The organism is Euryhalocaulis caribicus, from assembly GCF_000412185.1.
GTDB lineage: Bacteria > Pseudomonadota > Alphaproteobacteria > Caulobacterales > Maricaulaceae > Euryhalocaulis > Euryhalocaulis caribicus.
This window is the reverse complement of record NZ_ASJA01000008.1, coordinates 1-53,304: the sequence shown is the minus strand read 5'-3', so window position 1 is coordinate 53,304 and position 53,304 is coordinate 1. Positions and strand designations below refer to the sequence as shown.

Genomic DNA, 53,304 nt, shown 5'->3' with positions numbered 1-53,304 from the left:
ATCCAAGAACCGGACGACATCTGAACCACATTCAGCGCCAGCCCATGGACCAAGCCCGATCCGTAGGTGATGCTGCATGCAAGGATAGCCATGCCGCCCGGGGTGAGCCGGCCGATACGATCTTGAAGGCCGCGCAGCATTCAGGCCGCCTCCCCTGTGGTGGCTTGATCGGCCTCCTCCATGGTGGGTTTTTCGAATTCGTCCGCGCGCGACAAATTTGCGATCCGTTGGCGCGCACAAAGCTCTGCAAAACAGATCGACGACGGAATTCCTTCGGCGAGCAGGTCAATGAAGCGACAGTCGAACCAATCGATATCCTCAGAGGTCATCTAGGCGGCCTCCCCTGTGGTGGTGGAGTTTTGAAATGCTCTTCGTAGAAAAGATGGAGAGGGCTCGGATAGAACTCGGCCCTCGACAATTAGGAATTTCGTCCTATAGTGCCCGTTCGAAACAAAACAGGAACGGTTATGTTTTTTGCGGACGGGAAAACCAGTGCGGGTGTCAGCGGCCAAACAGTGAAGGTCGCTTTCTACAGGCGCGGCCTTGGCGGAACGACCGAAAGCATCGCCGAGGAGGCGGACCTGACACGCCATGCCCTCGTCAGCACCATCGAGGCGCTGAGCCGGGCCCTCACGGAACTCGATTCCCGTCAGGACCAGGTAGTCGATATGCGGCGACGCGCCTGACATTAGGCCGCGTCCTTCACCGCAATCAGGGATTCCAGCGGCACTCCGGTGATCTGAGTGATCTTCATGGCGATGGGGAGCGCAGGAGTTTTCCTCCCGTTCGCGATATCGCTTATGTATGAGACCGACACACCCACCTCGCCGGCGAGGCCGACGAAGGAATTGCCCTTGGATTTGCGCCATGTCGATAAACTGTCCATGACGCCTAACTACGCTCTAAGCGTATCTGCGGTCAAGCCAAAATTACGCTCTCCGCTTGACGACGAATTTCACAAGGCACGGCATGATACGCGCATGGCGGATACATTCTATTTGAAGGAATGGCGTAAGCACCGGGATCTGACCCAAGGTCAGCTCGCAGAAAAGGTCGGCGTGTCGGTCGTTCACATATCCGAACTGGAACGGGGCAAGAAAAGCTATACCCGTCCCATGCTGGTCAAGCTTGCCGACGCGCTGGGCGTGCAGCCGGCCGACCTTATCTCAAGGCTCCCCGATCAGGGCGCAGACATCGTGTCTATCTGGGACCGCATTCCGACAAACAACCGCAGCCAGGCTCGCGACATACTCGAAACCTTCACCAAAAAGAGCGGCTAAATGCTACGTCTCGGCATAGCGGTGGCGCTCGCCTCAAGCAGCGCAGCCGCACAGGATTTGAGCGAATCCCAATGGGCGAAAGTGTTTGAAAGTGTGCCCGTTCTCAACAAGGGCGAGACGTTGGATCGCATGCCATCTCCGACCGAGCGTGAGAAAATATCTTCCGCCATCAAGGACCGGCTGAAAGACCCAGAATCGGCCCGCTTCAAATGGACCTCGCTCCGCGTGCCGCGGGATGGGCTGGGAACCTACTGCTTCCTAACCAATGCCAAAAACAGCTTTGGCGGCTACACCGGTTTTGAGGCGCACTCCATCACTACGGTTGCGCGAGAGGGCGAGATAGTCGCAGCGATTATGATAGGCTCGCAGGACCGGCAGGATTACACCGTTCGCCTTTGCGCGCGAGAGGGTTACGACGACCTACACACCGCAGAGGAATTAAGCGAATAGCATTACCTTGAAAATTTAATTACGCTTTAAGCGTATTTCTTTCTTGACGAATAATTACGCTCTCAGTTAATGTGTCTCCAACGTTGATGGAGACACGACATGCCGCAAGGCGATTTCCAAAAAGACATCGACACCCTCAAGGCTGAAGCGCGCGAAATGCGCTCAGACATCGAAGGCGTTCAACTCGGGCTGGCGATCACTGTTGGCCTGGTTGTTCTCGCCGGACTGCTGATTGCCGGCGGGTTTATCGGCGCGGCGCTGATGGCGGGGCTTCTCTAATGCTCCACGTCAGTTTCATCCCGAATATATTCCCGGCCGCAGTTTTCATTGTTGCACCGGTAAACCGCGGTCCATCTGCCGCGGTAAAACGCGCCTTCGCGGCTGACCAGCGCCATGCGGCCTTCCCCGCATGTGAGGCACCGCTCCCGCGGATCCGCGACTTCCTCGACCAGCTTCGCTTCAAGCTCTGCAATTCGGCGCTCGTGTTCGTCCAGACGGACGGCGAGCTCGCCAACCTTCGCCGCGCGCTGAACCCAGCGCCACACGCGGCCAGTCCATCCAATCGATTCAGCTTCACCCATGAGCGCGACGTTACGACCAGTCGCGGGAAAGGAAAACCCATGTACGGACCTCGCTCAAATGGCGACTGGCGAGAGCGTGAAGCGGCCCACCGGGGCACAGCTCAGCCTGAGCCCGGCCGCCACCGCATTCTGAACGCCGCCCGCCTGACGGTGGGCGAGGAATGGTTCGGGCGCCGCCGGGGCTATGACTGGCTCCGCGAGGTTCTGCAGGACGCCGGGTTCGACGCCCCGCAAACGGGTCGCGAGCATGACTGGCTGGCTCTGCAGAAGGCGCTCGCCGCGCAGGGTTTCCGCAAGGTTCCTAAGTCAGAGGCCCGCCCCGGCGACCTGTTCATTCAGGCGACGGGTCATTCCGGGCAGGTCTGCGTGGTCTGCACGTCCACCCCCTATAACGCCCACGGGATTCGTCACCGCGACCCGCAGACGCCGCCGAAAGACTGGCGCCCGACGCACGGCATCACGTCCGAACGCGGTTCGGTCGTGCAGGTCCGCAGCCTCAACGAATACCACGACACCGACGATGCCGCCGGGAACGATTTCTGGCGCGCGCCGGATGATGACGGCCTTCGCGCCGTTCCCGCCCCTGTCGCGGCCAAGCAGATGGAGGCGGCGTGATGGACACCGAACGCATCCTCTTTCTTGCCGACTATATCGAAAGTCATCCTGAACAGTTCGATATGCGGGAGCTGGACCATTTGTGCGGGGCGCCCTGCTGCATTGCTGGTCACGCGAATGCGCTCTGGGGCGGCAAATGCTGTTCGGGTGATAGCGCTAAAGAGATACTCGGGCTCTCGGACACCCAAAAGAATCACCTGTTCTTCATGTCTAGGACAGGGCTGGATCTGGGCGAAGTGGGAGCCCCCCTTGGAGCCGCCGTCCTCCGCCACCTTGCCGCTACCGGCGAAGTGGACTGGTCGGCCGAGCCAGCGCGCAAGCCTCTCCCTGAAAGCCTGACGTCGCTGCTGCATAGCCGGAGCGCCAAAGGCGTGAGGACCGAGCAAAGCGAGGGCGCATCATGACCCGCTTCCGCCCCACCATCGGCATAGCCGCTGAGCGCATCGCCACGGCTGCCCTGTTCATCTTCATCATGGCGTCTCTGTATCTCGCCTGCACGGCTGGAGCCGCCGCGACCGGAGGGCTGCCGCAATGAACCAGCCCATCACAAGAGCCGAATGGGAGCTGTCCGGCGCCACGTCCGACACGGTCGAGGAAATCAAGGACATCTTTGGCGACCTGTGGTCTGGCGACTGCCGTTCCGCGGGGCTGCGCGACCTGCGCAAGCTCCGGCGCCAGCTCACCGCCCAGCTCGCCGCCATGGACGAGGTCATCGACCGCATGACGGCGGACCAGCCCAAGCTGGAAGTCGTGGCGTCCAATGAGCACGCGCCTTTCACCGTTCTGCACGGGACCGGCGACGTGATCCGCTCCAACGAACCCGATCCGTTCAACAGGGCCGTGAGTGACGTGTTCTCAAACCGCCCCTTTGGCGGAGACGGGCCGGAGGCGGCGTGATGGCTCGCACTGACGAAATCGGCGCGCCGCGCCCGGAGAAAGACCCAACCGACTATTCGATCCCGCTGATTGAGAGCGATCAGCGCCGGGTGTTGAGCGACCTATACGGGTTCATCCCCCACCACAGCGAAGAAATCATCTTCGGTGAAATCGAGCGCCTGCGCTTCGATGCCGATTGGTGGGAAGACGCCCCGATAGACGATGACGACATTGGGCCTGACGAGCCGGTCGCGGATGAGTCGGTGCTGGACGAAGTGACCCGCCTTGTCGTCGCCGGCGACCGCACTCAGGCCCTGATCGTTGTCGAACGCGCCATGCTCGTGCGCCCGGAGGAAGACCTTCAGGCCGCATACGACGCCGCGCCCAAATTCTCCCCTTCCCACGGAACGCATCAATGAAGATCACGATCGAACGCGACGCGCTGCTCGCCGCGATGAACCATGTCGCCACGGCAGTCCAGAAGCGCACAACCATCCCGATGCTGGAGAACGTGCTGCTGAAAGCGGAGACCAATGACTGCGTGGAGCTGAGCGGGACGGACCTGGACATGGAGGCCTCCGCGCTGGCGCAAGCCGCTGTTGAACAGTCCGGCCAAGCGACTGTTTCAGCTGACCGCCTGCGCAATATCGCCCGCTCACTTCCGCCGGGCGCCAACGTCCAGATTGAGCTTGCTGATAACGGGAATGCCGTTCACATCAAGTCTGGCCGGTCGCGCTTCCAGTCGCCCAGTCTGGACCCGCGCGACTGGCCTTTGCTCAAAGGCCCGGAGGAAGCCGAGCCGCTTCGGATTGACGCGAAGGCGCTTGCTGCGGCTTTGGAGGGCGTGCGCTTTACCGCCATGCCTCACGGCAAGGGCTCTGACAATCTCGCGGTCGTCTATTTCGATTTCGAGAAGACTGGCCTGCTTCGTCTGGTCGCCACGAACCGCCATATCCTTGGCCATGTCGCGCTAACCATCGAGGGCGCGCCGCCCGCATCATTCTCGCTGCATACCAACCATGCGGCCGCTCTCTCGGGCTTTCTCAAGTCCGCCGAGGGCGAGGTTACGCTCGCCTCTGACGGGCGCGTCATGCGGGCAACGCGCAAGGGCGCGACCCTGACAACGAAGCTCTATGACGGCCCCTATGTCGATTGGGAGCGGATTGTCCCCCGCGAGACCCAAGAAACGACCGCCTTTGACAGGGAAGGCCTGCGCATCGCCGTCCAGCGCGCCGCGATCATGGTCGATGAGCAGAGCAATCTGACGAAACTGGATGTCGGCAAGGATTCCGTGACCATCATTGGCCAGGGCGAATTCGGCGCATCCGGCCACGACGAGATAGCCGTGGAAAGCACGGGTGAGATGAGCGTCGGGTATAATGGCCGCTATCTCAGCGAAATTCTCTCTGCGCTCAGCGGCGCGCGCACGGACCTCAAATGGTCCAGCCCGACTAGCGGTTCGCTGCTGTGCTGCCCGGATGCCCCTGATCATTTCTACCTGCTGATGCCGGTGCGGATATGATCGCCCGCTCTCTCGTAATCCTCGGCCTTTTTCTCACGGCCACGACCATCGCCGCGTCCATCCATGACGCTTTTGGCTGGCGCGGGACGCTCTGTGCCCTGTCAGCCGCCCTCACCGCTCTTTCCGTGATCGGACTCCGCGCTCTTGAGGGGCGCGTGGTCCGGCACTGACGAACTGGAGACCGATATGTCCGAAGTCGAACACCGTGCGCAGCGCCAGATCGAAGCCGCGCAGATGCTCCGGAAGAATTACGCCGCCGTGGTCGAAGGCGATCCGGAAATGCTCCACGACCTGCTGGAGGGCGAGACGGACCTATTCGAGATGATCGACAGGCTGATCGTCTCCAGCGACGAAGCCGAAGTCATCGTGGACGGGATCAAGAAGCGCGAGGAAGAGCTTCAGGCGCGGCGCAAGTTCGCAGAGGACCGCAAGGCGCGTATCCGGACGCTGATCGAACAGGCTATGTCGGTGGCTGACCTCAAGACGCTCAAGCGCCCGCTGGCCACTCTCTCGCTGTCCGCCCGCAAGCCGGACGTGAAGGTCACCGAAGAGGCCGATATCCCGACGCAATTCTGGAAGGCGGGCAAGCCGCGCCTCGACAAGGCCGGACTGCGCGCTGCGCTGGAAGCCGGGGAAACGATCCCCGGAGCCGCGTTTGGCAACGCCGCCCCCACGCTCATCGTCCGCAAGAAATAGGAAGCCCGATGAACGCTCTCAGCAAACCCTCCGAATATTCGAGCTCGCAGCTTGCGCTGATCAAGCGCACCGCGGCGGCCGGGCTCACCGACGATGAATTCTCGCTCTTCATCGAACTCTGCCGGCGCAACCGGCTGGACCCGTTCCGAGGCGAGGCCTCGGCCATCGTGTTCAGCGCCAAGAGTCAGGACAAGCGCCGCGTTGCGCTCGTCGTCGGGATCGATGGCCTCCGCAAGATTGCCGACCGGCAGGACACCTACGCGCCGGACGAGCAGCCGCCCGAATACGAATACGACGACAGCCTGAAAGGCCCGACCAATCCGCTTGGGATCGTGAAATGCACGGTCTACGTCAACAAGCTCCGTAAGGGGCGCTGGTTCCGGACGCCGGGCGTCGCTTACTGGGACGAGTTCTGCCCGGTCGTGGACGAATGGGCCTACGACCAGCAGGCCGGCAAGCGCAAGCCCACCGGCAAGAAGATGGCGGGCGGCAAATGGGGCGACATGCCCCGCCACATGATCGCTATCGCCGCCGAGCGACAGGCGCTCCGCAAGGGCTGGCCCGACGCCTTCGGCGACCTCTACGCCGAGGAAGAGGTGGAACGCTCCGAAACCGAGCCCAACGCTGCCGAGGCGGTGAAGAACTTCGAGAAACAGGAGCGGCTGGAAGCGATGGGCGGCGCCAACGCCATCATGTTTCAGTTCGACCCGAACGGCGACCTCGAGCGCGTTCCGGTAGGCAAGGTCGCTGACCGGATCATGGCGCACATCGAAGACTGCGGCACCTTCTCGGAGCTCAAGCTCTTCGAGCAACGCAATCGTCACAGCCTCCGCGAGTTCTGGGCCAACTCACAGGGCGATGCGCTGGAGGTCCGCAAGGCTCTGGACGCCAAGCTGACATCGCTTGCGCCGGTCAATGATGACGCGGACGAGCCGGAGGCTGCTGAAGCCTGATGAGCCGCGAACTCTTCATCCTCGACATGCCCGGCGGTCCAATCCGCCAGAAGGTGCTCCGCCTGGTGCAGGAAGCCCCCGACAAGACGCGCGTGGAGATGAAGGACGCAAAGCGCTCCGACGAACAGAACGCCCGCATGTGGGCGATGCTCGGGGACATATCCAAGCAAGTCGAATGGTTCGGCTGCCAGTGGACCAAGGAAGACTGGAAAGAGCTGTTCGTCCGCGAGCTGCAGCGCGAAACCCGGTTCATGCCCGGCATGGACGGCGCGCCGTTCCCGCTAGGTCACCGCTCAAGCGACCTCTCCGTTGGCGAGATGAGCGGTGTGATCGAGATCATGTTCAAGTTCGGGGCCGAACAGGGCGTCGAGTGGTCGGAACCGGTCAGGCAATTTGCCGGCCCGGAAAGCGCGCCGGACCGGGCTGATGAAGCCGACGCTCGCCCCGCCAACGACTCCCCCGAACCTGACGGCCCAGTCGACTACCGGGACGCCATGGAGCGCGGCCGCACGGCCCAGAGCATCGACCTCATAGAAGCCATCACGCGCCGGATCCAGAAACACGGCTTTAGCCAGCCTGTCAGCGATGACGGGAAGGAGGCCCTGCGCATGGCCCTCTCGAAGCGGCGCAATGAGCTGCGAGAGCGCGAACAAGACGCAGCCTGAATTCACAAAGGAGAGAGACATGGACGACGTTACACAGCCGCAGAGCCTTGATCAGGCGGGACAGGAGAGACTCCGCAGCTTCATCCAGCGCATTGAGCGGCTGGAGGCCGACAAGGCCGAAATCGCCGCTGATATGAAAGAGGTCTATGCCGAGGCGAAGTCGATGGGTTTCGATACCAAGATCATGCGCCAGGTCGTGCGCCTGCGGAAAATGGACCAGCAGGACCGCAGCGAGCAGGAGTCGATCCTCGACCTGTATCTGCATGCAGTGGGCGACGCGTGATGCAGGGCTTGATCGTAGACTCCTTCGCCGGCGGCGGCGGCGCGAGCTGCGGCATTGAGATGGCGCTGGGCCGTTCGCCCGACATCGCCATCAATCACGATGCCGACGCGCTCGCCATGCACGCCGTCAATCACCCGGACACGCTGCACCTGACGGAGAATATCTGGCAGGTGGACCCGGACGATGTCTGCGGGTCGCGGCCCATCGACCTGTTCTGGGCCTCGCCCGACTGCAAGCATTTTTCCAAGGCCAAGGGCGGCACGCCGGTCAACCAGAACATTCGCGGGCTGGCCTGGGTGGTGGTGCGCTGGGCTCAGCGGCGTCCGCCAGAGCGTCGTCCTCGCGTGATCCTCTTGGAGAATGTCGAAGAATTCAGGGACTGGGGACCGGTCCTGGTCGCCGAGGATGGCAAGGCCGTGCCGTGCGCGAAGCGGCGTGGCGAGGAATTCAAGGCGTGGGTGAAGGCGCTGCGCCAGCTGGGCTATCGCGTCGACTGGCGGGAGCTGCGCGCTTGCGACTATGGCGCGCCGACGATCCGCAAGCGGTTGTTCATCATCGCCCGCCGCGACGGCCAGCCGATTGTCTGGCCCGAACCGACGCACGCCCCCGTCGACGATCCGCGCGTGATCGCGGGCCAGCTGAAACCGTGGCGCTCCGCCGCCGACATAATCGACTGGTCCGCGCCCTGCCCGTCCATCTTCGACACCAGCGCGCAGATCATGGAAAAGTTCGGGGTCCGGGCAAAGCGGCCGCTGGCCCCGGCGACCGAGCGCCGCGTGGCGCGCGGCGTCCAGCGTTACGTTCTGGACAATCCGGAACCGTTCATCGTCTCGGTTGCGCACGGCGACAGCGGCGGGCGGCGGGAATATCCGCTGGACGATCCGCTGGGCACGCTGACGCAAAGCCCGCAGCACGCGGTTGTCGCGCCAGTGTTCACCTATGGCCAGCAAGGCGGGGCGGTTCGCTCGCCCGAGGAGCCGCACAGCACCGTGACAGCTTCGATCAAGGACACGAACGCCCTGGTCGTCGCCGCCTTCATGGCGCAGCACAATACCGGGGTGACGGGGCATGACGCCCGCGCGCCGGTCTCCACGATCACCGGACGCGGCACACAGCAGCAGCTGGTCGCTTGCCACATGATCAACATGAAGGGATCGGATCGCCGGGAAAGGCCGATCACGGACCCGGCGGCGACGGGCTGCGCGGGCGGCGGTCACGCCGGAATGGTCGCGGCCTTCCTGACGAAATATTATGGCACCGACCAGGCACAGATCCCTTCCGATCCACTCCACACGGCCACCGCGAAGGCCCGTTTCGGCTTGGTCGCCGTCACAATCGGCGGCGCGGAATGGGTGCTGACCGACATCGGGATGCGGATGCTGACCCCGCGCGAATTGTTCCGGGCGCAGGGCTTCCCCGACAGCTACATCATTGATCACCGTGCGGACGGATCGAAGCTGACCAAGACCGCGCAGACGCGCATGGCGGGCAACAGCGTGTGCCCGCCGCTGGCGGAAGCGCTGGCCCGCGCCAACGCGCCGTTCGCCATGGCGAAGAGAGCCGCCGCATGAGCGCCCACGCCGCCAAACGCCGCAAGCCCACCCTCGCCCAGCAGGTGGCCGTCCTGTTGAAGCAGGGCGCAAAACAGATCGACGTTCGGGTTCAGTCGCTAGAGTCCGAAATCCTCCGGCATAATGTTTGGGGTCAACAAACCGCTCGGCGACCTTCGGTTCTTATAGGCCGACAGGGGCTTCCTCCGGTCAAAGGCAGCTGTGGGAAAACGGTTTCCCGCGCTCGCAGCAAAGTGGATCGGACTGCCACGAAGCACGCGTCTGGCAATGATGCGCTTCTGACCTGTGCTGTTTTCCGGTACGGCCTGCAGCCCCGGCGGCCAGTTCGGCTCCCGTCCTGGCGCCCACGAAACCTCGTCGAATTCCATCTCGGATGGTTTGAGCTGTCCAAAATCGGCATCCGTTATGTCAGAACGGATGATATGAATGCTCCCAACCCCATCGAGCAGATCATCCTCGAATGTCGCCCCTGTAAGATCACAATTCATGAATTGAAGCTTGCCGCGACTGGGCGCGAACCATGCCTGCTGAAGAGTGCAGCGATTGAAATACCAAGCCCCCTGGATTGGCTCGAACCGCGCACAGTCTGCTGCTGTCTCATGCAAACTCGCATTTGCGCCAGACAGACTTGCGAGGGTGAGGTCGCACGTACTGAAGGTGGCTGGCCGGGCATTTCCTTTGAGGCGAAATCCAAGAAGACTCACACCTGGAATGCTTGCGCCTCGAATAGTCGCATTCGCCAGATCCAGCCTTTCTTCTCGAGCATACCGATAAAACGTTTCAACGAGGTCGGTCACCTCTTGGCCGGTCTTTTTACGATATTGAAGGTCATCGCGGAGGGAGCGTATCAGCGTTGCTCTCTCGACTTCCCTGCTGAGCGCTCGCGCGGGTGCTTCCTGCCTCCATCGGCGCAGATCGCCGTATGCAATAACAAACGCCGCGACTGCGGCGACTGCGGCAATGAGCGCTCCAATGTCACCCGTAACACCAAGCCAGCCAAGAACCGCTTCCATGTTCAGTCGCCATTCGCTCACGCTGATCTCCGATCATTTTTTTCGTCAGCTTTCAGTGCGCAGTACCAGCACCCGCGTTTTCTGCCTAGCATTGGCGGAAGTCCGACATGCCCATGAACACGCAGCAAGTAAGCCGCCTGACCACCTCAGAGGTCTGCGCGCTGGCTCGCTACGGCAAAGCCACGCTCTGGCGGCGCATACGCGAGAAGCAGATGCCTCCTCCGGTGGACCGGGGCCGGGAGTCCCTTTTCGACCGAAAAGCTGTGGAGAAAGCCCTGGGCTTGGTTGACGATGATCAAACCCCGGCGCTCTCATTCAACGCGGATGCCTACCGTGAAGCTGAATCTTCCTAGATACGTCGTCCCGAAACCTCAGAAGTCGGGAACGCTTCACTATTTCCAGGTCCCGAAAAAGCTCCGGCCAGAGGGCTGGCCGGCGACGGTGCGCCTGCCGATCAAGAGCGAAGAGCGCGTCGGCGGCCGGGCCGAGATGCTCGCCGTCATTCGTGATGGCGACAAGCTCAACAGGAAACTCGACGAAGAGCGCGACATGGCGCGCCGGGGCGTCACCCGCGGCCCTGCAGAGGGCACGCTCCCTTGGCTCAATACGAGCTATCAGACAGACCCGGACGTCGATTTCAGGGCGCTCGCAAAGCGGACCAAGGAGAGCTACGACCAGGCCGCGAGGAAGATCCTTCTGTGGTCCGAGAAGATTGACCCGCCCCACCCGCACGTCGCGCAACTGGACTGGCCCTTCATCAAGCAGTTTCTCGACGTCTTCTCGGATCGGCCGCACACCAAGAGGATCGTCCGCGCCTACCTGAAGCTCCTGCTCGATCACGCGGTTGATAAGGGTGTGCTGCGAGAAAATCCGATACCGCTCAATCGGCGGACGCGCCGGAAGAACAAGAACCAGAGAACTCTTGTTGTCTGGTCAGACGCCCTCGTGCAGAGCGCCGTTGATCTCTGCGACCAGGCGGGCGCGCCGTCCATGGGCACCGCTATCCTGATCGGCTTCGACCTGATGCAATATCCCGATCAGATTATCGGGATGCGAAGGCATCAGGACTATCTCCCAGAGACCGGCGAGTTCCAGTTCGAACGAAACAAGACTGGCGTGCCCGTCCGGGTAAATGCTTCGCGCCGGGTGCGGGCGCGTCTGTCGAAAAGCCGCACCCTTTATCTCGTCGTGAACGAGGAGACCGGCCAACCGTGGCGGCGCCGGGCGTTTAACGACCGCTTCCGCGCGATCATGGACAGCGACGAGCGCACGAAGGGCGTCCAGTTCGGATGGCTCCGGCACTCAGGCGTGATTGAGAGCGACCAGGCGGGCCTGACTGAAAAGCAGATCGCGGATATCGGCGGCTGGAAGAGCACCCAGTCCGTCAAGAACATCCTCGACAGCCACTACCGGATCCGCGATCCCATCGTCGCAAACCTCGGGCAGAAACGCCGGGAAGGCTGGCGGGCGCGTCAGGAGCGCGAACGCGCCAAGAACGGATAGTTGGAAGTCCTGTTGGAAGCCGGTTGGAAGGACGTCGGCTAAGTCCTTGAAAAAATGGTGAGCCGGCAGGGGTTCGAACCCTGGACCTACTGATTAAAAGTCAGTTGCTCTACCAACTGAGCTACCGGCTCACGCGGCGCGGCGAAACGCGCGCTTGAAGAGGGCGTAGTTAGACGGCCCGGGGCGTCGTTGCAAGACGGTGATATCAGCCTTTTTCCGCGCCCGCTGATATTTTTTTGCGCAAGGACTCCAGCGTCCCGTCCGCAATGGCGGCGCGGATACGCGCCATCAGCCCCTGATAATAGGCCACGTTGTGCCAGGAGAGCAGCATCGGGCCCAGCAATTCGCCCGCCTTGAACAGGTGATGCAGATAGGCGCGGGAGTAATCCCGGCTGGCCGGGCAGTCGCTTTCGGGGTCCAGAGGCGTGTCATCCTCGGCGAATCGGGCGTTTTTCACGTTCACCGGCCCCGCATCCGTCCAGGCCTGACCATGGCGGCCCGAGCGCGTGGGGATGACGCAATCGAACATGTCGACGCCGCGGGAAACCGCCTCGATGATGTCCACGGGGCGCCCGACGCCCATCAGATAGCGCGGACGGGCGGCGGGAAGGTGCGGAACGGTGGCCTCCAGCACCTCCATCATGGCCGAAAACCCCTCCCCCACGGCCAGCCCGCCGATGGCGTAACCGTCCATTCCGATCTCAAGAAGCCCCTCCGCGGAGGCTTTTCTGAGCTCGGGATAGGTGGATCCCTGCACGATTCCGAACAGGGACTGGCCTTCGCGGTCGCCGAAAGCGGCCTTGCAGCGTTTCGCCCAGCGCAGGGAAAGCTGCATGGATTCCTCCGCCGCCGGACGCTCGGCGGGGAAATCGGTACATTCGTCGAGCTGCATGGAGATGTCCGCGCCCAGCAGATCGGCCTGGATTTCGATGGCCCGTTCGGGGGTCAGCATGTGTGAAGAGCCGTCAATATGGCTCTGAAACTTCACGCCTTCCTCGGTCAGCTTGCGCAATTGCGCCAGCGACCAGACCTGAAACCCGCCAGAATCGGTGAGGATCGGGCCGGCCCAGCGCATGAATTTGTGCAGCCCGCCGAGGCGGGAAACGCGCTCCGCCCCCGGACGAAGCATCAGGTGATAGGTGTTTCCGAGGATGATATCGGCCCCGGTTTCGCGCACCTGATCGGTATAAAGCGCTTTCACCGTGCCCGCCGTGCCCACCGGCATGAAGGCCGGCGTGCGGATTTCGCCGCGCGTGGTGGTCAGAACGCCGGTGCGCGCATCGCCGTCGCGGGCGGAAATATCAAACGGAAACTCGGCCATTACGCATCTTTTCGATCGGGAAACAGGAGGCAGGCGTCGCCATAGGAGTAGAAACGGTAGCCATTTTGTATGGCGTGGGCGTAGGCGGACTGCATGGTTTCAAGCCCGCTCATGGCGCTGACCAGCATGAAAAGCGTCGATTTGGGCAGGTGGAAATTGGTCCAGAGCGCGTCGGCGACCTTAAATTCATAGCCCGGCGTGATGAAAATATCGGTGTCCGCCGCGCCGGGGGCGACATGTCCGGCCGCGTCCGCCGCCGCTTCCAGCGTGCGCAGCGCCGTGGTGCCGACCGGGACGACGCGATTTCCGCGTGCTTTGGCCGCCGCGATGGCCTCGGAAGCCGCCTCCGAGATCTCGTAATACTCCGCGTGCATGACATGGGCGTCGGTATCGTCCGCCTTTACGGGCAGGAAGGTGCCGGCGCCGACATGCAAAGTGACGCGAGTCTGCTCGATTCCGCGTGATTTCAGGGCGTCAAACAGCCTGTCGGTGAAGTGCAGACCCGCCGTCGGGGCCGCGACGGAGCCCTCTTTTTCGGCAAAAATGGTCTGGTAATCGTCCAGATCCGCCTCATCCAGCGCCCGTTTTCGGGCGATATAGGGCGGCAAAGGGGGCGCGCCGGCCGCTTTTATGGCCTCATCCAGCGCCTTTCCCGCACGGTCAAAGCGCAAGAGCGCCTCGCCGCCATCCGCTTTCTCGGCCACTTCGGCGGAAAGACCGTCAAAATCGACCCGGTCGCCGGGGCGCAGGCGCTTCGCCGGGCGCACGAAGGCGCGCCAGGCGTCCTCAGCCTCCCGCTTGTGGAGATTGACCTCGATCGCGACGTCCCCGCCGCCGCCCTCTGCGCGCGCCGAGCGGGTCCCGTTCAGCGCGGCGGGGATGACGCGGGTATCGTTGAAAACCAGCAGATCGCCGGGCGCCAGCAGGTCCGGAAGGTCCAGCACGCCGCGATCCGCCAGTGTCTGACCGGGGCGCACCACCAGCAGGCGCGCGGAGTCGCGCGGGCGGGCGGGCCGCAGGGCGATCCGGTCTTCGGGCAGGTCGAAATCGAACAGGTCAACGCGCATAGGGTGCGGACCTAACCCGAAACGCCCCGGTTCGGGAGAGGTATTTCACATGACGCGGAATTCATTTCAGGCCCCCGTCCCCCGCCGATAAGCTGACAGAATGGCTTTCAGGCGGTTTGCGGCCGCGTTGATCGGGCTGGTCCTGTGGACCGGCGCCGCAGAGGCGGCGCCGCAAACCCATGCCTATGGCGAGGATCCGCGGCAGACGCTGGATATTTATGGCGATGATGGTCTGACGGACGCGCCCGTGCTGCTGCATGTTCCGGGCGGGGGCTGGGCCAATCAGGACAAGGCCATGGCCTGGTCGATCCCGCGCATGGCGAGCCGGGAGGATATCCTGCTGGCGGTGATGGATTATCGCGCGCCGCCGGACTTCGACGCCGCCGACCAGGCGCAGGATGTGGCCATGGCCGTGGCGTGGCTGAAGGCCAATGCGGCGGCGCATGGCGGCGACCCGGACCGCATATTCGTCATGGGCCATTCGGCGGGCGGGCATCTGGCCGCGCTGATCGGGGTCGACCCCTTCTATCTGGAGGCGCAAGGGCTGAATTTGAGCGACCTGGCCGGAGTGATCCTGCTGGACGGTGCGGCCTATGACGCGGCCTTGCAGGCAGATTATCTGAAATCGGTCTATGGATCGGAGAACGCCTCCGCCCATATTTTCGGGCCGGATATCAGCGTTTTCACCCCGGCCGACCGCGTCAGGCCGGACATGGGAACGCCGCCCTTCCTGATCCTGTATGTCAGTCAGCGCGGCTATGGCATCCGGCAGGTTCACGCGCTGGAAGCGGCGTTCGACGCCGCAAGTGTGGATTACGAAACCGCCGCGGTGCGCGACAGCGACCACGTGCGGATTGCGTACGAGTTTGGAGAGCCGGGCAATCCGGCCGGACGCGCCGCGGCGCGCTTCATCCGCAAGCATTCCGGGCGGTAGCTATTGCGCGGCGGGTTCGGGCAGGGTTTGCGCCGCGCCGTGGGCGCGCGCCAGCAAAGCCTCGCAATCTGCGTCCCGACCATCGCCCAGCTCCACAAACGGCAGGGCCGCCAGACCGCCGGTGAGCGAACCCAGAAGCGCCGCCGCACCCGCCTGAAGCGCGGTCTCGCCGGCATCGACGCCAATGGCGGGGTTGCGCAGCGTGCCGCGGATCACCGGATCGCCCAGAAGCGAGCCCCAGCTGACATCCTTGGCGTCGGTTTCCACGGTCAGGTCCAGCGACTCGTCATCCAGATTCACCGTGCCGTCCAGAACGATCAGGCTGTCCTGACTGTCGAACACCACGGGCGCGGCGCGGGCCAGCCCGTCCTCCACCGCGAAGCGGGCGACGGCGCAGTTCAGCTCTGTAAATTCAGGATCCTGCGGGTCTTCGGTGAGAAGCAGCAGCAGCACCTCGCCGAGATCCAGCCCCGCCGCCTCGGACCCCAGCTGGCGTATGCGGCCGTCCTGCGCATAGAGCGTGACCGCGCCATTGGCGCTGGAGGCGGCCTGACGGAAACCGTTGCCGGAGGCGGTAATATCCAGCCGGCCCGCAAGCCCCCCTTGCGCGAAACGCCCGTCGGCGAACTGTTCCAGCCGGACATCGCTGAGGCGGCCGTCTATGTCGTGCCGGGGCGTTTCCTCCGAAGCGTCAATCACGACTTCGGCTTCCAGATTGCCGGCTTCCGCCTCGAACGCGATGGGGGCGAAGCGCATGACGCCGTCTTCCAGATTCATGTCCAGCCGCAGCGCCTGCAGGGGAAGCGGACCCGCCTGAACGCTGTCGGCGCGGAAATCGACCCGGGCGTCGACGGCGCGAATACGGGTGAGGTCCAGCGTGGAATCCGGGATCAGGCGGTCGCTGGCGGCGTAGCTGGAATTGATTTCTTCCTGCAGCGCGTTCGTCTCTCCGCTGACGCGGCTGGGCGCGCCGATGATGATGCCCAGATCGTCCAGTTCCAGATTCGTGGACTGCAGGTCAGCGATAATCAGCGGCCGGTCACGGCCCAGCCGGACCTCGAAATCACCGCCCAAGTCGCTGTCGCCCACGATGCCGTCAATGCCTTGCAGCCGCCAGACATCCTCGCCGGCGGAGAGTTCGCCATTCAGCTCATAGGGCGGCGTATCCGGAGCGGCGAGACCCAGAAGGTCTGCGAAATCGGCGAAGTTTTCGCCACGCACGGTCAGCGCGCCGCGCAGGCCGTCCACCTGTGGCCCGGCGATGCGGCCATTAAAGAAGACCGTCGTTCCGGCGCCGGAGCCGACCGCCTCGACATCGCCGCCGGCGGGCCGGCCGGAAGCTGTGGTGATGGTGAATTCTTGCGTGTCGCCGTCCCGGCTGACCACGAAGACGAAATTCTCGATCTCCGCACGGGCGATCTCGTCCAGATTCTTGAGGAAATCGCCGCCCTCTCCCCGGTCCTCGCCCTTCAGGCGGATGCCGGCCTGACCGTCCGTAACGCTGGCGCGCGCAATGAGGGCGCGGCCCGGAAGGATGCCCAGCGGACTGAATCGCAGATCCATCGCGCCCAGCCTGTAGGGCGCGATATCGCCCTGGATTTCCAGGGCGCGCATTTCATAGCCAATGGGAAAAATCTTGAGACGGGCGTGATCCAGCGTGGTGTCGCGGCCCGTCGCGGTTTCAATCGCCCATGCGCTGAGCGGCGTCGCAAACCGCGGCATGGTCAGTAATATCAAGCCAGCCGCCGCGAGGAGCGCGGCGGCGGCGATGATCGTCAAAACCCAGTATTGCGCTTTCAAAATGACGCTCTTTCAAACGCCCCCAGACAAGGGAACGCTAATGGGCGCTTTTTGTTCGAAAGGAGAAAAAAACATAATTACTATTAAAGTTTGTGAGTGCGATTTAAGCTTATCCTTTTTTGAAAGTGAGGCGTGATCGATGGCAGCATCCAACCTGAGCGAAGATGAAAACCTCTTTGTAAGCGCACTGAAGAAATTTGAAGGTTATTCTGTAAACACAAACATTCAAAAAGAACTTCGCTGGAGCGACGAGCGCTATGACGAGGTAAAAACATCACTAATCGAAAAAGGCATGATTAGTAAGGCACGTGGGCGAGGTGGTGCCGTTCGACTCTCTTCTGAATTATCCGAGCTACCGTCGAAAAAGAAAAAATCTGTAAGAGAAACTGACCTCTACAAGCCGATGTTAGGGATATTAAACAGCTGGCTTAGAAATGAAATTGGATATTCTGAGCGGAATTTCATCTCTGAAGTGTGCGGAAATAAGCGCCACAAAGGCTACGGGCGCTGGTCACAACCAGATCTAATTGCAGCAGGCTACCGCTCTTTTCAATATTTAGTGCCCGGAAAATATTTAGATATAATTTCCTTTGAAGTAAAAACAGCTAACAATTTTGACATGACTGGTGTTTATGAGGCCGCTGCGCACCTAAGGTATGTCAATTACTCATATCTTATTATAAATGACGAAATATCCTCTTGGAATAAAGAAGACCTAGAGTCCCTAAAAAACGAATGCGAGAGAATTGGCATAGGTCTGATCGAATCAATAAAACCTGACGACAAAGAATGTTGGGAAATCCATGTTAAAGCGCTATTTCAGACCCCTGACCCACAACTCGCTGATGACTTTATTAGAAGAAACTTTTCAGATAAGTCACTCAAGCAAATTGCAGAGCTAATTTAAATTAGGCGTCCGCCTTCACCTTGACCGATTTGATGACGCCGGGATTGGCGGGCGGTTCGCCTTTCGGGATGGCGTCCACATGTTCCATCCCGGACGTGACCTCGCCCCAGGCGGTGTACTGGTTATCCAGATAGGGCACCGCGTCCAGGCAGATGAAGAACTGGGAATCGGCGCTGTTGGGGTCCGCCGCGCGGGCCATCGACATGGTGCCGCGCACATGTTTGACGTCGTTGAATTCGGCCTCGATATTCTGGCCGGAGCCGCCCATGCCGGAGCCTTGCGGGCAACCGCCCTGCGCCACGAAACCGTCGATCACACGGTGGAAGTTCAGGCCGTCATAGAAGCCTTCGCGCACCAGTTCCTTGATGCGGGCCACATGCTTGGGCGCCTTGTCCGGAAACAGGGCGATTTCCACTTCGCCGTCTTCCAGTTCCATGACGAGTGTGTTTTCGGCGTCGGCCATCTAGCTGTCCTCTTTAACGCGTGTGGGGATGGTCAGGTCGCAGACATTTTCCACGTCCTGTTCTTCAACATAGGCTTTGAAAGCGTCGCTTTCGGGCCGGATCACCTGAACCGCGACCTGCTGGTCTTCCGGCAGGCTGGAACCGACGCGCATCGACTGAATGGTGTCGGGGTTTTCCGGCATGTCGCTATCGCCTTCTCCCGCGGTGATGTTCTGGACCACGTCCTGACCGTGCACCACGCGGCCCCAGGCGGTGTATTGCGCGTCCAGCCAGGGCGCTTCGCCGCGCATCAGGTAAAACTGGAAATTGCCGCTATCGGGATTATTGGTGCGCGCCATGGAGGCCGTGCCCTTGCAATGCAACATCCAGACATCGCGCTTGCCATCGGCCGCGACCATAGCTTGCGCCGCGGGCTGATAGCCGACCGGCGCGCCGTGATACACGCCCGCCGGCGCGCGGCCCATGGCGGGCTTGCGCTCATTGACCATGCGCTCGTCCTGCACCTTGACCGGGGTAACCTCCGGGCCAAGGCGGGCCGTGAATTCGGCCGGCAGGTCCGGCTTTCCGGAAAGCCCGCCGCCGGGATTGTTCGTCAGCCCGCCGCCCTGCGCCATGAAGTCGCCGATGACGCGATGGAAGATGCGGCCGTCATAGAAATTCTCAGAGGCCAGCTCTTTCATCCGCGCGGCGTGCTGCGGGGCCAGATCGGGATGAAGCTCCACGATCACCAGGCCGGTCTTGGGCTCGGCCAGCAGCGATTCCATGCCGCTCCCCGCCTTTTGCGCCACAGTGATGTAGAGAAGATTGTCCTGGTCCGGCGTGCGCCAGGCGTCATCGGGCGCATCGATCGGCTGGGCGGAGGCGGTCAGGGCCGCGGCGGCGAAGAGGGAAGCAATCACGAATATTTCTCCAACAGGCGTTTTTCGACCGAAGGCGAGACAAAGGGCGAGACATCCCCGCCCAGACGCGCAATCTCCTTCACCAGACGCGATGCCACGGCCTGATGACGGGGATCGGCCATAAGGAACACGGTTTCGATGTCGTCATTGAGGCGCTGGTTCATCGCCGTCATCTGGAATTCGTATTCGAAGTCCGACACGGCGCGCAGGCCGCGGATGATGACAGAGGCGTCAATCTCTTCGGCATAGTGCATCAGCAGGCCGCGAAAGGGGCGGACCTCGATATCGGCGTCGCCGCAACAGGCCGCGACCTCCGACTGCGCGATCTCCACCCGCTCGTCCATGCTGAACAGCGGGCGCTTTTCCTCATTGGTGGCTATGCCGATGATCAGCTTGTCCACCAGCTTCACCGCCCGGCCGACAATATCGACATGGCCCATGGTGAAGGGGTCAAACGTGCCGGGATAGAGACCGACGCGGGGCTTGCCGCTCATCAGCTTTCCCCCTCGCCGGACGGCGGAGATTCTCCGCCCTCCCCGTCATTTCCATCGGCGGCGTCCGCCGCTTCGTCGCTGTCGCTCTCGGCGATGCGGCGCACGGAGATGACCTTCTCGTCCTTCTTCAACCGCACGATGATGACGCCCTGCGTCGCGCGGCCCGCGATACGGACCGTGTCGGCCGGGGTGCGGATCATCTGCCCGCCATCGGTCATCAACATGACATCGTCGCTGGCCTCGACCGGGAAGGAGGCGTTGAGCCAGTCCTTGCCGCGCAGGCGATGGGCCAGCAGGCCTTTGCCGCCGCGCCCGGTGACCCGGTATTCATAGGCAGAGCTGCGCTTGCCATAGCCGCGGTCGGCGACGGTGAGAATGAATTCCTCCGCCGCGCCCAGTTCGGCAAGGCGCTCGGAGCTGAGCAGCGCCTCTTCGCCCTCCTCCAGATCCGCGTCTTCCGTTTCCTCGCCCGCCGCGCGCCGCATGGCGTTGGCGTGGCGCAGATAGGCGCGGGATTCTTCCGGGGTGACGTCCATGTGACGCAGGATGGCCAGCGAGATCACATAGTCACGCTCGTCATCCATCTTGATGCCGCGCACGCCGGTGGAGGTGCGGCCGGCAAAGACGCGCACGTCCTCCACCCGGAAGCGGATGCAGCGGCCGAACGCGGTGGTCAGCAGGATATCGTCTTCCGGCTTGCAGACCTTCACGCCGACAATGCCGTCGCCCTCGTCCGGCTTCATGGCGATCTTGCCGTTGCGGTTCACCTGCACGAAATCGCTGAGCTTGTTGCGGCGTATCTTGCCCGAGCGGGTGGCGAAGACGACGTCCAGTTCGCCCCAGCTGTCCTCGTCCTCCGGCATCGCCATGACCGAGGATATGGAATCGTCCTGATCCATGCCGCCCAGCACATTGCCGATATATTTGCCGCGGGAGTTCGGCGCGCCCTGCGGCAGGCGCCAGACCTTCTCCTTGAACACCAGGCCAGAGGCGGTGAAGAACAGCACCGGATCGTGCGTGGAGGCGACGAACATGCCGGTGACGACGTCCTCCTCCTTCATCGCCATGCCGGCGCGGCCCTTACCGCCGCGCGCCTGGGTGCGGTAGATCGAAAGCGGGGTGCGCTTGACGTAGCCGCCCTCGGTGATGGTCACCACCATGTCCTCGCGCGCGATCAGGTCCTCGTCCTCGACATCGAGGTCGCCTTCCAGGAACTGGGTCTTGCGCGGCTCGGCGAATTTCTCCTTCACCTCGGTCAGTTCGTCGCGGATGATCTCTATGACGCGGGCCTTGGAGCGCAGGATATCCAGCAGGTCCTGGATCTTGCCCATCAGGCCCTTGGCCTCGTCGTTGATCTCGTCGCGGCCAAGGCCGGTCAGGCGCTGCAGGCGCAGGTCCAGAATGGCTTTCACCTGCTCCAGAGTCAGGCGGATCTCGCCATCCTCGTTCACGATGGAGCGCGGGTCGGCGATCAGCTTGACCAGCGGCCCCATGTCGCGCGCCGGCCAGGTGCGGGACAGAAGGCCCTCGCGCGCGGCCGAGGGGTCCGGCGCGTTGCGGATCAGCTCGATCACCTCGTCAATATTGGCCACCGCCATGGCGAGGCCGACAAGGACATGGGCGCGGTCGCGCGCCTTGGACAGCTCGAACTTGGCGCGGCGGGCGACGACTTCCTTCCGGAAGCGGATGAAGACATCCAGCATGTCGCGGAGCGGCATGACGCGCGGCCGCCCCGAATCCAGCGCCAGCATATTCACGCCGAAGCTCGTCTGCATGGGCGTGAAACGGTAGAGCTGGTTCAGCACCACTTCCGGGGTGGCGTCGCGTTTCAGCTCGATCACCACGCGAATGCCGTCGCGGTCCGACTCGTCACGCATGTCGGCGATGCCCTCGACCCGCTTGTCGCGGACCAGTTCGGCTATCTTTTCGACCAGCGATGCCTTGTTCACCTGATAGGGAACTTCGCTGACGATGATGGCCGTGCGCTGGCCGATCTCTTCAAAATCGGTGCGGGCGCGCATGACGACCGAGCCGCGGCCCGTCATCAGGCCCTTGCGGGCGCCGGAGCGGCCGAGGATATAGCCGCCGGTCGGGAAGTCCGGCCCCGGGACCAGCTCCAGCAGTTCCTCATCCGTGACGTCGTCGCGGTCCAGAAGGGTCAGCGCGGCGTCGCAGACCTCGCCCAGATTGTGCGGCGGGATATTGGTCGCCATGCCGACGGCGATGCCGCCTGCGCCATTGACCAGCATGTTCGGGAAGCGGGACGGAAGGACGGTGGGTTCGCGGTCCTTGCCGTCATAGTTCGGCTGGAAGTCGACCGTGTCCTTGTCGATATCGGCGAGCAGATAGTTCGCCGATTCCGCCATGCGCGCCTCGGTATAGCGCATGGCCGCCGGAGGGTCATTGTCGATGGAGCCGAAATTGCCCTGCCCGTCGATCAGTTTCAGACGCATGGACCAGGGCTGGGCCAGCCGGACCAAAGCGTCATAGATCGCGGAGTCGCCGTGCGGGTGATAGCTACCCATCACGTCACCGACCGTCTTGGCCGACTTGTTGTAGCTCTTGTCGAAAGTCTGGCCGTTCTCGTGCATCGACCACAGGATGCGGCGGTGAACGGGCTTCAGGCCGTCGCGCGCGTCCGGGATGGCGCGGCTGACGATCACGCTCATGGCGTAATCGAGATAGGAGCGGCGCATCTCCTCTTCGATGGCGATGGATTCGACGCCTTCGGGGCGGTCGGACGGCGGGGGAGTATCGTGCGTGTCGGTCACGTCGGTCCGTTAGTCGATTGGACGGGAATTGCTGGAATCATTTTCAGCGGGAACATCGGCAAGGTAGCATCCGTTATAGGGGGTCGCAAAGCTTTGTGGCCGCTCAACACAGGACTTCAGGAGTTCATATGCGCCGTTCAATTCTTCTTCTTTCAGCTGGCATCGCGGCAATCGCCCTTACCGCCTGCCAGGACCAGCAGGACAACACGTCCGACGGGGACCTAAACGCCTCCGACGGGCAACAGGAACAAGGCGTCACGCCGGGCGGCAGTGACGCGGGGTCCAGTGGGGCCTCGAACAAGGAAGCCGCGCTGGCGGGCGACATGGCCGTGGCGCGCGCGGATTTGCAGTTCATCGGCGATCTGCCGGACGCATCCGGCCAGGCCGAGTTTTTCTGGGATGACCGCCGCCTGACCATGCGCGTGGTCGCCGCCGGTCTGCCCGCTGGCGAACACGGCATTCATCTGCACGAAACCGGCGATTGCTCCGCCGCTGACTTCACCAGCGCGGGCGGTCATATCGGCAAGGAGTCCGCCCAGCACGGGATGGATAACCCGGAGGGCCCGGAAGCCGGCGACCTGCACAATCTGATGGTCGCCCCGGACGGCACGGCCGACCAGACGCTGAATACGCGCGTCCTGTTACAGGGCGACATGGGCAAGCGGCCCAAGCTGCTGGATGCGGACGGCTCCGCCGTGGTCATTCACGAAGCGCCCGACGATCACATGACTCAGCCCATTGGCGGTGCCGGCGCGCGAATCGCGTGCGGCGTCATTGAGGGCATCGACGGGGCAGTGAATATCCGCGGCAAGCCGGTGCGCACCGGCGCGGCGGAAACTGACGCGCAATAAGCGCGGTTTTGTCGCCGATTATGCCTTGTCAAAGGGCGGTCCATCCGGGCCGCCCTTTTTCATATCCGGCGCTAAAAGGTCAGGCGGATCGCCATGACGCCATAGGCGAAGGCGGTCAGCGCGCCGCCAATCCAGAACATCCAGTTGCGCCGGGCGCGATGCCGCCGGCCCGCGATGATGGATGCGGGCGGACGCCCTTCCCGCGCGGCGCGTATGGCCAGATGGAACCCGGTCCCCAGCGCCGCGGCGCCCAGAATCCAGGCCAGCTCGCCCAGCACGACCCACAGCTTTGATGCGGTCTGCGGCGCATAATAGGCCAGCACGCCGCCGCTGATCACCGCGATCAACGCCATGGGCGTCCAGACCCAGCGCGCGGCCGAGAACATCGGCTTGGCGGCGAGCCAGGGATCGGGCGACCGGTCCGAGGCCAATGTCAGGAACAACAGGATTCCGCCGCCCCCGGCTAGAAATGCGGCGGAGACGAGATAGATCAGTTCGAGAACATTCAGGAGCGCAGGCATGATTCTGTTCTAACCGCGGGCCGCGCCCGCTGGAAAGAGGGCGTAACTTGCGGGCGGCGCCCGCGGCCGCTTTCATGGACAAAAGCAGATAACGGGAAAATCAAATGATTCAGGATGATACGGCGGCGGAGAGCGCGGCTGAACGCGGCGCGGAACTAAGCGGCGGACTGGATCCCGTACAATTGCTGACCGACACGCTGACCGGCATGGCGGCCGGTTTCATCGAACGCCTGCCCCAGATCGGACTGGCGATCCTGGTCCTCATCATAACCGCCATCGTGTCGGGTCTGATCGGGCGCGCGGCCGGGGCGGGACTGGAAAAAGCCCGGCTGCGGCCCGCGCTGGTCACCCTGTTCAAAAATTTGACGGGCATTTTTGTCTGGGTGGCGGGCATCGCCATCGCCATCGTCATCGTCTTCCCCAGCGTTACGCCGGGCCAGATGGTCGCCGCGCTGGGTCTTGGCTCTCTGGCGGTCGGGTTTGCGTTCAAGGACGTGTTCGAGAATTTCCTGGCCGGTATCCTGATCCTGTTCCGCAAGGAAATGCGGATCGGCGATTTCATCGAGTGCGAGGATGTCCTGGGCAAGGTTGAATCGGTCACGATTCGGGAGACCCATATCCGCCAGCCGGACGGGCAGCTGGTCATCGTTCCCAACGCCATGCTGTTCACTAATCCCGTCTGGGTGCGCACCGACCGCAAGACCCGGCGCGCAGAACTGGTGGTGGGCGTGGATTACGACGCCTCCCTGCCCGCCGCCGCCGACGCCCTGAACAAGGCGCTGGAGAGCTGCGAGAGCATTTCGAAAAGCGAAGGCACGGAAGTGAAATGCATCGCCTTTGGCGGCTCTTCCATCGACTTCAAGCTGCTGTGGTGGGCCGGATCGTCCAACAAGGATCAGCGCGCCTCCTTCGACGAGGTGGCGTTTGCGGTGAAGCGCGAACTGGATGCGGCCGATATCGGAATCCCCTTCCCGCAGGTCACGCTGTCGCAGCGCGAACCCATGGCGCTGGATACGCCGGACAATCTGAGAAAGATCGAAGAGGGCTAGACAGTGAAAGGCCGCCGCGGGGGAGCGCGGCGGCCGATCTGTTTGCCAGTAATTGCACGCCTGTGGACGAACCGACAGGGGTAGGGGGAGGGACGACGGTCCGCCCTGCGTGCAATCACAACTACAAAACGCCGGTTGTCAGGTTTGGTTCCTGAAAAAATATCACGGTTCCGAAGTTTCTGCAGCCGGCGTATCGGACCCGTCCTGTTGCGGCGGCGCTTCGCGGGGGGCGGTGCCGTAAAAAATACCAAGAACGATGATCATCGCAGCCAGCACGACAAGGCCGATCAGGCGGAATGTCCGCGGCCCGGCGGGCCTTCCCGGAACAGAATCTTTGTTGTCTTCGTTCATCGGTCGTCGCCTTTCATTTTGGCGCTATATCGCTGTTTTTATTCAAGCTGCCTGAAGCGAGGATTTCATGCCCCATCTCGAAAAAGACCCTCAGCCGGCCCGGCAAGGCCATAGAGGCGACCACATTTTCATTATCCTGGTGGTCTCCACCCTGCTGGCCTCAGCCGCGCTGTGGGGGCTGTATTCGATCTGGGCCGGCGGCGATGCCGACGAGCCGCAGAACCAGCCAGCCCCGTCCAGCATCGAGACCGATCCGGAACCGGTTGACCCGACCGGGGGTCAGGGAAGCTAGACCGGCGGACGCCCGCGGATCGCGCTGGCGATGCCGCTGACCACCAGAAGGATCAGGAACACAAAGAAGAGGATCTTGGCGATCATGAAACCGGCGCCGGCGACCGCGAAGAAGCCGAAATAACCGGCGACAACCGCCAGAATGAGAAACAGAAGAGCCCAACCAAGCATTTTGTTTTCCTTTCCAAAAAAGAAAAAGGGACGCGGCGTGCCGCGTCCCTTTCTTCATTCCGGTTCTATTCCGGGTGTTTCCAGCCTTCGCCGCCGGTGCGCGCGGCTTCGAACTGGCTGTTGGCCAGATCCCAGTTGAGAAGCTGGTTGACCACGGCGTCCAGATACGCGCCGCGATCATTCTGGCGGTCGAGATAATAGGCGTGTTCCCAGACATCGCAGAGCAGCATCGGAAGCACCGAGTCGTCCTGCGGCAGGATCGCGCCCTCATCATGGGTGTCGCGGATTTCCAGACCGCCGTCGCGATTGGCGACCAGCCACACCCAGCCAGAGGCAAAGTGCCCCGCGCCGGTTGATTTGAACTTCTCCTTGAAGCCGTCCATGCCGCCAAACGCGGAATCGATCGCGCTCTTCAGCGCGTCGGAGGGCTGCGGGGAGCCGCCGGTCAGGGAATTCCAGTAGAAGGTGTGGTTCCAGGCCTGCGAGGCATTGTTGATCAGCCCCTGCTTGCCTTCCTGGCGCGCGGTCCGCACGACCTCTTCCAGCGGCTTGCCTTCCAGGCCCGTGCCGCTGATCGCGTCATTGGTTTTGGTGATGTAGGCGTTGTGATGCTTGTCGTAGTGATAATTCAGCGTGTTGGCCGAAATCGCCGGCTCCAGCGCTGTTTTTTCAAAGGGCAATGGCGGGAGTGAAAAAGCCATAAGAGATAATCTCCGTCGGTTCGTATTCGTGCCGCGTGAACCGGTTTTGGGCGGGCTGCGCGGCGGTCTCTGACATAACGCGGGCCGCTTCGCCGCGTTCCAGAAAAAGGGTGCGGCGTAGCGGTCGCGTTACGGCCATGAAAGACATGGCGACTAGAGCGGTAAAAGTCTAATCCTTGAGCAATCGCGCCAAAGTCGCGCCCAGCGTGGCGCTGCGCAGCAGCAGCGAGGGACGCCGCGCGATCAGGAAAGCCAGCAAACCGGCCCCGGCGATGACGCCGAACGGATGTTTTTCGAACAGCGCCAGCGCGGTGCCGCCCACCGGATTGGTCTTTGCGGGCTTGTGGTCCCGCATCCAGGCGGCATAGGCGGCCGCGATCCCGCAAGCGGCCAGAAAGCCGCCCGCGACAATCAAGGACGCCCAGCCATAACCGATTTCGCCGCCGATCCAGATGGTCGCGGACGCGCCGGCAAATCCCAGCGCGCCAACCAGAAAGATCAGGGCGATTACATAGGCCGCCGCTACGCGAATAAATGCGTTCACTTGCGACCCAGAATGAGCGCCATCAGAAAGCCCACGCCCGCTGCGGTCGCCAGAGCGCCCAGCGGATTTTCCCGGACCTGGCTTTCCAGATCCTGACGGCGCGCGGCGACTTCGTCCTGCGCCGCCTCGCTCCAGGCGCCGACCTTCTTTGAAACTTCCTTGCTTTCATGCTCGGCCAAGGTTTTCACGTCCTTCATCAGCTGGCTGAGATCGCCGCGCAGGGCGTCGATATCTTCCTTCAGCGCGTATTTGTCGTCGGTCTGTTTGGTGGTCGTTGCCATTGAAAAAAACCTCTTCGAGTGAAAAATCCGCGCCGTTAAGCGCGCTTACGCGAATAACCCGCGAAAGCGCGCTTCCGTTCCAAGAAATGGAAAGAAATCAGGCGGCCTTGTCGCGCCGGCGCGGATGGAAGAACAGCGCCTGGCCAATGGCGGCTTTCACCGTCTGGGGCAGGAACGGCTTGGTGATCAGGAAAGCCGGTTCCGGCCGCTCGCCCGTCAGCAGGCGTTCCGGATAAGCGGTGATGAAGATCACCGGCACGTCCATGTCGCCCAGGATCGCTTTCACGGCGTCGACGCCGGAGGAGCCGTCCGCCAGCTGGATATCGGCCAGCACCAGACCCGGCGGGTTGTCCTTGGCGGCCTGAACCGCCTCGTCCCGCGTCGTGGTAATGGCGGTGATATTGTGGCCCAGTTCGCTGACCAGACCCTCAATGTCCATGGCGATGACCGGCTCGTCCTCGATAATCAGGACATTGGTGGCCAGCTCGGCCTCGATCTCGGCCTGCGCCTTGGCGATCATGCGGTCCACCTCGGCTTCCTCGACATCGAGGATCCGCGCGGTCTCCCGCGTGGTGAAGCCCTCCATCGAGGTCAGCAGCAGCGCCTGACGGCTGCGCGGGGCAAGGCTCATCAGCCGGTCTTCCGGGGATTCCTCCAGTTCGGACGGGGTCGGCTGGCTGTCGTCATTGGCGCTGATCCAGATGGCGTGGAACAGGCGGTACAGGGCCACGCGGGGTGGCAGGTCCTGTTCCAGCGACTGATCGCCTTCGACAAGCGCTTCCAGCGAGGCCCGCACATAGGCGTCCCCGCTCTTTTGAGATCCGGTCAGCGCGCGGGCGTAGCGGCGCAGATATGGCAGGTGCGGTCCGAGGCTTTCGGCCATGCTCATGATTGGCATTCTCCCCTGAGAAAAGCTTGAAAGCGCCGCGCCGTCGCCGGCGCCGCGCGATGATCGTCGCACCACACAATGCGCGAGGGTGCAATAAGTTCAATTTTTATTGCAACTCGACGGAACTGTTAGGCAAGTCACGCATTTTAACCGCCGAATGAACCCTGCTCGCCATGGCGATGGCGGCGCAAGCAAAAGCGATATGACCGATTTGATGACTGATCCTGACAAAGGGCCGGACACGGAACACCACGACGTCTCTGCGAATGAAGCCCGGTCCCGCCAGCGCGGGATCGGCCGCCGTTTGCGTCAGATGTATGATGACGTTCTCGATGAAGATGTCCCGGACGACTTCCGCTCGCTCCTGGAACAGATCGACGACCGTAAAACAGCGTCCAAGTCATAAAATGGGTCAGAAACCAGACAAGAAACCCCGCGCCGAGAAAGGCGCGATGGATGACTCGGCCTTCAAGGACGAGCTGGTTCAGCAGATTCCGCATCTGCGGGCCTTCGGCCGAAGCCTGACCGGCAACCGCGAGGCGGCCGACGATCTGGCGCAGGAAGCCCTGGTCAAAGCCTGGAACGCCCGGTCCAGTTATGAGCCCGGCACGAACATGAAGGCCTGGACCTTCATGATCCTGCGCAATCACTTCTATTCCGAAAAACGCCGCGCCTGGCGCCAGGCCGCCTGGGACGAGGAAAAGGCCGAACGCACCCTCACCTCCCCCGCCGGCCAGGACACGGTTCTGGATCTTGAAGATCTGCGCCGCGCCATGAACCACCTGCCCGAAGAACAGCGCGAGGCGCTGGTTCTGGTCGGCGCCGGCGGGTTCGCCTACGAGGAAGCGGCCGAGATTTGCGACTGCGCCGTCGGCACGATCAAGAGCCGGGTGAATCGCGCGCGCAAAGCTCTGGAAGAGATGATGAACGACCGCTCCGGCGCGGCCCGCAAGGGTGAGAAGTCAAGCGGGGCCTCGGATGCGATGAGCAGCATTCTTTCAGAAGCCGATACTTTGGCGCGGCGCGGAAAAAAATCTGGAACTTCGGCGAACAAAAAGTCCGCCTGAGCATTTACTGCCCGTATCACCAAGCCGCATCGAGTAACGAAAGGACTCTCCGATGTATAAACGCTTTATCACCGCCTTTGCCGCGCTTCTGATGGTCGCCGGCATTTCCGCTTGCAACACGATCGCCGGCGCTGGCGAAGACGTCGAGTCCGCTGGCGACTCCGTCGAGGATGCTGCGGAATCTTCCAAGTAAGATCACCGCTCAATCTCATGAAAAAGCCCGGGGCAAACGCCCCGGGCTTTTTTATACGTGACTGCAGTGGCGATCAGGCCGTGTCAGGAATGGCGGCGGCAAATTGCGGCGCCGCCGGGCCTTCGATCACGGCCTTTTCCATGATCGGCAGGTAATTGATCTTGTCCGCCGGAACGCTCACCACGTGCTGCTTCAGTCCCAGCAGGCCAAATCCGCTCTCGATCCGGATGCTTTCCACAGCGCCGTCTTCCGCCACTTCCACGCTGTGAACCCGGCCATAGGCGTCGCCTTGCGCATTCAGCACGCGAACGCCCATCAGACGCGCGGGCGGCATGAATTCGGCGGACAGGCGGGTCGCCGTTTCGGGCTTGGCCTCGCGGTCCATCCGGGCGCGCTCTTTCAGGTCTGACAGCTCGGGACGGGTGATAACCTCGCCCGTCTGGCGGTCGTAATAAAGGTCCGAAACCGGCGCGCGCACGGTCCAGTTGCTCAGATAGTCGCCAAATTCCAGCCAGACCCATTCGGGCGTGCCGCGGTCATCAAAGCTGAGATGATGAATCCGGCCATGGCCGAAACTGTCCGAGGACGTAACGTCGGCGCTCAGGAGCCGCGAAACTTCAATCTGTGCGGCCGGCGCAAAGCGCGCGGATGAGAAATCGAAGGTATGATCGGCGATCGCGTCAGTAGAAGTCTGGTTGATGTGAGCGGGCGCGCCGGCGGCTATCAGCGCGGCGGCGCCAGCCAAGGCTATATACTTGTATTTCATTGTGTGCCCCAGCGAATTAGCGACTTGTATGCTCGCTCTATCAACGCGGGATCACGAAATGTGTTCCTTTAGGGGCGCCGCGCCAATTTTTCGTCACGCACCGCCTCGAAGGCCGCGCCGACCGAATGATAGACGGTCAGCTCAAAGGCTTCGGGCGTTACGCGAATGGCGTTGAAACCGGCGGGAACGCCGCGCGTGCGGGTGGACAGCGCCGTGCCCGCGCCAACCGCCCAGCTGGTCATGTCATGAAACGGAAACCGCTCCGCGAACTCCACATGCAGGTGGCCGGTCAGGACCAGGTCGACCCCGCCCTCCGCCAGTATCCGGGCCGCCGCCTCGCCCCGCCGGGTGCGGGCCGGAAACGGCGCATTGCGCGGGGTGATCAGGGGATGGTGACAGACCACCGCCTTGGCGGCGTCCTTGTGCCCCTGATTGAGCTGGTCGATGACCTCCTGCGCCTCGCGCAGCCGCACCGAACCCAGCGACCAGTCCGGACGCGCCTGAACGCCGCGCGCGGTGTTCAGCGTGTGCATGACCAGCCGGTCATCAAGGAAGGCTTCGGTGCGCGCCCGCGCCAGCCGCTTGCGAAAGCGCGCGAATGGCGCGGTCATGCGGGCAAACATATTCCAGAACGGCGTGTCGTGATTGCCCTCGGCAATGACCACCGGCGCGTCGAGGGCGGCCAGGAACTCCGCCGCGGCCAGGAATTCGCGGCGCTTGCCCTTCTGGGTCAGGTCGCCGCATACCGCCACCGCGTCCGGTGAAATTTCGGCGATGCTCTCGCTCAACGCCTCGACAAGCGCCGGGTCTTCAGAACCGAAATGCAGGTCAGATATCTGTACGATGGTCGCCATGATCAGGCTTCCGCCGGCGCCAGAACCGGGATCGCGTCCTTCAGATAGCGCACGTCGAATTCGCATTTCAGCTTCATCGGCTCGCCATCCAGAACGCCATAGGGATCCTCTTCCTTCAGTTTTACGCGCACCTGCTCGGTGCAGTCGATCGCAACGCCCGGGTCTTCCCGCCAACGCTGGGTCAGGGCGTTGAAGCCCAGCCGCGCCGCCTCGCCCAGATCATGCACGTCGGACGCGATACATTCGAATTTGCGGCCGACATCCTCATCCACCTTCAACTCCATCAGGTGGGACAGGCCGCCCAGCGCCACGACAAGAAGCTCGGCCTCCCGGCCGGGTTCTTCACCATCGACGCCGAACAACACATTCATATGAAAGGCGTCCGCCAGGGCGCGGCGCGCGAAGGACAGCACGCGCGGCAAGGCGTCCAGCCCCGTCTGCCCGCGAAACGCCTCTCGCGCGCGGGTCATGTCAGGCGCGAAACCGAAAGCGGCGGACAGGAAGAACAGCCGGTCATCCGCCTGCCCGGCGTCGATCAGCGCGCGCTGGCCACCCAGCGCGGCGCGCAACGCGTCCGCCGGTCCGCGTTCGCCGTACAGCTTGCGCGGAAGCAGGTTCATCGTGCCCCCCGGCAACGGGATCAGGGGCTTGTCGTGCTTCATCGCAAATTCGGCGGCGCAGCGCGCCGTACCGTCGCCGCCCAGAACGATGACGCCCCCGCACGGACCTTCGAACGCGTCCTTCAGGCCTTCGAGAATATCGTCCGGGTCAAGAAATTTGAGATCGCAAAGCCGGGAATGGGCCGCGTTTTCCAGCATCGCCTGAACATGGGCGGGGCTTTTTTCGCCGACATAGCCGGACGCGCGGTTCACCACGGCGGCAAACTGCGTCTTGCCCGCGTCCGGGGCTGTCACTGTTTCTGATCGGGTCAGGGCGGTCTTTCCTTTCTGAGGCGAAAACAAGGCGGGTCGCTACCTATATAGCGTATCCGGCCGGTTTTTCAGGCGGCCTTGAACGGGCTGCGCGGTCGGAAATCCGGAACGCGCGCATACTAAAGGAGTTCCCCTGCCTTCATGATGCGATATGTCAGAATAACCGTGGCGCTCCTGGCGCTTGCCTGCGGGTTCGTGCTCGCCGTCGGCTTCGTCGTGACGCTGCCGGATGAAGATCTGCCGTGGACCAAGCTGGATCTGAACGATCCCGTCGGCGCATTTACGGAAATGAAGCTGGACGCCCTCTCCCGCAACCCGGACGCCTGTTACGCGCTTCTGGAAGACGCCGGCATGGAATTTTCACCCCTGCCCCCGGTCGAAAGCGGCGATTTCTGCGGCTATGACGACGGCGTCGAAATCGAGAAATCGATCACGCCCTATTCCGCCGCCGTGGTCGCGCGCTGCCCGCTGGCCGCCACGCTTTTCCTGTGGGAGCGCGACGTGGTTCAGGCGGCCGCGCAGGAAATATACGGCCAGAAAGTTTCCCGCATCGGACATTACGGGACCTATGCCTGCCGCCGGGTCTATGGCCGTCCCAACGGGTCGATCAGCGAACACGCCAGCGCCAACGCCATTGATGTCGCCGAATTCCGCCTTGAGGACGGGCGCACAGTCAGCCTGCGTTCAGACTGGACCGGCGAAGATGACGACGCTGCATTCCTGCGCGAGATCAGAAAAGGGTCATGCGATCTTTTCCAGGGCGTCATCAGCCCGGACTATAACAAGGCCCATGAGGACCATTTTCATCTCGACATGGGTCCGTACGACTTTTGCCGGTGATCGATTTGTTCAAGGAACCGGCGCGCGATCCATTCGTTCAAGGCGCAGGGGACAAACGCCCAACCCGAATAATCCTTCAAGGAGGTTTGCTGTGAAATTCAAGCTACTCGCTCTTGGCTCCGCCGCGGTCCTGACCGCCGCCTGCACCACGACCAGCCCGTATACGGGCCAACAGACGCGCAACAACACCGCCACCGGCGCTCTCGCCGGCGCGGGCATTGGCGCGGTTCTGGGTTATCTGACCAACACCAATGACAGCTCCGAAGGCGCGACCAACGCGGCCATCGGCGCGGGCGTTGGCGCGCTGGCCGGCGCGGCGGTCGGCAATTACATGGACCGCCAGCAGGCCCAGCTGGAGCGTGAGCTCGCCGGCACGGGGGTCGAGGTTGACCGCCGCGGCGACGATATCGTCCTGAACATGCCGGGCGACATCACGTTCGCCTTCGACAAGGCGGAAATCGAACCGCAATTCTATCCGGTTCTGAACGACCTTTCGCGCACGCTGGACCAGTATCCGCAGACGACCATCGGCGTTGTCGGTCACACCGACTCGGTGGGTTCGGACTCCTATAATCAGGGCCTGTCCGAGCGCCGCGCCGAATCCGTCGCCGCTTATCTCGTCCGCCAGAACGTGATGGCCGAGCGCATCTATATCGAGGGACAGGGCGAGACCCAGCCCGTCGCCTCCAACGAGACCGAGGAAGGCCGCGCGCGCAACCGCCGCGTCGAAGTCGTCCTTCGTCCGATCACCACGTCGTAAAACGGCGTAAAGACCGGCACGGGAAAGGCGCGGCGGTCATCGCCGCGCCTTTTTCATTTGAAGGCAGCCCTTGTCTCTTTTTGTCGCGCTGTCTTGCCGATATAGGGGGTGGCGTGCTCCGCTTTCCATGCGGATCGCCCACTAGGGGCCGGCTTAGCTCAGATGGTAGAGCAGCGGTTTTGTAAACCGAAGGTCGCGGGTTCGATTCCTGCAGCCGGCACCATTTCCCTTACCTCAAAACCGGATCCAGTAGGCGGCGAAGATGGCGCGCTCGCGGATGATGTTTTCGCCCGCGAGCGTCGCCAGCCCGCCGAGTTGGACCGCGCGGCGGTCTGTGAGCCAGTAGACGGCGCTGAGCTGGCCGCGGGCGCTCATATAGTCGCGGTTGAGGCCCTTCGACTTGTCACTGGCCAGGAAGAAGCCCTGCCCCATCGCGGTGAGCCTGTCCGTGACCTTGTAGCCCAGCGTCAGATCCAGCCGCTGCTCGTTCCCGAAATCGCCGCCGCGCCAGCGATAACCGGCCTGAGCGTCTATGAAGCCGTCACGGCCTCGCCACTTGAACGAATGGCCGGCCAGAAGCCGCGCCTCGTAGTCGGTTTCGCCTTCGCCGAAAAAGATGTCCGTGACGTTCTCGCCCGCGCCCGGCAGGATGACAGTCGCTTGTGCTGAAACCACGGTCTGGTCGTTCCGCCACAACGCATGGCGCAGGCCCACTTCGCTGGCCGCCAGACCGCGCGCCGTATCCCGCCCGCTTTCGATTTCCAGATAGACGTCCTGCAGCGCCAGCCGCGTCACCGCGGTCAGGGTGTCGGTCAGACCATATTCGCCGAACAGCGAAAGCTCGTGTTTTTCAAAATCGACCGGATAGACCGCGTCGCCGTCCGGGTCGAAGGAGCGGTCGGCGTAATCATAGAGCTGGGTCAGAATCAGCTGGTCCTCGCCCTTCTTGAAATTCCACGCCGACGCGTTTGCGGCGGCCGGAGCCGCCGCAATCAGAGCCAGTCCCGCAAGCGCAGGGGCTAGACGTCGAAGCCCGGAGATTCGCGCCTCACGCGGTCCAGAAGCGCCGCCCAAGCGATCTCCAGGAAGAACTCGTTGAGGATGCCTTCCTCGCCCTGTTTAAAGACCTTGTCCTGCATCCCCTTGTCCCACTGGACCAGCTCGGCCCCGCCGGACTGGGCCATCGTCTGGATCTTGCAAGCGCGCTCCAGGATGTAGATGCGCAAATACGCCTGGAACGGGTGCGAGCCGACCGACAGCGTGCCGTGATTGCGCAGGATCATGGTGTTCTTTTCGCCCAGATCGGCCACCAGACGCGCCTTCTCGTCCTCGACCAGCGCCAGCCCCTCGTAATCGTGGTAGCTGACATCGCTCATGATGTTCATGGCGAGCTGGGAAATCGGCAGAAGGCCGTCCTTCTGCGCGGCCACGGCCACGCCCGCATCGCTGTGCAAATGCAGGGCGACATGCACGTCCTCGCGCGCCGCATGGATCGCAGAGTGGATGGTGAAGCCGGCGGGGTTGATGCCGTATTTCGAGGGCGGCAGGACATTGCCCTCCAGATCCACCTTCACGAGGTTGGAGGCCGTCACGTCCTCATAAAGCAGGCCGAACGGGTTGAGGAGGAAATGCTCCTCCGGTCCCGGCACGCGCATGGAAATATGGGTGAAGAACAGATCGTCCCAGCCATGCATCCGCACCAGCCGGTAAAGGGCGGCGAGGTCCACCCGCGCCTTCCATTCCTCTTCGCTGACCTGTTCGCGTACCGGTGTTTCGTCGTTCTCAGCGGCGAGCGCCATCTCTCATCTCCCTATCCCTTCTAGGACTTGCGCCAAGAATGCGCGCCGGGACGCGGGCCGTCAAACGTAACGCGCCAGACGAAGCCCCCCGAACTGCCACGACATGTGGGGATAGAAGAAGTTACGATAGGTGCGCCGCGCATGGCCGGCCGGCGTGGCGCAGCAGCCGCCGCGCATCACGTACTGCCCGCACATGAACTTGCCGTTGTACTCGCCTGCCGCGCCCTCGAACGGTTCGAAGCCGGGATAGGCGGAATAGGCGCTGCGGGTCCATTCCCACACCCCGCCGGATAGCGCGCGCAGGCCCTGCCCCGCTTCCACCGGGCGGGGATGGGCGGACTGGCCCGGCGTCATGTAATCGCCGTTCGCGGGATCGAAGCCTTCGGCCGCGGCTTCCCACTGCGCCTCGGTCGGCAGGTTGGCGCCCGCCCATTCGGCATAGGCTTCGGCCTCGAAATAGGTCAGGTGGCAGACCGGCGCGTCCGGGTCCTGCGTCTCCAGCCCGTGCAGGGTAAAGACGCCGTCTTCCCGCCAGTACATGGGCGCCTTTGCCCCGGTCTCGTTCACCCAGGCCCAGCCATCGGCCAGCCAGAGAGTTGCGGTGTCGTAGCCGCCATCGGCGATGAATTCGGCGAAGTCGGCGTTGGTGACCGGACGGTCGGCCATTTCGAACGGCTCCAGCCATTCCTTGTGGCGGGGCTGTTCATTGTCGAAGGAAAACCCGCTGGCGCCGGCGCCGGATTCGATCAGGCCGCCCTCATGTCCGATCCAGCCCATCGGCCCCGCCTCGCCCGCCGCGGCGAGCTTCTTCGGATAGGCCGCCGGGGCCAGCGGATTGCGGGAGAGGACGTGCTTTATATCCATCAGCATCAATTCCTGATGCTGCTGTTCATGCGCCATGCCCAGCTCGATAATCCCGGCCACCTTGGCGAAATCGGCGCCGGACGCGCGGGACAGGTAACGGTCCAGCGCGTCATCGACGTGGCGGCGATAGTCGCGCACCCGGTCCAGCGCCGGACGGCTGATCATGCCGCGCTTGTCGCGCGCCAGACGCTCGCCGACCTGTTCGTAATAGGAATTGAACAGGAAATCGAAATCGCCGTCGAAGACCGTATATCCGGCGGCGTGGGGTCCCAGCAGGAACGTCTCCCAGAACCAGGTCGTATGCGCCAGATGCCACTTGGTCGGGCTGGCGTCCGTCATGGATTGCACCAGCTGGTCCTCGGGCGACAGCGGTTGCGCAATCGCCAGCGTTGCGGCGCGGGTCCGGCCCAATTCGCCCGTTATGCGCGCACGCTCCGAGTCGGGATCGTATTGTTCCGCTAAGCTCATGGAATCATTTCCTGCTATGGCTTTCGCAGTCTTTACGGTCGGGCAACCATATCGGGCGCAGCCTGACCTCGCGAATCAGTTCGCTGTGAAGGTATTTGATGTCCGAGCGCCTGCCCGTCGACACTAGGGAGCTCCTTAAGCTCGCTGAATCCAGAGAGGCCGGTTGCCATGACCGCCTGCTTCTGGGGCTGGCGGAACTGTGCGCGTTGCGTCCGTTTGGTCAAGGCGAAACCGGTGAAACTGCGGCTGATGTTCTTATAACGCTTACACGCCGCGCAGAGTTGCGTATCCGTGCGCAGCTGGCCGAGCGTCTGGCCGAAGTGCCCTGGGCCCCGCACGACCTGATCGTGTTCCTGGCCTATGACGATATCGAGGCGGCGGAGCCGGTGCTGACCGGCAGCCCCGTCCTGACCGAAGAAGACCTGATCGACATCGTGCAGAAGCTGGGCGAGGCGCATCAGCGCTGCATCGCCCGCCGTCCCGGCATCACCGGGCCGGTGTGCGAAGCCATCGCCGAGCACGCTGAAATCCGCGTTCTGCCCGTCCTGCTGGAAAACGAGACGGCGGAGATCACGGAAAGCGTGCTGCGCCGGTGCGTCAGCGCGGCGCAGCGGCACCGGCCGCTCTGGACGCCGCTGGTCTGGCGCAAGGATCTGCCCCTGCCCATCGCCGGGATTGCCTATCAGGCTGTCGGCGACTCCCTGAAATCGGAATTGCGGGATCGTTTCTCGGACGCGCCTGACGCGCTGGACGACGCCATAGAGGAAGCGGCCTCCTGCGCCGCCTATGAAGAGGCGCAGGAAACCGACGCCTTGCGGCCCATCGCCGCGCGCCTGGTCGAAAAACTGGAAGCCTCGGGCCGGCTGACGCCCGGCTTTGCCATCAAGAGCCTGCGGCAAGGCAAGCTGGACCTGTTCGAACACGCCATCGCGCGGCTGGCCGGCGCGTCATCGGTCGTGGTGCAATCCGCCATAGAGCGCCGGCAAGCGAAGGGCCTTGCGCTGGCCTGCCGGGCCGCGGGAATCGACCGCTCCGTCTTTCCGTCCATCCACGCCAGCTTCCTTGAACGCCGCCGCCTGAGCGATGCTCTGGAAGGCGGCGTCCTGAATGAATGCGCCGAGGTTTTCCGCGACCTTTCGCCGGAAGCCGCATCCGCGGCCTTGCGCCAGATGGGCGCGAACGCTTGAGTGGCTCTCCTTTTCGAGCAGGAGACAGCGTTGAGCGAACGAAAATACAAAAAGATCGCTTTTGAAGCCGGCGAGAAGCCCGGCGCCCAGGAGGCGTGCGAGCGTCTGCGCGAACGCTATGACGGCTGCAAGGCGTCGGACGCCGACGTGATCGTGGCGATGGGCGGCGACGGTTTCATGCTGGAAATGCTGCACGCCCATATGGGCGAGGACCGGCCTGTCTTCGGCATGAATTTCGGCTCAGTCGGCTTCCTGATGAACGAATATCGCGAAGACGGCCTGATCGAGCGTCTGGAGGCCGCCGAGCCGGCCTGCATCCATCCCCTCTCCATGTCCGGCAAGCGCGTCAATGGAGAGAAGTTCGAGGCGCTGGCGATCAATGAAGTCTCAATGTTCCGGGAGACGCGGCAGACCGCGAAAATCCGCATTTCAATCGACGACCGGGAGCGTCTTCCCGAACTGGTGGCGGACGGCGTGATGGTGGCCACGCCCGCCGGCTCCACCGCCTATAATCTGTCCGCCCACGGTCCGATTATCCCCATCGACTCCAATGTGCTGGCTCTCACCCCGATCAGCGCCTTCCGCCCCCGTCGCTGGCGCGGCGCGCTGCTGCCCCACGGGGCCTCGGTACGGTTCGAGGTGATGGAGGCCAGCCACCGCCCCGTCTCGGCCGTGGCCGACAACAAGGAATTCCGCGACGTCGAGTCGGTGGAGGTGCGCGAGGCGCCGGAACTGAACCTGACCATGCTGTTCGACCCCGGCTATACGCTGGCCGAGCGCATACTCAGCGAGCAATTCCTCAACTGATCCCCGCCTTCACGCGGTGTTAAACCGCCATCTCTATGCTTCGCCCCTGTCATTCCGGGGAGCGGAACAGCATGGGCAAGCAGAAGCCTTTGGAAGTCATCACGCCGCCGAACATGTTGCGTGTGAAAGTAGGAGGACGCGTGGGATTCGACAGCAAAGCCATCGAGCGGGCTGAAGCGGCCCTGAATTCCATGAGCGGCCAGTTTTCCGAATGGCTGCAGCAGGAGATTACGTCTCTGGAGGCGTGCCGGCAGGCCGCCCGCGCCGAAGGCCTGACGGGGGAGGCCGGCGAGGCGCTATACGCCCGCGCGCACGATCTGAAGGGCCTGGGCACGACCTATGATTTCCCGATCGTGACGCGCATGGGGGCCTCACTCTCGCGCCTGATCGAAACGCGCGAACTGCGCAATATCGTGCCCCTGCCTCTGGTCGAGGCGCATGTGGACGCCATCAAGGCCGCCGTGCGCGACGGCGTGAAGGACGTGGACCATCCGGTTGGCGCGGCGCTGGTCGCGGAGCTGGAATCCCGCGTCGAGGCGATTTTCCCTTCCGACGCGGCCTAACAAACCCCGCGCAATTTTAGCAATCGGCTGAGCGCCGAATTAACGCCGCCCGATTATGGTTTTCGTCAGGGACGAGAACCCTCAGCAAGGACGGCGCAAGACCATGTCAGAGCAGGATCAGGCATTCACCGCTTCGGATATCGAGCACGCGCTCGAAGACCGGCAGTTCGAGCTCTGGTTTCAACCGCAATACGACCTGCAGAGCCGCACGATCGCGGCCTGTGAGGGCATGGCGCGCTGGCGTCATCCGGTTCTGGGCCTGCTGCCGCCGGGGCTGTTTCTGGGCGCGGTGCGTCATCACGGCCTGATGCCCGAATTCACGCGTTGCGTCGTGGCGCTGGGCGGCAAGGCCCAGGCGCGCTGGAACAGCGAAGGGCATTACTGGCGGCTGAACCTCAATATCGCGGCCAGCGACCTGTCAGAGCCCAGCTTCGCCCTGCTGGCCGAGGCCGAGCTGGACGCGGTGGGCATGGTTCCCGACAAGGTGACGTTCGAGGTCCCGGAAAACGATTTTCACAAGGGCGGCAAGGTCGCCTTGCGCGGCGCGGAAAACCTCCGCCGCGCCAATTTCGGACTCGCCGTGGAAGCCCGCGGCGCGGCCGTCATGCCCGACGGCCTGATCGCCGGCGGCCCGTTCACCGAATTCAAGCTTTCCGGGCCGACGCTGCTGCGCATGGGCGCGGTCCAGCTGCGCACGGGCGGCGGCCTTGTGGGGGCGCGCCTGCGCGCCGCGCAAAGCGGCGGGCTGCCCGCCGTCGCGGTGGGCGCGGAAAATGAGATGGTGCTGAAGGCGCTGGGCGAAATGGGCTTTGAACAGGCTCAGGGTCACGCCCTCGCCCCGGCGGCGCCGCTGCGCGATATTCTGGCGCGCGCCCCGAAACCCGACGCCGCGCCGAAACGCAAGGCCGCGCCGGTTTCGGAAGAATCCCTGCAATATGAAAATCTGATCCGGGAAGCCCGCCGCACCCGCATGGACCAGGCGGATAACGAAGCCGGCGAAGCGGAAATCGAAGCGGCCTGATCAGGCCGCCGCGGCCGCTTCCGCCTGACCGGCGTCTTCGTCGTGAAGCGGCGCATCCAGACGCCCCATGAGATATTCCAGATCGTCTTCGGCAAAGCCCTGATGGCGCGTCAGCACGCGCTGGATCATGGTCTGTCGGAAAGCCTTCCGGTCCCTGGCCGCCGCCATGTCCGTCTCATGATACAGGTCTATGGCAAGGCGGAGCACGGTCAGGTGCCGCCCCGGAATGCCGGTGCGCTCGAACAGGGCCCTGAGGCCCAGAGCCCCGGCGTCATGCACCAGCAGCCACGCCTTGGGGTGCGGCACCCCGGCCAGCTCGGCCAGCGCCCATTCAACGAACGATATGGATCCGCAGGCCGCCGCGCGCACGATCAAGGAAGGCGTCAGGCGGCCATTCAGATTTAGTTGCTGCACGAAACGCTGCATGTCCTGCGTACAGTCGGCCTGATCGATCAGGTCGATGGTCGCGCGCTCCCGCGCGCCCTCGGCCAGTTCCACCGCCAGCTGCGGCGGCAGCGCATGGCGTTGCGACAGGCGGCGCAGCGCCTCGTCGCTGATCATGGAGACCATCTTCTCGGTCACCTCGATTGGCAGCGCGCTGCGGTCGATCAGCGCGTCGGCGACTTTTTCGGACCCGGAGAAGCGCTTGAGCATCAGGCGGAAGCTGTCTGAGGCGATATTCGCCCCGTCATTGCGCGCCAGCGTCGCCACCGGCCGCTCGCTGCAGGTCTGCACGATCTTGGCGCTGACCGCGGCGGAGACCTCGTCCCGCTGGGCGATGGCGATATGTTTGATCTCGCTGGTCGCGTCGAGGACGCGCAGCAAGTCCTCGTCCGTGAAAGACGGGGAAAAGGCCAGGATCGGCACGGCGATCGTGTCGATATCCTTCGCCAGCTTCAGCGCGATTTCGCGCGGCAGGTGCGGCGAGGATTTCAGCGTCACCGCCAGCGCCCGGCGCACCAGCTCGGCGGCGTCCTGCGCCATCAGCTGGAGAATCTGGTTGGCGGCCTGGCGTTCGTCCCCGGACAGGCCGTCAGCGGCAATGCGGCGGCAGATCTTGTAAGCCGAAAGCGCCCGCTCCTCTTCGGTGGGCGCCTTGATCAGCCGGCGAATGTCATCTTCCTGCAACTGCGCGCGCATCGCTTCGACGGTCATGGTCCGGGCGGCTCCTTCGGTCAGGCCTTGCGCTTGGCGCGTTGCGGGGCGTCAAGCTCGGCCAGCGCCTCGATCGTTCCGGGGCTGAGCACCCGGCCCGGCCCCGCGGACGGCACGGAGGCAAGGCGCGTCAGATTGCGCGAAGGCGGCGCGGTCCAGTCGGCTTCGCGCCGGACGTCAGCGCTTCGGAACGCCGCATCCGGCGGCGGCGCGGACGGCGCGCGCGGCGCGCCTTCGGCGCCGCCAATATGCATCAGGGTGTTGCGAAGCTCGGCTACGCTCGCCGGGCGGCCATTTTCCGTAAATAGCCGGCGATTGGCGCGCGCGGCGGCCGGGAACAGGGAGTCGGCGCGGCTGTCCGGATTGGACTCGGCGGCCAGTATCAGGTCCCCCGCCCCCTTGGGGCCGAGGAAATGCGCCATGTATAGCTCGCCCGCATCCGGTTCGCGGCCCAGCTTGTTGCGCAACGCATTGGCCGCGTCCCCGGCGTATTCGCCGGCCATGACGGCGGCCTTCTCCGGGTCGAAACGCATGTCCAGAATATCGTCGCGCGCCGCCGGATCGGTCACGCGGTAGCGGCCATTGGCGCTGACCTCGATCTTCGCGGCCTCGGCGGCCATGCCGTGCTTGGCGCCATGCTGCTTCACCATGCCCAGCCAGGTCTGATCGATGAACTGGAACAGGCCGGATGCGCTGGAGGTCGGGGCCTTGGCGCGCGGGTCGAACCCGCTTTCGCGCGCGGCCGTGTTCAGCAGATAGTCGAAATCCGCGCCGGTCTTCTGCGCCGCGCGTGAAATCAGCTGGGTCAGATCCTGGCTCGCGCCGGGCGCGTTTACGGTCACTTGAACGGCTCGCTCTGCGACTCAAATCATTCGAGCCGCTAAACTCGCGCAGATGCAATTAAACCCGCGTTAACGCTGAGGTCCGCGCCGGCGCGAAAGGCGCCGCCAGTTCCGGGGTCTCGCCTTCGAGGATCATCGCCGTGATGGCTTCGGCCGTGGCCGGGGCGGCCAGCACGCCGTTGCGGTAATGCCCGGCGGCCAGAAAAACCCCTTCCGGCCCGTCCGCGCCGATCAGCGGCAGGCTGTCCCGCGTGCCGGGGCGCAGCCCCGCCCAGCGGCGCAGTTCGGCGGCGTCCGCCAGCGCCGGCACCAGGCGCTCCGCCGCCCGCCGCAGGCGGCGGATCACCGAATCCTGAAGCTTCATGTCCGCCGCCCCGTGTTCGGAGCTGGCGCCCACCCAGATCTCACCGTCCGCACGCGGGATCAGATAAGCGCCCCCTCGCACCACGCGGCTCAGCGCCACGCCCGCCCCGTCCAGCGCCAGCATCTGGCCCTTTACGGGGTAGAGGAGACGCAGCGCGGGACACGACCCGGCCAGCGCCGGCTCGATCCCGCTGGCGATCACCGCGGCGTCACAGGCCACGCTGCGCGTCGCGCCGTCATGCTCCACGCGCAACGCCCGCAGCGCGCCGCGCCGCGTTTCGACGCCGCGCACGGAGGCATTCTCGACAATCTCCACATCCATGGCCCGCAGCGCGGCCACAAGGGCGGAGACCGCGGCGCGGGGATCGACATGCCCCTCTTCCGGCAGCCAGACGCCGTGACCGGCCTCTTCGCCCAGCCCGGCCTGCCTGGCCAGCAGCCCCTCGCGGTCCAGCGCCTCGGCCTTTCCGCCGCCGGCCCTGGCGGCTTCGGCCATGTCCGCCGCTTCTTCCGCCGTGTCGGTGACGATCAGCGATCCGCTCCAGCTCAGCGGCAGCGATTCGCCGCTCAGTTTTTCAATCCGGGCGGCAAAGTCCGGCCACAGGGTCAGGCTGTGGCGGCAGAATGCGGCGACCGCCGCTTCCGCGCCGTCCTGCACCGCTTCGGCGTTGGGGGCCAGCATGCCGGCGGCCGCGCCGCTGGCCGCGCCGCCAAATTCCCCGCGTTCAAACAGGCTTACGCGCGCGCCGGCCTGCGCCAGCGCAAAGGCGCAGGACAGGCCGATAATGCCGCCGCCCGCAATGGCGACGCGGGGCGCGTCTGTGACAGGTTTCATAATTGAGAACGCCGCTGGAACCGCCGCGCCGGCAAGCGGCGCGAGAAGTCCGTTCTTATAGGTCTAGTGGCCGCTGGCCGCCAGCTTGCGGCGCTGCCGGCGCCACAGGGACTGAAACTGGCTGGCCGGGCGGGAATCTTCGAAAATGACGGTCTTGAACAGCTCGCCTGAGCGATACTCGCTCTTCACCATCATGAAGGGCGCGTCCTCGGCGTTATCCTGATTCTGTTCGACAAACTGATTGACGGTTTCGCCAAACAATTCGTCCTCTTCGCCGTTGCGAACGGGCACGACAACCAGAACATCCTTCACGAGAATCCCCCGAGGCTCTTTTTTGAGCAGTGCCGAACACTGTCCCAGAATGCGTTTTCAGTCCAGTGACGGCCTTGTGCAGCGCCAAGGCAGCAAAAATCGAACCATTTCTGGGCGATTTAGAGATGGTACCGCGGCCTGGAATCGAACCAGGGACCTCTAGATCCACAATCTAGCGCTCTAACCAACTGAGCTACCGCGGCCTCGAAGGGCGCGGACCCTATACCGGAAATCGCGCGCCAGACAAGCGCTGCTTCAGCTATAATTCTTCTGCTGGATATAGGCTTCGATGTCGCGCGCCCGCGCCCCCGGATCAGGGTGCGTGGAAAGGAAACCCGGACCGGCCGAACCGCCGGACTGCGCCATCTTCTCCCACAGGCGGACTGCGGCGTACGGATCATAGCCCGCCTGCGTCATGTAATCGACGCCCAGAAGGTCCGCCTGACGCTCATGCGCGCGCGAATAGGGGAGCAACAGGCCCAGCTGCGCGCCGACGCCGAAGACCTTGGCGTACTGGTCCGCGTTCTCCGCGCCGCCCAGCGCGCCGCCGACCACCTGCGCGCCGACCGCCGTGCCAACCTGCTGGCTGTAGCGTTCCGCCGCGTGACGCGCGACCACGTGAGCAACCTCATGGCTGATCACGGTCGCCAGCTCCGCATCGCTGGAGGCGAACTCCATCATGCCGCGATAGACGCCGATGCGTCCGCCCGGCAGGGCGAAGGCGTTGCGTTCATCGGAATCGAAAACCACGATTTCCCAGTTCTGCTCCTGCAGCCCGGCGGCCTGGATGACCCGGCCGGCGACCGTGCGGGCGCGGCGGTTCAGGGCCGCGTCATTGGAAATCCGCTCTTCCGCCTTGATGTCCTGCCAGGACGCGGCGGCGGCCTGCGCCAGCTGCGCCTGATCGACCAGGATGAACTGGCTCTGGCCCGTATAGGGATTGGTGGAACAGGCGCTCAGCCCCGCCAGCGCGGTGGAGGCGGCGGCCACGGCGGCCAGGCGTGTCGCAGATTTCGCGATTTTCATCATTTTCCCCTTGGACGGTTTTTGAAACGTATGACCCGCTAAACGCACGAACAGGCCAAGGTTTCCTGCGGGGGAAACAATATTGCGCTTTACCCCGTTCAGGCACAAACCTTTAACGATAATATACTCGCGGCGCGAGGGGCGCGCTCGGACGGAGAATCCCTATGGGCTATGTCGAGCAGACGCTTTCCTCTGACGAAGTGGTCGTCCTGAAGGCGCGTTTCCATTTCTTCCAGCACCTTGCCTCGTGGCTGGCGCTGATTGTTCTGGGAATTGTGATTGTCGGGATCATCATCTTCCTGCGCCGCGAAATCCGCTTCGCCACCACCGAAATCGCCGCCACCAATCACCGCATCGTCCTGAAGACCGGCTGGCTGACCCGCCGGACAGAGGAATTGCCGGTGCAGGCCGTGGAAGAAGTCAGCCTGTTCCAGGGCTTCTTTGGAAAACTGTTCGGCTTTGGCTGGCTGCGCATCACCGGAACGGGCGAAGGCTGTATCGATCTTCCCACGATCGCCGCCCCCATGAAATTCCGCGCCGCCATCGAGGAAGCCCGCAGCTGGAAACGGAAAGACGGCTGATCCAGCCGCAAATCGGTCATGAAGACCGTCTAGTTTCATAAGGCGCGGCGCGGGAATTGACTGGCGTCCGCGGGCGGCGGGCGTTAGAACGCCGTTATCCTTACAGCTTTTGGCAATCAGGCGGGATTGAACACGAGGCATGGCTTATATGGACAGAGGCGTTGGCGTCGCAGCAGGTTTCTTCTCCGCGCTCCTGGTGGCGCTGGGGCTGGTCGGCGCGGGCTGGCTGGTCGGTGAAGGCATCATCGAGGGCCGCAAGGCGGACAGCCACGTTCAGGTCAAAGGCCTTGCCGAGCGCGATGTGAAAGCGGATCTCGCCCTGTGGCCGATCAAGTTTCAGGTCACCGGTAACGATCTGGCCCAGATTCAGGCGCGCATCGAAACCGACCTGCAAACCGTCCAGCAATTCCTCCGCGATTCCGGCTTCACCGAAGAAGAAATCCAGCGCCAGTCCCTTCAAATCCAGGACTTCGGCGCGGGCTATGGCGGCAACCGGCCGGAAGAACGCTACGGCGTCAGCCAGTCTGTTCTTGTCCGTTCCGAAAAAGTCGATCAGGTCGAGGGCGTCAGCCGCCGTCTGGGCGAGCTGGTGGCGCAGGGCATTGTCCTGCAACAGGACTGGAACGCCACGGGGCCGACCTATGTCTTCACGCGCCTGAACGAGATCAAGCCGGACATGCTGGCCGAAGCCACGGCTTCCGCCCGCGAAGCGGCCAACCAGTTTGCAGAGGACGCCGCGGCCGAGCTGGGCGGGATCCGCGACGCCAATCAGGGCGTGTTCGTGATCCTGCCGCGCGACGATGTGCCGGGTTCGTCCGAACAGGCGCAAATCTTCAAGACGGTCCGCGTGGTCTCGACCATCACCTATAGTCTCGAAAACTAGGCACAACGCGCGCTTCAGTGCCGGTTCACTTTGAAACTGTTTTAACGGTCAGGCATTTCTCCCCTCGCGGGGAAACTGGATTGATGCCTGAACCGTTGGAGGTTTCGATGACTATTCGTCTGGCTGGCCTTTCGGCCGTGCTTGCCCTGGGCGCCGCGCCCGCTTTCGCCCAGTCGCTGGAAGGCGGTCCCGCCCAGGCCTATCTCTACGACTTTCCCAATTTTCAAGGCTCCGGCGTTGACGCCCGCGGCGAAATCCCGGACCTGACCCGCAATAATTTCAACGACAAGACCACATCCCTGCGCATTGTCAGCGGGCGCTGGGAAGTGTGCAGCGGAACCGGCTACACCGGCGTCTGCAAGGTCGTGGAAAGCGATGTCTGGGACATGGAAACTCTGGACCTCAATAACCAGCTTTCCTCGCTCCGCCCGGTCGGGCTCAATTATCGCGAGGATGACGATTACAACGATCCTTACGACGACGACCGGTATGACGATGATCGCTATGACGATGACCGGTACGGCGATGACCGGTACGGCGATGACCGCTCGCCCATCTATCCCGGCAATCCGCAGGAATACCCCAATTATCCGACCTATCCGGGCAATGATCCCGATTACCGTCAGGATGCGTCCCTGACGCTCTATCAGTTCGAGCGTTTTGAAGGCGCCCGGGCGGAGTTGGACGGCAGCGCCCGGGAGCTGGATCGCTATCGTTATGACAATGAGGCGCGCTCCCTGCGGGTTCAGGGCGGCGAGTGGCGCATCTGTGAGGATGAAGATTTCCGGGGCCGCTGCGCGGTTGTCACCCGCGACGTGCCCGATCTGGACGCGCTGGGCCTGTCAGAGCGCATATCCTCGGTGGAGCTGATCTATGACGGCCGGCCGCGCGCCAATTACGACCGCGACCCGTATGACAATCCCTATGGCTCGCGCGAGCGTCTGGAGGGCTACAAGGCCGGCTTCTTCCCGAACCCGCCCTCTTCCGGCTACGCCGCCGACCAGTGCCTGCGCGGTTCGCGTCAGGCCTGCGAGGACTTCTCGGACGAGTTCTGCCAGGGCGTCGGCTATCGCGAAGCCGCCTGGTACACGCGGGACGTCGCGCGCCGCGATATTCGCGACGTGCTCTGTGTTCGGGACTAGGGGATCAACCGCGCTGGAACGGATAGAAGTCCGCGCCCAGCCCTAAAATCCCGGTCAGTTCGTCCAGGGCGGTCCGACTCTCATTCAGAAGGGCCGGATCGCCCAGTTCGTTATCGGCCAGGTCTTCGCGGTAATGTTTTTCGATCCAGCGCCGCAGGACGTCATAACGCGCATGATCCAGAATCATGGACGGGTTCGCCGCGGCCTGCTCATCCTCGTTCAGAACCACGCGCAAGCGCAGGCAGGCCGGTCCGCCGCCATTGCGCATGGACTGGCGCACATCCACCACCGTCCAGCGCCCGATCGCGGTATTCCGCTTCAGCAGCTGATCGACATATTTATAGGTGGCCGGCGTCTCTTCGGTTTCCGCGGGAGTCAGCAGGAACAGGCGCGATTCATTGGGCCAGCGCAGCAATTGAGAATTGAACAGATACGATGAGATCGCGTCGCCAATGGGAATTTCGGCTTCCGGCGCCTCGATGAATTCCGGCTCGAACAGGCCCTCCGCCGCGCGGCGGATATCGGCCATGGCCTTCTCTTTGTCGTCGAAGGCCTTTTCGTGGAAAAACAGACACCGCTCCATGCCGACGCAGACCACGTCATTATGGAACGCCCCGGCGTCAATCGCCTCGTGCGACTGGCGGATATAGACCGTGCGCGCCGGATCCAGACCCGCGCGCCGGGCAATCGCCTGACAGGCTTCCAGCGTCTGACGCGCCGGGAATTTGGCGCGCGGCGCTTCGTCAAAGGCAGACCGCCCATAAACGAAAATCTCCACGCCCGGCGCGCCCTGCTCGGCGCAGAGCCGCACATGATTGGCCGCGCCTTCGTCCGCGAAATCGCCCTGCATCGGCAGCGCATCATGGATGGCGAAATGCTCATCGCCCGGAAAGGCGGCCCGCAGAGACCGCGCCGTCTGCTCGGCCTCCAGCGCCCGGTGCGGCATGGAGACGAGATTTGCCACGCTCATGTGGAGCCGGCCGTCATACGTATCGGCGGAGGGCGAAACCGTCGCCGCATTAGCCGTCCACATGGCGCTGGCCGAGGAGGCGCGGCGCACCAGCGCCGGCGCTTCTTTCCACGCCTTCTCCAGAACCTGCTCGTCGCTGCCGGTAAAGCCAAGCTGCCGCAGCCGCCAGATGGCGGGCCGCTCATGCGGCGGCAGGACGCCCTGAATGCGCCCGGCCGATTGCAGCAGCTTCATTTTCTCCAGCCCCTGCAGCGCCGCCTCGCGCGGATGGCTGACCGCGCCGCGATTGGCGGCGCTGGCGACATTGCCGACGCTCAAACCCCCGTAATTATGCGTGGGGCCGATCAGGCCGTCATAATTGGCTTCGACTGCGTTCACGCGTTCAGGCCCTTGGCCGGAAGGAATTCGACCTTGTCCGACTCCTGCCGCGCCACCGGATAGGCGCAGTAATCAGCCGCGTAATAGGCGCTCGGCCGGTGATTGCCGGAGAAGCCCGGCCCGCCGAACGGCATATTGCTGGCCGCGCCGGTTGTCGGGCGGTTCCAGTTGACGATCCCGGCGCGGATGCCTTCCTCGAACTCCGCCCACAGGTCGGCGCTGTCGCTGACCAGCCCGGCGGACAGACCGAATTTCGTATCGTTCGCCCGCTCGATGGCGCTGACGAAATCCTTTGCGCGATAGACGCTCAGCAGCGGCCCGAAGACTTCCTTGTCTTCCGGCTCCGTGTCGCCCAGCTCGACCAGGCCCGGCGTCACGAAGGCTTTGGACAGTCCCTCGGGGCGCCGCGCCTCGACAACCGCCTTCGCGCCCATGGAGATCAGCTTGTCCTGGGCCGAGATCACCGCTCCGGCCGCCTGTTCGGATATCAGCGATCCCATGAAGGGTTCCGGGTCGGCGTCCCATTCGCCCAGCGTGATCTTGCCGATCAGCTCCGCCACGGCTTCGACAATCGCATCGCCCGCCCCGCCTTCCGGCACGATCAGCCGGCGCGCGCAGGAGCAGCGCTGCCCGGCGGTAATAAAGGCGGATTGAACGATGATCGAGGCTGCGGCCCGCACATCACTGACGTCCCAGACGACCAGCGGATTATTGCCGCCCATCTCCAGCGCCAGAATGATATCCGGCCGGCCGCCGAATTTTTTGTGGAAGAAGGTCCCGGTCTCCGCCGAGCCGGTGAACAGCACGCCGTTCAGCTCATCACTGTCCAGCATCGCCGCGCCGGTCTCCCGCGCGCCCTGCACCAAATTCACCACGCCCTTGGGCAGCCCTGACTCTTCCCAGCAAGCGACCATGAATTCGCCCACCGCCGGGGTCAGCTCCGAGGGTTTGAACACCACCGTGTCCCCGGCCAACACGGCCGGCACGATATGGCCGTTGGGCAAATGGCCCGGGAAATTATACGGCCCGAACGCGGCCATCACCCCGTTCGCCTTGTGCCGCATCCGGGCATGGCCGAACGCGGTCTCGCTTTCCTTGGCGCCGGTGCGTTCCTCATAGGCGGCGATGGAAATATCGATCTTGCCGATCATGGCGCCCGCCTCGCCCAGCGCCTCCCAGAGCGGCTTGCCCGTCTCCTTCGCGATCAGCGCGCCCAGCTCATCCTTGCGCTGCTCCAGCACGCCCTTATAGGCCCGCGCGGCGTCGGCGCGTTTTTCAAACGGGGTGCGCGACCAGCCGGCGAACGCGGCGCGCGCGGCCTTGAACGCCGCCGTGACATCGTCAGGGCTCGCCGCCGCGCCCGACCATAGCGTCCGGCCGCGCGCCGGGTCGCGGGACTCGAACGTCTCACCGCTTCCCGCCGCCCATGCGCCGCCGATAAACTGACCTTTTGACTGGCTCATTCCGTCACCCATACTCGCGCTTTGTCTCCGCTTTCTATGTTCAAGGCGTCCGCCACGTCCGCCGGGATGGACGCGGAATCGCCATCAATGCTGACGCGGCCCAGCGCGCAGCGGAAATCGGCGATCCGGTCATTGGAAATCATCGCCCGCTTCGCGCCCTCGCCCGGATCGCCCGCCGCCACGGTCATCACGCGGCTCTCGCGCAGGCATTTCAGCCGGTCGCGCTTCACCGAGAGCAGCGGCCCGCCGTCAAACACGTCGACCAGGCCGCCAAACTCGAATCCCTGGCTTTCCAGCAGCCGCCGCGCGCCGCCGCCATCCACGTGCGTCTTGCCGATCACCTCGATCGCCGCATCGGGCAGCAGGTCGATATGGATCGGGTGCTTGGGCAGCAGGTCCCAAAGGAACTGGTTGCCCAGCGAGGCCGACAATTTGTCCGCCTCGTGAAAATCCATCCGGAAGAAATGCCGCCCCAGCCCGTCCCAGAAAGGCGAGCGTCCCTTCTCGTCGATGCAGCCGCGCAGCTCCGACACGATGCGGGCGCCGAAGCGTTCGCGCGCCGCGGCAATCAGCATGTAGCGGGAGAGCGAGATCAGCGCCCCCATGCCGCCGCCGCGCGCTTCCTGCCGCAGGAACAGCGTGCCGACCTCTGTCGCGCCGGCGCATTCGGTCACCAGCATCAGCAGCTTCATGTCAAAGCGCCGGTCCACGACATCAGAAAATTGCGCCGCCGTGGTCACCCGGAAATTCACGTAAGGCTGGGAAACGCCGATCTGCGACTTCACCGCCGAAGTGCCCAGAACCGCGTCATCGCCGATTTCCTGCAACATCAGGCAGAAGACTTCATCGCCCTGGCCGCCGCTGTCGGCGGCGAAGCTGGCCTGCGACTTTTCCAGCCGCGCAGCCAGCGCCTCCTCGCCCGATTGCAGGCTGGTGAAGCCCGGCCCGGCCATTCCCGCCAGCTCGACCAGCGCGCCCAGATCTCCCGGGCCGCCCGCGCGGACAACGCGCACCGCCATTCTAGCGGGCCTCCCGCGCGGCGCGGGCGTCGAATTCCCCGCTCGCGAACTTCATCAGCATCACCGCCGAAAGCCGCGCCCGCTCACCGAAACTGTCCAGTTTGGCGAACTCCTTGGCGCTGTGAATATCGCCCCCGCGCACGCCCAGCGTATCGACATTGGGACAGCCCGCCGCCCAGAGATTATTCCCCTCGCAGACCCCGCCCGTATCGTTCCAGTTGATATCCAGCCCGATGGCCTGACCGGCGCGGCGCGTGAAATCGAACATTCGCGCCACGGGCGGCGCCATCGGCTTGGGCGGGCGCGTGAAGCCGCCATGCAGCACCGCGCCGATCCCGTCAGCCTTCCCGGTTTCATCGGCCAGGCGTTCGATCTGCGCCTTCGACCAGTCCATGTCGTCAGGCGTGGGCATACGCACATTGAAGCGCACCACGGCCAGGTCCGGCACGATATTCACCGGTCCGCCGCCATCCATCTTGCCAATATTGAAGGTCACGCCCTCGCGCTCGCCGTTCAGCGCATCCAGCTGCGTGGCAAAGCGGCTGGCGGCGACCAGCGCGTTGCGGCCCAGATGGTGCTCGCGCCCGGCATGGGCGGCGCGGCCGCGCACCACCAGCGTGAAGTTCCCGCTGCCCTTGCGCGCCCCGGCCAGGTCGCCATTGGCGAGCGCGGGCTCATAGGTCATCCCGATATGCGCTTTCGCGCCCAGCTCCATCAATACAGGACGCGAGCCGGGGGAGCCGATTTCCTCGTCCGGACTGACCAGAACCGTATAGCCGACCTGATCCCGGTTCGGGCTTTGCTCCAGCGCGCGCAGCGCCTCGCTCATCACGATCAGGCCGCCCTTCATGTCGGCGACGCCCGGACCGTTGATCGTGTCCTCGTCCCACAGCTCCCAGTTCTGAAAGCCGCTATCGGCGGGAAACACCGTGTCGTGATGGCCGGTCAGGACAATCTGCACCGGAGCGTCGGGGCGCTTGCGCGCCTGAAAGGCGGGGGTGAATTCCTGATGCTCGATTTCGCCGTCCGGCCGCACCACCTCGGCGGGGTCCAGCTTCACCGCGCTGATCTCCGCGTCCAGCTCGCCAAAGGCCTCGGTCAGCTTATCCCGCATCGCCTCCAGACCGTCCGCATTGCGGCTGCCCGAATTGATCGCGCTCCATTCCTTCACCCGCGCGATCATCAGGTCTGCGCGATCCTGCACGTCATCGAGGATGCGCGCTTCATCGGCGGTCAGGCTGGTCGAGTCCGGCATGGTCGTGTCGAGGCCCTTTGTCTGTTTTCGTCCGCGCCCCGCAGCCCGGTCTGAAAAGCGGGCGCGCCGTGCGCAAGGGACGCGGCGTTACGGCGTGTGAAGAATATTGCCGACTAGCTATCGGCCCCCGCGCCGCGCCGTCAAGCGCGGCTCATGCGCACTGCGGCGCGCGCAAAAAGAAATGGCCCGGCGAGACGCCGGGCCATTCCTTCAAGTCAGGTTGTATCGAGCTTAGCTCGTCGCGCCGGAGACGCGGATCACAACCTCGGAGCGGCGGTTCAGCGGCTCGCGAACGCCATCAGGCGTATCGACAGCCGGCTGGCTTTCGCCAAACGCTTCGGTGGTGATCGAAGAGGCAGCCACACCCTGGGTGATCAGCTGCTGCTTCACGGCGTCCGCACGACGCTGGGACAGGCCCACGTTGTAGGACGCAGCGCCCGAACGGTCAGCGTGACCTTCGATGCGAACGTTCGCAACGCCACACTCTTCCGCGCGATCAGCCGCTTCGGAGATGATGCTCTTCGCCTGATCCGTCAGGAACGACTTGTCCCATTCGAAGTAGACGACGAAGGCAACGTCCTCGCACGACGGCGCAGCCGGCGGCGGCGGAGGCGGCGGGGGCGGAGCCGGCGGAGGCGGCGGCGG

Annotated in this window: 69 protein-coding genes and 3 tRNA genes (1 of these 72 only partly in view); 36 read left to right on the top strand and 36 right to left on the bottom strand. The window is 63.7% G+C overall.

Annotated elements, in window-relative coordinates; genetic code table 11:
- A protein-coding gene (locus L338_RS08235) for a hypothetical protein (protein WP_152485847.1) crosses the window boundary here: on the top strand, positions 1-24 show its end. It extends 549 nt beyond the left edge of the window; the window shows 24 of its 573 coding nt (coding positions 550-573); its start codon lies off the left edge, out of view; its stop codon occupies positions 22-24.
- A gap of 116 nt (positions 25-140) precedes the next feature.
- On the opposite strand, the gene L338_RS08230 is transcribed toward L338_RS08235, so the two are convergent.
- Positions 141-329, bottom strand: a complete 189-nt coding sequence (locus L338_RS08230) for a hypothetical protein (protein WP_022697896.1) — start codon at positions 327-329, stop codon at positions 141-143.
- Positions 330-467: 138 nt separating this feature from the next.
- On the opposite strand from L338_RS08230, the gene L338_RS08225 reads away from it, so the two are divergent.
- Positions 468-686: a hypothetical protein gene (locus tag L338_RS08225; RefSeq protein WP_022697895.1), complete on the top strand. Its 219-nt coding sequence runs from the start codon at positions 468-470 to the stop codon at positions 684-686.
- Positions 687-688: 2 nt separating this feature from the next.
- On the opposite strand, the gene L338_RS08220 is transcribed toward L338_RS08225, so the two are convergent.
- A complete protein-coding gene (locus L338_RS08220; protein WP_022697894.1) occupies positions 689-886 on the bottom strand; it encodes a helix-turn-helix domain-containing protein in 198 nt (65 codons plus the stop codon).
- Between the two features lie 94 nt (positions 887-980).
- Between L338_RS08220 and L338_RS17575 the strand changes: the two genes are divergently transcribed.
- From L338_RS17575 to L338_RS08205, 3 genes are all read left to right on the top strand, one after another.
- The gene (locus L338_RS17575; protein WP_022697893.1) at positions 981-1,280 is read left to right on the top strand and encodes a helix-turn-helix domain-containing protein; all 300 of its coding nucleotides are present in this window, start codon (positions 981-983) and stop codon (positions 1,278-1,280) included.
- The gene (locus L338_RS08210; protein ID WP_022697892.1) at positions 1,281-1,730 is read left to right on the top strand and encodes a hypothetical protein; all 450 of its coding nucleotides are present in this window, start codon (positions 1,281-1,283) and stop codon (positions 1,728-1,730) included. It begins immediately after the preceding gene.
- Between the two features lie 99 nt (positions 1,731-1,829).
- Complete coding sequence (locus tag L338_RS08205) at positions 1,830-2,009, top strand: hypothetical protein (RefSeq protein ID WP_022697891.1); 180 nt, start codon at positions 1,830-1,832, stop codon at positions 2,007-2,009.
- Here the strand turns inward: L338_RS08205 and L338_RS08200 are convergent.
- A complete protein-coding gene (locus tag L338_RS08200; RefSeq protein ID WP_022697890.1) occupies positions 2,006-2,311 on the bottom strand; it encodes a hypothetical protein in 306 nt (101 codons plus the stop codon). The two genes, L338_RS08205 and L338_RS08200, sit on opposite strands and share 4 nt — an antisense overlap.
- 39 nt (positions 2,312-2,350) lie before the next feature.
- Here L338_RS08200 and L338_RS08195 point away from each other — a divergent pair, with 39 nt between their 5' ends.
- The 11 genes from L338_RS08195 (at position 2,351) to L338_RS08150 (ending at position 9,492) form a co-directional block, all read left to right on the top strand.
- Positions 2,351-2,926: a hypothetical protein gene (locus L338_RS08195; RefSeq protein ID WP_022697889.1), complete on the top strand. Its 576-nt coding sequence runs from the start codon at positions 2,351-2,353 to the stop codon at positions 2,924-2,926.
- Positions 2,926-3,330: a hypothetical protein gene (locus L338_RS08190; RefSeq protein WP_022697888.1), complete on the top strand. Its 405-nt coding sequence runs from the start codon at positions 2,926-2,928 to the stop codon at positions 3,328-3,330. The genes L338_RS08195 and L338_RS08190 overlap by 1 nt, the downstream gene beginning before the upstream one ends.
- Positions 3,327-3,461, top strand: a complete 135-nt coding sequence (locus L338_RS18105) for a hypothetical protein (protein ID WP_022697887.1) — start codon at positions 3,327-3,329, stop codon at positions 3,459-3,461. Before L338_RS08190 ends, L338_RS18105 begins: the two co-directional genes overlap by 4 nt.
- A complete protein-coding gene (locus tag L338_RS08185) occupies positions 3,458-3,823 on the top strand; it encodes a hypothetical protein (protein ID WP_022697886.1) in 366 nt (121 codons plus the stop codon). The genes L338_RS18105 and L338_RS08185 overlap by 4 nt, the downstream gene beginning before the upstream one ends.
- The gene (locus tag L338_RS08180; RefSeq protein WP_022697885.1) at positions 3,823-4,221 is read left to right on the top strand and encodes a hypothetical protein; all 399 of its coding nucleotides are present in this window, start codon (positions 3,823-3,825) and stop codon (positions 4,219-4,221) included. The genes L338_RS08185 and L338_RS08180 overlap by 1 nt, the downstream gene beginning before the upstream one ends.
- Entirely contained in the window at positions 4,218-5,324 is a 1,107-nt protein-coding gene (dnaN, locus tag L338_RS08175) for a DNA polymerase III subunit beta (protein ID WP_022697884.1), read from the top strand. Before L338_RS08180 ends, dnaN begins: the two co-directional genes overlap by 4 nt.
- A gap of 186 nt (positions 5,325-5,510) precedes the next feature.
- Entirely contained in the window at positions 5,511-6,020 is a 510-nt protein-coding gene (locus tag L338_RS08170) for a siphovirus Gp157 family protein (RefSeq protein ID WP_022697882.1), read from the top strand.
- Between the two features lie 8 nt (positions 6,021-6,028).
- Positions 6,029-6,973, top strand: coding sequence for a phage recombination protein Bet (gene bet, locus L338_RS08165; protein ID WP_022697881.1), 945 nt, complete (start codon positions 6,029-6,031; stop codon positions 6,971-6,973).
- Positions 6,973-7,638, top strand: coding sequence for a recombination protein NinB (locus L338_RS16490; RefSeq protein ID WP_022697880.1), 666 nt, complete (start codon positions 6,973-6,975; stop codon positions 7,636-7,638). The genes bet and L338_RS16490 overlap by 1 nt, the downstream gene beginning before the upstream one ends.
- Positions 7,639-7,657: 19 nt before the next feature.
- On the top strand, positions 7,658-7,921 hold the full coding sequence (locus L338_RS08155; protein WP_022697879.1) for a DUF2312 domain-containing protein: 264 nt from the start codon (positions 7,658-7,660) through the stop codon (positions 7,919-7,921).
- Positions 7,921-9,492, top strand: coding sequence for a DNA cytosine methyltransferase (locus tag L338_RS08150; RefSeq protein WP_022697878.1), 1,572 nt, complete (start codon positions 7,921-7,923; stop codon positions 9,490-9,492). The genes L338_RS08155 and L338_RS08150 overlap by 1 nt, the downstream gene beginning before the upstream one ends.
- A 98-nt stretch (positions 9,493-9,590) precedes the next feature.
- Here the strand turns inward: L338_RS08150 and L338_RS08145 are convergent, their stop codons facing one another.
- Entirely contained in the window at positions 9,591-10,526 is a 936-nt protein-coding gene (locus tag L338_RS08145) for a pentapeptide repeat-containing protein (protein WP_152485845.1), read from the bottom strand.
- Between the two features lie 86 nt (positions 10,527-10,612).
- On the opposite strand from L338_RS08145, the gene L338_RS08140 reads away from it, so the two are divergent.
- Together L338_RS08140 and L338_RS08135 are read left to right on the top strand one after the other, a co-directional pair.
- A complete protein-coding gene (locus L338_RS08140; RefSeq protein ID WP_022697876.1) occupies positions 10,613-10,858 on the top strand; it encodes a helix-turn-helix transcriptional regulator in 246 nt (81 codons plus the stop codon).
- Positions 10,839-12,008 (top strand): site-specific integrase, encoded by a 1,170-nt coding sequence (locus L338_RS08135; RefSeq protein WP_152485844.1) that lies wholly within the window; start codon positions 10,839-10,841, stop codon positions 12,006-12,008. Before L338_RS08140 ends, L338_RS08135 begins: the two co-directional genes overlap by 20 nt.
- A gap of 55 nt (positions 12,009-12,063) precedes the next feature.
- Here L338_RS08135 and L338_RS08130 read toward each other — a convergent pair.
- The 3 genes from L338_RS08130 to queA form a co-directional block, all read right to left on the bottom strand.
- Positions 12,064-12,139: transfer RNA gene (locus L338_RS08130), tRNA-Lys, on the bottom strand.
- Positions 12,140-12,213: 74 nt separating this feature from the next.
- Entirely contained in the window at positions 12,214-13,329 is a 1,116-nt protein-coding gene (gene tgt / locus L338_RS08125; protein WP_022697874.1) for a tRNA guanosine(34) transglycosylase Tgt, read from the bottom strand.
- Positions 13,329-14,396, bottom strand: a complete 1,068-nt coding sequence (gene queA / locus L338_RS08120) for a tRNA preQ1(34) S-adenosylmethionine ribosyltransferase-isomerase QueA (RefSeq protein ID WP_022697873.1) — start codon at positions 14,394-14,396, stop codon at positions 13,329-13,331. The genes tgt and queA overlap by 1 nt, the downstream gene beginning before the upstream one ends.
- A gap of 100 nt (positions 14,397-14,496) precedes the next feature.
- Between queA and L338_RS08115 the strand changes: the two genes are divergently transcribed.
- Positions 14,497-15,330 carry an alpha/beta hydrolase gene (locus tag L338_RS08115; RefSeq protein ID WP_022697872.1) on the top strand — a complete coding sequence of 278 codons (834 nt, stop codon included), beginning with the start codon at positions 14,497-14,499 and terminating at the stop codon, positions 15,328-15,330.
- Here L338_RS08115 and L338_RS16485 read toward each other — a convergent pair whose 3' ends face one another.
- Entirely contained in the window at positions 15,331-17,130 is a 1,800-nt protein-coding gene (locus L338_RS16485) for an AsmA family protein (RefSeq protein WP_022697871.1), read from the bottom strand. It lies immediately after the preceding gene.
- A 139-nt stretch (positions 17,131-17,269) separates the two neighbouring features.
- Between L338_RS16485 and L338_RS17355 the strand changes: the two genes are divergently transcribed.
- Complete coding sequence (locus tag L338_RS17355; protein ID WP_152485843.1) at positions 17,270-18,037, top strand: hypothetical protein; 768 nt, start codon at positions 17,270-17,272, stop codon at positions 18,035-18,037.
- Position 18,038: 1 nt separating this feature from the next.
- Here the strand turns inward: L338_RS17355 and L338_RS08105 are convergent, their stop codons facing one another.
- From L338_RS08105 to gyrA, 4 genes are read right to left on the bottom strand one after another with little or no spacing between them, the layout of a single operon-like run.
- On the bottom strand, positions 18,039-18,500 hold the full coding sequence (locus tag L338_RS08105) for a peptidylprolyl isomerase (protein ID WP_022697870.1): 462 nt from the start codon (positions 18,498-18,500) through the stop codon (positions 18,039-18,041).
- A complete protein-coding gene (locus L338_RS08100; RefSeq protein WP_022697869.1) occupies positions 18,501-19,400 on the bottom strand; it encodes a peptidylprolyl isomerase in 900 nt (299 codons plus the stop codon). It abuts the gene before it with no gap.
- Positions 19,397-19,894: a pantetheine-phosphate adenylyltransferase gene (gene coaD / locus L338_RS08095; RefSeq protein WP_022697868.1), complete on the bottom strand. Its 498-nt coding sequence runs from the start codon at positions 19,892-19,894 to the stop codon at positions 19,397-19,399. Before coaD ends, L338_RS08100 begins: the two co-directional genes overlap by 4 nt.
- Positions 19,894-22,665, bottom strand: coding sequence for a DNA gyrase subunit A (gene gyrA, locus L338_RS08090; RefSeq protein WP_022697867.1), 2,772 nt, complete (start codon positions 22,663-22,665; stop codon positions 19,894-19,896). The genes coaD and gyrA overlap by 1 nt, the downstream gene beginning before the upstream one ends.
- A 128-nt stretch (positions 22,666-22,793) precedes the next feature.
- On the opposite strand from gyrA, the gene L338_RS16480 reads away from it, so the two are divergent.
- A complete protein-coding gene (locus L338_RS16480; protein WP_022697866.1) occupies positions 22,794-23,516 on the top strand; it encodes a superoxide dismutase family protein in 723 nt (240 codons plus the stop codon).
- A 71-nt stretch (positions 23,517-23,587) separates the two neighbouring features.
- Here L338_RS16480 and L338_RS08080 read toward each other — a convergent pair whose 3' ends face one another.
- Positions 23,588-24,037, bottom strand: coding sequence for a hypothetical protein (locus L338_RS08080; RefSeq protein WP_022697865.1), 450 nt, complete (start codon positions 24,035-24,037; stop codon positions 23,588-23,590).
- A 104-nt stretch (positions 24,038-24,141) separates the two neighbouring features.
- Between L338_RS08080 and L338_RS08075 the strand changes: the two genes are divergently transcribed.
- Positions 24,142-25,086: a mechanosensitive ion channel family protein gene (locus L338_RS08075; RefSeq protein ID WP_022697864.1), complete on the top strand. Its 945-nt coding sequence runs from the start codon at positions 24,142-24,144 to the stop codon at positions 25,084-25,086.
- 162 nt (positions 25,087-25,248) lie between these two features.
- On the opposite strand, the gene L338_RS08070 is transcribed toward L338_RS08075, so the two are convergent.
- Complete coding sequence (locus L338_RS08070) at positions 25,249-25,437, bottom strand: hypothetical protein (RefSeq protein WP_022697863.1); 189 nt, start codon at positions 25,435-25,437, stop codon at positions 25,249-25,251.
- Positions 25,438-25,504: 67 nt separating this feature from the next.
- On the opposite strand from L338_RS08070, the gene L338_RS08065 reads away from it, so the two are divergent.
- A complete protein-coding gene (locus L338_RS08065) occupies positions 25,505-25,729 on the top strand; it encodes a hypothetical protein (RefSeq protein WP_022697862.1) in 225 nt (74 codons plus the stop codon).
- On the opposite strand, the gene L338_RS17005 is transcribed toward L338_RS08065, so the two are convergent.
- From L338_RS17005 to L338_RS08035, 5 genes are all read right to left on the bottom strand, one after another.
- Positions 25,726-25,899 (bottom strand): DUF1328 domain-containing protein, encoded by a 174-nt coding sequence (locus tag L338_RS17005; RefSeq protein WP_022697861.1) that lies wholly within the window; start codon positions 25,897-25,899, stop codon positions 25,726-25,728. The two genes, L338_RS08065 and L338_RS17005, sit on opposite strands and share 4 nt — an antisense overlap.
- A gap of 65 nt (positions 25,900-25,964) precedes the next feature.
- A complete protein-coding gene (locus tag L338_RS08055; protein ID WP_022697860.1) occupies positions 25,965-26,600 on the bottom strand; it encodes a superoxide dismutase in 636 nt (211 codons plus the stop codon).
- Positions 26,601-26,769: 169 nt separating this feature from the next.
- Complete coding sequence (locus tag L338_RS08045) at positions 26,770-27,144, bottom strand: hypothetical protein (RefSeq protein ID WP_022697858.1); 375 nt, start codon at positions 27,142-27,144, stop codon at positions 26,770-26,772.
- Entirely contained in the window at positions 27,141-27,425 is a 285-nt protein-coding gene (locus L338_RS08040) for an ElaB/YgaM/YqjD family protein (RefSeq protein WP_022697857.1), read from the bottom strand. The genes L338_RS08045 and L338_RS08040 overlap by 4 nt, the downstream gene beginning before the upstream one ends.
- 97 nt (positions 27,426-27,522) lie before the next feature.
- The gene (locus tag L338_RS08035; RefSeq protein ID WP_022697856.1) at positions 27,523-28,314 is read right to left on the bottom strand and encodes a response regulator; all 792 of its coding nucleotides are present in this window, start codon (positions 28,312-28,314) and stop codon (positions 27,523-27,525) included.
- 202 nt (positions 28,315-28,516) lie between these two features.
- On the opposite strand from L338_RS08035, the gene L338_RS08030 reads away from it, so the two are divergent.
- The 3 genes from L338_RS08030 to L338_RS17000 are packed head-to-tail and all read left to right on the top strand — an operon-like array spanning position 28,517 to position 29,574.
- Positions 28,517-28,720, top strand: coding sequence for a NepR family anti-sigma factor (locus L338_RS08030; RefSeq protein WP_206740807.1), 204 nt, complete (start codon positions 28,517-28,519; stop codon positions 28,718-28,720).
- A gap of 1 nt (position 28,721) precedes the next feature.
- Complete coding sequence (locus L338_RS08025; protein ID WP_022697854.1) at positions 28,722-29,381, top strand: sigma-70 family RNA polymerase sigma factor; 660 nt, start codon at positions 28,722-28,724, stop codon at positions 29,379-29,381.
- A gap of 52 nt (positions 29,382-29,433) precedes the next feature.
- Positions 29,434-29,574: an entericidin A/B family lipoprotein gene (locus L338_RS17000; protein WP_022697853.1), complete on the top strand. Its 141-nt coding sequence runs from the start codon at positions 29,434-29,436 to the stop codon at positions 29,572-29,574.
- Positions 29,575-29,647: 73 nt separating this feature from the next.
- On the opposite strand, the gene L338_RS08020 is transcribed toward L338_RS17000, so the two are convergent.
- From L338_RS08020 to L338_RS08010, 3 genes are all read right to left on the bottom strand, one after another.
- A complete protein-coding gene (locus L338_RS08020) occupies positions 29,648-30,340 on the bottom strand; it encodes a hypothetical protein (protein WP_022697852.1) in 693 nt (230 codons plus the stop codon).
- Positions 30,341-30,408: 68 nt separating this feature from the next.
- Positions 30,409-31,194 carry a metallophosphoesterase family protein gene (locus tag L338_RS08015; RefSeq protein ID WP_022697851.1) on the bottom strand — a complete coding sequence of 262 codons (786 nt, stop codon included), beginning with the start codon at positions 31,192-31,194 and terminating at the stop codon, positions 30,409-30,411.
- A 2-nt stretch (positions 31,195-31,196) separates the two neighbouring features.
- Positions 31,197-32,108, bottom strand: coding sequence for a diacylglycerol/lipid kinase family protein (locus L338_RS08010; protein WP_022697850.1), 912 nt, complete (start codon positions 32,106-32,108; stop codon positions 31,197-31,199).
- 159 nt (positions 32,109-32,267) lie between these two features.
- Between L338_RS08010 and L338_RS08005 the strand changes: the two genes are divergently transcribed.
- The 3 genes from L338_RS08005 (at position 32,268) to L338_RS07995 (ending at position 33,949) form a co-directional block, all read left to right on the top strand.
- Complete coding sequence (locus L338_RS08005; protein WP_022697849.1) at positions 32,268-32,966, top strand: extensin-like domain-containing protein; 699 nt, start codon at positions 32,268-32,270, stop codon at positions 32,964-32,966.
- A 91-nt stretch (positions 32,967-33,057) separates the two neighbouring features.
- Complete coding sequence (locus L338_RS08000) at positions 33,058-33,726, top strand: YiaD family glycine zipper/OmpA-like lipoprotein (protein ID WP_022697848.1); 669 nt, start codon at positions 33,058-33,060, stop codon at positions 33,724-33,726.
- A 147-nt stretch (positions 33,727-33,873) separates the two neighbouring features.
- Positions 33,874-33,949, top strand: a tRNA-Thr gene (locus tag L338_RS07995).
- A gap of 11 nt (positions 33,950-33,960) precedes the next feature.
- Here L338_RS07995 and L338_RS07990 read toward each other — a convergent pair.
- Genes L338_RS07990 through egtB form a run of 3 tightly spaced genes read right to left on the bottom strand, consistent with a single transcriptional unit; the run spans position 33,961 to position 36,857 of the window.
- Positions 33,961-34,800 (bottom strand): transporter, encoded by an 840-nt coding sequence (locus tag L338_RS07990; protein WP_022697847.1) that lies wholly within the window; start codon positions 34,798-34,800, stop codon positions 33,961-33,963.
- Positions 34,746-35,525 carry a class II aldolase/adducin family protein gene (locus tag L338_RS07985; protein ID WP_022697846.1) on the bottom strand — a complete coding sequence of 260 codons (780 nt, stop codon included), beginning with the start codon at positions 35,523-35,525 and terminating at the stop codon, positions 34,746-34,748. Before L338_RS07985 ends, L338_RS07990 begins: the two co-directional genes overlap by 55 nt.
- Positions 35,526-35,585: 60 nt before the next feature.
- Positions 35,586-36,857, bottom strand: a complete 1,272-nt coding sequence (gene egtB / locus L338_RS07980) for an ergothioneine biosynthesis protein EgtB (RefSeq protein WP_081639536.1) — start codon at positions 36,855-36,857, stop codon at positions 35,586-35,588.
- A gap of 98 nt (positions 36,858-36,955) precedes the next feature.
- Between egtB and L338_RS07975 the strand changes: the two genes are divergently transcribed.
- From L338_RS07975 to L338_RS07960, 4 genes are all read left to right on the top strand, one after another.
- On the top strand, positions 36,956-38,044 hold the full coding sequence (locus L338_RS07975; RefSeq protein ID WP_081639535.1) for a DUF2336 domain-containing protein: 1,089 nt from the start codon (positions 36,956-36,958) through the stop codon (positions 38,042-38,044).
- A gap of 30 nt (positions 38,045-38,074) precedes the next feature.
- Positions 38,075-38,851, top strand: coding sequence for an NAD kinase (locus L338_RS07970; protein WP_022697844.1), 777 nt, complete (start codon positions 38,075-38,077; stop codon positions 38,849-38,851).
- A gap of 140 nt (positions 38,852-38,991) precedes the next feature.
- Positions 38,992-39,414 carry an Hpt domain-containing protein gene (locus tag L338_RS07965; RefSeq protein ID WP_241762246.1) on the top strand — a complete coding sequence of 141 codons (423 nt, stop codon included), beginning with the start codon at positions 38,992-38,994 and terminating at the stop codon, positions 39,412-39,414.
- 103 nt (positions 39,415-39,517) lie between these two features.
- On the top strand, positions 39,518-40,435 hold the full coding sequence (locus L338_RS07960) for an EAL domain-containing protein (RefSeq protein ID WP_022697842.1): 918 nt from the start codon (positions 39,518-39,520) through the stop codon (positions 40,433-40,435).
- On the opposite strand, the gene spbR is transcribed toward L338_RS07960, so the two are convergent.
- The 6 genes from spbR to L338_RS07930 form a co-directional block, all read right to left on the bottom strand.
- Positions 40,436-41,590, bottom strand: a complete 1,155-nt coding sequence (spbR, locus tag L338_RS07955; protein ID WP_022697841.1) for a SpbR family protein — start codon at positions 41,588-41,590, stop codon at positions 40,436-40,438.
- Between the two features lie 20 nt (positions 41,591-41,610).
- Positions 41,611-42,432, bottom strand: a complete 822-nt coding sequence (locus L338_RS07950; RefSeq protein WP_022697840.1) for a transglycosylase SLT domain-containing protein — start codon at positions 42,430-42,432, stop codon at positions 41,611-41,613.
- Positions 42,433-42,490: 58 nt separating this feature from the next.
- Positions 42,491-43,630: a glycine oxidase ThiO gene (gene thiO / locus L338_RS07945; RefSeq protein WP_022697839.1), complete on the bottom strand. Its 1,140-nt coding sequence runs from the start codon at positions 43,628-43,630 to the stop codon at positions 42,491-42,493.
- Positions 43,631-43,693: 63 nt separating this feature from the next.
- A complete protein-coding gene (locus tag L338_RS07940) occupies positions 43,694-43,942 on the bottom strand; it encodes a hypothetical protein (protein WP_022697838.1) in 249 nt (82 codons plus the stop codon).
- A gap of 126 nt (positions 43,943-44,068) precedes the next feature.
- Positions 44,069-44,145: transfer RNA gene (locus tag L338_RS07935), tRNA-His, on the bottom strand.
- A gap of 52 nt (positions 44,146-44,197) precedes the next feature.
- Positions 44,198-44,968 (bottom strand): M48 family metallopeptidase, encoded by a 771-nt coding sequence (locus L338_RS07930; protein ID WP_033310902.1) that lies wholly within the window; start codon positions 44,966-44,968, stop codon positions 44,198-44,200.
- Positions 44,969-45,132: 164 nt separating this feature from the next.
- Between L338_RS07930 and L338_RS07925 the strand changes: the two genes are divergently transcribed.
- The 3 genes from L338_RS07925 (at position 45,133) to L338_RS07915 (ending at position 47,574) form a co-directional block, all read left to right on the top strand.
- On the top strand, positions 45,133-45,549 hold the full coding sequence (locus L338_RS07925; RefSeq protein WP_022697836.1) for a PH domain-containing protein: 417 nt from the start codon (positions 45,133-45,135) through the stop codon (positions 45,547-45,549).
- A gap of 139 nt (positions 45,550-45,688) precedes the next feature.
- Positions 45,689-46,432, top strand: a complete 744-nt coding sequence (locus L338_RS07920) for an SIMPL domain-containing protein (RefSeq protein ID WP_022697835.1) — start codon at positions 45,689-45,691, stop codon at positions 46,430-46,432.
- Between the two features lie 107 nt (positions 46,433-46,539).
- Complete coding sequence (locus L338_RS07915; RefSeq protein WP_161624612.1) at positions 46,540-47,574, top strand: beta/gamma crystallin-related protein; 1,035 nt, start codon at positions 46,540-46,542, stop codon at positions 47,572-47,574.
- A 4-nt stretch (positions 47,575-47,578) separates the two neighbouring features.
- On the opposite strand, the gene astB is transcribed toward L338_RS07915, so the two are convergent.
- The 5 genes from astB to L338_RS07890 all read right to left on the bottom strand — a co-directional run.
- Positions 47,579-48,922, bottom strand: coding sequence for an N-succinylarginine dihydrolase (astB, locus tag L338_RS07910; RefSeq protein WP_022697833.1), 1,344 nt, complete (start codon positions 48,920-48,922; stop codon positions 47,579-47,581).
- On the bottom strand, positions 48,919-50,385 hold the full coding sequence (astD, locus tag L338_RS07905) for a succinylglutamate-semialdehyde dehydrogenase (protein ID WP_022697832.1): 1,467 nt from the start codon (positions 50,383-50,385) through the stop codon (positions 48,919-48,921). Before astD ends, astB begins: the two co-directional genes overlap by 4 nt.
- Complete coding sequence (locus tag L338_RS07900) at positions 50,382-51,404, bottom strand: arginine N-succinyltransferase (RefSeq protein WP_022697831.1); 1,023 nt, start codon at positions 51,402-51,404, stop codon at positions 50,382-50,384. Before L338_RS07900 ends, astD begins: the two co-directional genes overlap by 4 nt.
- 1 nt (position 51,405) lies before the next feature.
- Positions 51,406-52,659 (bottom strand): hydrolase, encoded by a 1,254-nt coding sequence (locus tag L338_RS07895; RefSeq protein ID WP_022697830.1) that lies wholly within the window; start codon positions 52,657-52,659, stop codon positions 51,406-51,408.
- Positions 52,660-52,890: 231 nt separating this feature from the next.
- Positions 52,891-53,304 (bottom strand): OmpA family protein (locus L338_RS07890; RefSeq protein WP_022697829.1); only part of this gene is annotated, 414 nt, incomplete at its 5' end.

Coding starts and splice junctions, on each gene's coding strand:
- L338_RS08020 (WP_022697852.1), bottom strand. CDS start 30,340: ATGAAATACAAGTATATAGCCTTGGCTGGCGCCGCCGCGCTGATAGCC.
- L338_RS08230 (WP_022697896.1), bottom strand. CDS start 329: ATGACCTCTGAGGATATCGATTGGTTCGACTGTCGCTTCATTGACCTG.
- L338_RS08025 (WP_022697854.1), top strand. CDS start 28,722: ATGGGTCAGAAACCAGACAAGAAACCCCGCGCCGAGAAAGGCGCGATG.
- L338_RS08150 (WP_022697878.1), top strand. CDS start 7,921: ATGCAGGGCTTGATCGTAGACTCCTTCGCCGGCGGCGGCGGCGCGAGC.
- L338_RS08155 (WP_022697879.1), top strand. CDS start 7,658: ATGGACGACGTTACACAGCCGCAGAGCCTTGATCAGGCGGGACAGGAG.
- egtB (WP_081639536.1), bottom strand. CDS start 36,857: ATGAGCTTAGCGGAACAATACGATCCCGACTCGGAGCGTGCGCGCATA.
- L338_RS08200 (WP_022697890.1), bottom strand. CDS start 2,311: ATGGGTGAAGCTGAATCGATTGGATGGACTGGCCGCGTGTGGCGCTGG.
- coaD (WP_022697868.1), bottom strand. CDS start 19,894: ATGAGCGGCAAGCCCCGCGTCGGTCTCTATCCCGGCACGTTTGACCCC.
- L338_RS07900 (WP_022697831.1), bottom strand. CDS start 51,404: ATGGCGGTGCGCGTTGTCCGCGCGGGCGGCCCGGGAGATCTGGGCGCG.
- L338_RS08080 (WP_022697865.1), bottom strand. CDS start 24,037: ATGCCTGCGCTCCTGAATGTTCTCGAACTGATCTATCTCGTCTCCGCC.
- L338_RS08185 (WP_022697886.1), top strand. CDS start 3,458: ATGAACCAGCCCATCACAAGAGCCGAATGGGAGCTGTCCGGCGCCACG.
- L338_RS08105 (WP_022697870.1), bottom strand. CDS start 18,500: ATGGCCGACGCCGAAAACACACTCGTCATGGAACTGGAAGACGGCGAA.
- L338_RS07925 (WP_022697836.1), top strand. CDS start 45,133: ATGGGCTATGTCGAGCAGACGCTTTCCTCTGACGAAGTGGTCGTCCTG.
- L338_RS08220 (WP_022697894.1), bottom strand. CDS start 886: ATGGACAGTTTATCGACATGGCGCAAATCCAAGGGCAATTCCTTCGTC.
- L338_RS07920 (WP_022697835.1), top strand. CDS start 45,689: ATGGCTTATATGGACAGAGGCGTTGGCGTCGCAGCAGGTTTCTTCTCC.
- L338_RS16480 (WP_022697866.1), top strand. CDS start 22,794: ATGCGCCGTTCAATTCTTCTTCTTTCAGCTGGCATCGCGGCAATCGCC.
- L338_RS08170 (WP_022697882.1), top strand. CDS start 5,511: ATGTCCGAAGTCGAACACCGTGCGCAGCGCCAGATCGAAGCCGCGCAG.
- L338_RS08195 (WP_022697889.1), top strand. CDS start 2,351: ATGTACGGACCTCGCTCAAATGGCGACTGGCGAGAGCGTGAAGCGGCC.
- L338_RS08180 (WP_022697885.1), top strand. CDS start 3,823: ATGGCTCGCACTGACGAAATCGGCGCGCCGCGCCCGGAGAAAGACCCA.
- L338_RS07960 (WP_022697842.1), top strand. CDS start 39,518: ATGTCAGAGCAGGATCAGGCATTCACCGCTTCGGATATCGAGCACGCG.
- L338_RS08225 (WP_022697895.1), top strand. CDS start 468: ATGTTTTTTGCGGACGGGAAAACCAGTGCGGGTGTCAGCGGCCAAACA.
- L338_RS08030 (WP_206740807.1), top strand. CDS start 28,517: ATGACCGATTTGATGACTGATCCTGACAAAGGGCCGGACACGGAACAC.
- L338_RS18105 (WP_022697887.1), top strand. CDS start 3,327: ATGACCCGCTTCCGCCCCACCATCGGCATAGCCGCTGAGCGCATCGCC.
- bet (WP_022697881.1), top strand. CDS start 6,029: ATGAACGCTCTCAGCAAACCCTCCGAATATTCGAGCTCGCAGCTTGCG.
- L338_RS17575 (WP_022697893.1), top strand. CDS start 981: ATGGCGGATACATTCTATTTGAAGGAATGGCGTAAGCACCGGGATCTG.
- L338_RS08070 (WP_022697863.1), bottom strand. CDS start 25,437: ATGAACGAAGACAACAAAGATTCTGTTCCGGGAAGGCCCGCCGGGCCG.
- tgt (WP_022697874.1), bottom strand. CDS start 13,329: ATGGCCGAGTTTCCGTTTGATATTTCCGCCCGCGACGGCGATGCGCGC.
- L338_RS17355 (WP_152485843.1), top strand. CDS start 17,270: ATGGCAGCATCCAACCTGAGCGAAGATGAAAACCTCTTTGTAAGCGCA.
- L338_RS08065 (WP_022697862.1), top strand. CDS start 25,505: ATGCCCCATCTCGAAAAAGACCCTCAGCCGGCCCGGCAAGGCCATAGA.
- L338_RS16490 (WP_022697880.1), top strand. CDS start 6,973: ATGAGCCGCGAACTCTTCATCCTCGACATGCCCGGCGGTCCAATCCGC.
- L338_RS08040 (WP_022697857.1), bottom strand. CDS start 27,425: ATGGCAACGACCACCAAACAGACCGACGACAAATACGCGCTGAAGGAA.
- L338_RS08005 (WP_022697849.1), top strand. CDS start 32,268: ATGATGCGATATGTCAGAATAACCGTGGCGCTCCTGGCGCTTGCCTGC.
- dnaN (WP_022697884.1), top strand. CDS start 4,218: ATGAAGATCACGATCGAACGCGACGCGCTGCTCGCCGCGATGAACCAT.
- queA (WP_022697873.1), bottom strand. CDS start 14,396: ATGCGCGTTGACCTGTTCGATTTCGACCTGCCCGAAGACCGGATCGCC.
- L338_RS17005 (WP_022697861.1), bottom strand. CDS start 25,899: ATGCTTGGTTGGGCTCTTCTGTTTCTCATTCTGGCGGTTGTCGCCGGT.
- L338_RS07915 (WP_161624612.1), top strand. CDS start 46,540: ATGACTATTCGTCTGGCTGGCCTTTCGGCCGTGCTTGCCCTGGGCGCC.
- L338_RS08190 (WP_022697888.1), top strand. CDS start 2,926: ATGGACACCGAACGCATCCTCTTTCTTGCCGACTATATCGAAAGTCAT.
- thiO (WP_022697839.1), bottom strand. CDS start 43,630: ATGAAACCTGTCACAGACGCGCCCCGCGTCGCCATTGCGGGCGGCGGC.
- L338_RS07985 (WP_022697846.1), bottom strand. CDS start 35,525: ATGGCGCTCGCCGCTGAGAACGACGAAACACCGGTACGCGAACAGGTC.
- L338_RS07895 (WP_022697830.1), bottom strand. CDS start 52,659: ATGCCGGACTCGACCAGCCTGACCGCCGATGAAGCGCGCATCCTCGAT.
- L338_RS08115 (WP_022697872.1), top strand. CDS start 14,497: ATGGCTTTCAGGCGGTTTGCGGCCGCGTTGATCGGGCTGGTCCTGTGG.
- L338_RS08035 (WP_022697856.1), bottom strand. CDS start 28,314: ATGAGCATGGCCGAAAGCCTCGGACCGCACCTGCCATATCTGCGCCGC.
- L338_RS08055 (WP_022697860.1), bottom strand. CDS start 26,600: ATGGCTTTTTCACTCCCGCCATTGCCCTTTGAAAAAACAGCGCTGGAG.
- L338_RS17000 (WP_022697853.1), top strand. CDS start 29,434: ATGTATAAACGCTTTATCACCGCCTTTGCCGCGCTTCTGATGGTCGCC.
- L338_RS08015 (WP_022697851.1), bottom strand. CDS start 31,194: ATGGCGACCATCGTACAGATATCTGACCTGCATTTCGGTTCTGAAGAC.
- astD (WP_022697832.1), bottom strand. CDS start 50,385: ATGAGCCAGTCAAAAGGTCAGTTTATCGGCGGCGCATGGGCGGCGGGA.
- L338_RS08075 (WP_022697864.1), top strand. CDS start 24,142: ATGATTCAGGATGATACGGCGGCGGAGAGCGCGGCTGAACGCGGCGCG.
- L338_RS08205 (WP_022697891.1), top strand. CDS start 1,830: ATGCCGCAAGGCGATTTCCAAAAAGACATCGACACCCTCAAGGCTGAA.
- L338_RS07930 (WP_033310902.1), bottom strand. CDS start 44,968: ATGAAAATCGCGAAATCTGCGACACGCCTGGCCGCCGTGGCCGCCGCC.
- spbR (WP_022697841.1), bottom strand. CDS start 41,590: ATGACCGTCGAAGCGATGCGCGCGCAGTTGCAGGAAGATGACATTCGC.
- L338_RS07975 (WP_081639535.1), top strand. CDS start 36,956: ATGTCCGAGCGCCTGCCCGTCGACACTAGGGAGCTCCTTAAGCTCGCT.
- L338_RS08140 (WP_022697876.1), top strand. CDS start 10,613: ATGCCCATGAACACGCAGCAAGTAAGCCGCCTGACCACCTCAGAGGTC.
- L338_RS08210 (WP_022697892.1), top strand. CDS start 1,281: ATGCTACGTCTCGGCATAGCGGTGGCGCTCGCCTCAAGCAGCGCAGCC.